This is a genomic window from Streptomyces sp. NPDC006798, from assembly GCF_040635975.1.
In the GTDB taxonomy this organism is placed as follows: Bacteria; Actinomycetota; Actinomycetes; order Streptomycetales; family Streptomycetaceae; genus Streptomyces.
On record NZ_JBEYIS010000024.1, the window covers coordinates 1 to 57,671 of the forward strand.

Genomic DNA, 57,671 nt, shown 5'->3' on the forward strand with positions numbered 1-57,671 from the left:
TGAACAGCAGCAGCAAGAGGGAGAGTCGCCATAGTGGCTCCGTAGTCTGTATCTTCGCCGGGTGGCCGGGACGCCGGGCCGGGCTCAGCGTCCCGGCCGTACCGTCACGTCGTTCATCGCGGCGTCGCGCGGCAGATCGATCGCGGTCAGGATCGCGGTGGCGACCGACTCGGGGTCGATCCAGCGCCCGGGGTCGTACTCCCGGCCCTCCTGGGCGTGCACCTTGGCCTGCATCGGGCTGGCCGTCCGCCCCGGGTAGACGGTCGTCACCCGGATCCCGTTGCCCTGCTCCTCGGCGCGGAGCGAGTCGGCGAGGGCCTTGAGGCCGTGCTTGGAGGCGGCGTACGCGCTCCACTCGGGACTGGCGCTGAGGCCGGCTCCCGAGTTGACGAAGAGGACCTGGCCCTGGGTGATCCGCAGCTGGGGCAGGAGCAGCCGGGTCAGTTCGGCCGGGGCGATCAGATTGGTGTTCAGCTGGTGGTGCCACGCCTTGGGCGTGAGCTCGCCGACGGGGCCGAGGTCGACGACGCCCGCGATGTGCAGCAGGGTGTCGATCCGGTCGGGCACCGACTGGTGCGAGAACGCCCAGGAGATCTTGTCGGGGTCGGCCAGATCGGCCACCAGGGTACGGGCGCCCGGATAGCGCGCCGCGACCTCTTTTGCCCGGCCCGCGTCACGGGCCAGGACGACGAGGTCGTCGCCGCGCTCGTGGAGGCGGCGGGCGACGGCGGCGCCGATGCCCGAACCGGCGCCGGTGATCAGATGCGTGCTCATGGGGGTCATGCTCGCATCCGGCCGGAGCGCGCGGCCAGCGGGTTCATCGGCGGGTCCCGGCCGGGGGCCGGGGCCGGGGTCAGCCGGCGAGCGCGTCCTCCAGATACGCGAGGGCGGAGACCGGCTCCTCGGCGAAGAAGACCAGCTCGGCCAGCGGCACCGGAAGGAAGCCTTCCGCCTCCATCCGCCGGAACTGGGTCTTCAGTCCGTCGTAGAAGCCCGCCGTGTTCAGCAGGACCACCGGCTTGTTCTGCCGCCCGTGCTTCTTCAGCTCCAGAATCTCCGTCGCCTCGTCCAGCGTTCCGGTTCCGCCCACCATCACGACCACGGCGTCGGACTTCGCCAGCAACAGGGCCTTCCGCTCGGCGAGATCCCGGGCGATCACCATCTCGTCGGCGCCGACCCGGGCGGACGCGGCCAGGAAGTCGACCGAGACACCCACGAGACGCCCGCCGGTCTCCGCCACCCCGTCCGCGACGACCTTCATCAGACCGCTCTCCGAACCGCCCCACACCAGGGTGTGGCCGCCCTTGCCGAGCAGTTCGGCGAACTCGCGGGCCGGGCCCGTGTAGCGCTCGTCGAGATCGGCCGCGGAGAGGAAGACGCAGATTCTCATGGCGTCACCGTACGGGACCCGGACACGGCCGCCGGACCCCGTACGGAACCGGCTCCGTACCCGCGCGGAGACCGGATCCGAGAAATCTCGGCCGGGAGCGATGAGTCGGGCGCCGCCGCCCGGTCAGCACCCACATGGACAAGACGATCCGCACGCTGGACCGGACGCGGTCGGCGGACGGGACACCTCTCGCGTACGAGCGGCGGGGCGACGGGCCCCCGGTAGTACTGGTGGGCGGCGCGCTGGGCACGGCGGCGAGCGACGGACCGCTCGCCGATCTGCTCGCGGCCCGGTTCACCGTCCTCACCTACGACCGGCGGGGCCGGGGCGGCAGCGGGGACCCCGGCGGCTACGCGGTGGAGCGGGAGATCGAGGATCTGGCGGCCGTGATCGAGGAGGCGGGCGGCGGCGCCCGGGTCCACGGCACGTCGTCGGGGGGCGTACTGGCGCTGCGCGCCGCGGCGGCCGGGCTGCCCGTCACGCATCTGTCCGTGTACGAGCCCCCGTTCGACCCTGCGGTACGGCCCGGACGCCCGCCGGGCGACCATGTGGCCCGCACCCGCGCGCTGCTGGCCGAGGGGCGGACCGGGGACGCGCTGGCGCTCTTCCTGGGGCTGATCGGGACGGCGGACGAGTTGGTGGCGCGGATGCGGGAGGCGCCGGTGTGGGCGGAGCTGGCGGCCGTCGCGCACACCCTGCCGTACGACTACGCGGTCCTCGGCGACGGCTCCGTACCGCTGTGCCTGCTGCACGAGGTGCCGGTACGGGTGATGGTCACGGACGGCGGGGCCAGTCCCCCGGCGGTGCGGGAGACGGCGCGGCTGGTGGCCGAGGCGCTGCCGCGTGGCAGGCACCGGACCCTGACGGGGCAGACCCACGACGCTTCGCCTTATGTACTGGCGCCCGTCCTGGAGACGTTCTTCGCCGTCTGAGCCACCGCCTGGGCCCGGCGCTCCGGCCGCCCGGCCGGAACCGGGACCGCGCGGCGCGGAACGGCACCGCGCGGTTCCGGGGTTCCGGGGTTCCGGGGTTCCGGCAGGCGTACGGGACCGGGCGTACGGGTCAGACGGCGGCGGCGGCCCGCCGGGTGGCGGAGATCGTCGCCGAGCCGACGACGCGGGTGCCGTCGTACAGCACGATCGCCTGGCCGGGAGCGACACCCCGGACCGGCCGGTCGAAGACGACCCTCAGTTCGTCGCCGTCGGGGACCGCCGTCACCGGGGTCTCGCCGCCGTGGGCCCGCAGCTGGGCCGTGTACGTCCCCGGGCCCTGCGGCGCGGCTCCGCACCAGCGGGGGCGGATCGCGGTCAGCCCGGTGACGTCCAGGGCCTCGGCGGGACCGACGGTGACGGTGTTGTTCACCGGCGAGATGTCGAGGACGTACCGCGGCTTGCCGTCGGGCGCCGGATGGCCGATCCGCAGGCCCTTGCGCTGACCGATGGTGAAGCCGTAGGCACCGTCGTGCGAACCGATCGTCGTACCGGCCTCGTCGACGATGTCGCCCTCCGCCCGCCCCAGCCGGGAGGCGAGGAAGCCCTGGGTGTCGCCGTCCGCGATGAAGCAGATGTCGTGGCTGTCCGGCTTCTTCGCCACGGCGAGGCCCCGGCGCTCGGCCTCGGCCCGGATCTCGCCCTTGGTGGTGAGGGTGTCGCCGAGGGGGAAGAGCGCGTGGGCGAGCTGGCGCTCGTCGAGGACGCCGAGGACGTACGACTGGTCCTTGGCCTCGTCGCTGGCGCGGTGCAGTTCGCGGCGGCCGTCCTCGGTGTGGACGACGGTCGCGTAGTGGCCGGTGCACACGGCGTCGAAGCCGAGGGCGAGCGCCTTGTCCAGCAGCGCCGCGAACTTGATCTTCTCGTTGCAGCGCAGACAGGGGTTGGGGGTGCGTCCGGCCTCGTACTCCGCGATGAAGTCCTCGACCACGTCCTCGCGGAAGCGTTCGGCGAGGTCCCAGACGTAGAACGGGATTCCGATCACATCGGCGGCACGGCGGGCGTCGCGCGAGTCCTCGATGGTGCAGCAGCCGCGGGCCCCGGTACGGAAGGACTGCGGATTCGCGGAGAGCGCGAGGTGCACACCGGTGACGTCGTGCCCCGCCTCGACGGCCCGGGCGGCGGCGACGGCGGAGTCCACGCCCCCGGACATGGCGGCGAGTACGCGGAGCGGGCGCTGGGGAGTCGTCTGAGTCATAGCCCTACCAGAGTACGGTCCTCGTGAAACGAGAGCTCGCGAGTATGCGTCGTAGGGGATATGGGACACGAATCGGAGCCGGTGAAGGCAGGCCCGGACGGCGGGGCCGGGGCACGGCCCGGGCCGGGCGCCGCGGACGGGAACACAGACGGGGAAACGGGTGGGGACACGGGTGGCGACGCCGTGGGCGAGGGCGCTGTGAGCGGGGGCGGGGGCGGCCGGGCCCGGCCCCGGGTCGGCCGCCGCGGTCTGCTGATCGGCGGCGCCGCGGCACTGGTGGGCGGCGGGCTGCTGGCCCGCGACGAGCTGAGCGACATGTGGTGGCGGCTGCCCGGGGTGTCGAAGCCGCGCAAGGAAGGTGAGCTGGATCACACAGGCGCGCAGTGGACCGCGGCGTCCCGGGCGAACTGGCGGCTGGCCGACCGCCCGGCCGACTACCGGATCGACCGGGTGATCATCCATGTGGTGCAGGGGAGCTTCCCGACGGCGCTGCGGGTGTTCAAGGACCCGGGGCACGGGGCGGCCACGCACTACGTGGTGCGCAAGGACGGTCATGTGGCGCAGATGATCCGTGAGCTGGATGTGGCCTTCCACGCGGGGAATCGTTCTTTCAATGAGCGCAGCGTGGGGATCGAGCACGAGGGCTTCGTACACCGGCCGCAGGACTTCACGGACGCGATGTACGCGGGATCGGCCCGGCTGACGGCCGGGATCTGCGTACGGTACGGGCTGCCCGCCGACCGGGAGCACATCATCGGGCATGTGGAGGTTCCGGGGACCGACCACACCGACCCCGGGCCGCACTGGGACTGGGACCGCTATCTGCGGCTGGTGCGGGATGCGCTGCCCGAGGCGCGGCGGGTGACGACGGCCCGGACCTGACCCCGGCCGCGCTCCGGTGCCCGAGGGCTCCGGAGCGGGCGGTACCGGGGGTTCCTGTTCCTGTTGTGGCGTGGTGTCGCCAGAGGGCTGTGCGCGACCGCCGGGCGGGGCAGACTCAGCTCAGACCCGCTGTCCGGGCCCGGTCGACCGCCGGGCCGATCGCCTTCGCGACCGCTTCCACGTCCGCCGTGGTGGAGGTGTGACCGAGGGTGAAGCGGAGGGTCCCTCGCGCCAGGTCCGGGTCGGTGCCGGTGGCGAGGAGGACATGGCTGGGCTGGGCGACCCCGGCGGTGCAGGCCGACCCCGTGGAGCACTCGATGCCCTGTGCGTCCAGGAGCAGGAGCAGCGAGTCGCCCTCGCAGCCGGGAAAGGAGAAATGCGCGTTGGCCGGGAGCCGGTCCTCGGGGTCGCCGCCGAGGACCGCGTCCGGCACCGTGTCGAGTACGGCGCGGACGAGCTGGTCCCGGAGGGAGCCGATCTCCCGGGCGAACTGCCGGCGGCGTTCGGCGGCCAGCCGTCCGGCTACCGCGAAGGAGGCGATGGCGGGAACGTCCAGGGTGCCGGAGCGCACATGCCGCTCCTGGCCACCACCGTGCAGGACCGGAACCGGGGAGTAGTCCCGGCCCAGGAGGAGCGCGCCGATACCGTACGGCCCGCCGATCTTGTGACCGGAGACCGTCATGGCCGCGAGCCCGGACGCGGCGAAGTCCACATCGAGCTGACCGAATGCCTGTACGGCGTCGGCGTGCATCGGGATGCCGTACTCCCGGGCGACGGCGGCGAGTGCGGCGACCGGCATCACGGTACCGATCTCGTTGTTGGCCCACATGACGGTGGCGAGGGCGATGTCGTCGGGGTCGCGTTCCACGGCCTCGCGCAGGGCATCGGGGTGGACCCGTCCGTAGGCGTCGACGGGCAGGTACTCCACGGTGGCGCCCTCGTGCTCGCCCAGCCACTCCACGGCGTCGAGCACGGCATGGTGTTCGACGGGGCTGGCCAGGACCCGGGTCCGCCGGGGGTCGGCGTCGCGGCGCTGCCAGTAGAGGCCCTTGACGGCGAGGTTGTCCGCCTCGGTGCCGCCCGAGGTGAACACCACCTCACTGGGGCGGCCGCCGAGGGCGTCGGCGAGGGTCTCGCGCGCCTCCTCGACGGTACGGCGGGCCCGGCGCCCGGCGGCGTGGAGCGCCGAAGCGTTGCCGAACGCGGTGAGCTGGGCGGTCATCGCCTCGACCGCCTCCGGGAGCATCGGAGTGGTCGCGGCGTGGTCGAGGTAGGCCATGGTGGCCTCGATTCTACGAGGCGGAGAGGGGGTGCATCGGCGGCGCGTAGAAGTACACGGGGCGGCACGGCTCCCGGTTCGGTCGGCCGGGCGGTGAACGGTGGCCGGACGGGCGGGCGGCGGCGCTCACCCGGCCCCGTGGCGCCCGCTCACGGCGGCGGCGGTACGCGGCGGTTCGGCCCGGGGCCCCGGGCCGAACCGCGGCGGCCGGGACCCACGCACCGGCCCGGGGAACCGGGCGCGGTGCCTCCGGGCGGGGCACCGGAACGGGCCAGGCCCTTGGCCCGGGCCTCCGGCCCGGGCCGGGTTCGGGCGGCAGCGGCATGCCCCGGGCCGGAGGGACGGCACGGCGGACGGCACGACAGCGGGGCAGGACCGAGGGGAGGTGATCGGCTGTCAGCGGGGCACTTTGGCGAGCTGCCGGGACTGGGCGACCAGCCGGTCCCGGCTGTCCCAGATCTCGGCGTCCTCCTCCAGGAAGCCGCCCGCGAGATTGCGGGTGGCGATCGCGACCCGCAGCGGCCCGGGGGCCGGGCGGCAGCGGATGTGGGCCGTGAGTTCGACGGTCGGGGTCCAGCCCTTGAGTCCCAGGTCGAAGGAGGTGGGCGGGAAGCAGTCCACGGTCATCAGCAGGGAGAGGGGGTCCGCGTCCCGGCCGTCGGCGAGCGTGAACCAGCCCCGGACCTCGCCCTTGCCGGAGGGGGCGCCGAGCGCCCAGCCGACGGTGTCGGGGTCCAGCCTGATGTTCAGCCGGCCGAGGATCGCCCAGGTCCTGGCGAGATCGAGGCCGGGGGCGTCGGCGGGGCCCACGCACCGCTCGTACGGCGGCACGGCGGGCGGGGTGGCGGAGGTACGGACCTCGTCGGTGAGGGCGTCCAGCTCGCCGTAGGTGGCGAGTACCCGGATGCGTTCGACCTCCCGGCCGTCCTCGTCGATCTGGTAGAGCGAAGCCTGTCCCGTGGAGAGGGTACGGCCGGTGCGGACGGTCTGGGTACGGATCACCGCCGGGCCGGGGGTGCAGGCGCTGACGAAGTGGCCGGAGAGGGTGAAGGGATCGGGGTGCGGCAGCGCGTCCCCGAGGGCGCGGCCGACCGTGCCCAGCAGATAGCCGCCGTTGACGGCGTGCAGGATGGTCCAGCCGGGCGAGAGGTGGGTGTCGTAGACACCGGAGCCCCGGGGGACGACGGCGGTATCGCGGTCGAACTCGCTGTTGCCTATGGATGCCTGAGCTGCCATTGCCATGGACGCACCGTACCCCAGTCGAATACTAAGCGGTAGCTTTCCGGGTTCGCAGGGATCACCGGCGCTCACGAGCCATCACGGGGCCGGGCCGGGAGGCCCCGGGCCGGTTCAGACGCCTTCCGTCGCCGTGGAGCGGCGGTTCCAGGCGCGCGGGGCCCGCCAGTGGAAGCGCATCGCCAGCAGCCGCAGGGTGAAGGCGGTCAGGGCGGCGAGTCCGCTGGTGAAGGCGTTGAGGGTGTCGAAGCGGATGAAGAGCGCGATCATCGTCGCCCCCACGATGGCGGGGACGGCGTAGAGGTCCCGGTCCCAGCGGAGCAGGGACGGCACCTCGTTCGCCAGGACGTCCCGCAGTACGCCGCCGCCCGCCGCCGTGGCCACCCCGAGCACCGCCGAGGAGGTCAGGCCGAGCCCGTATTCGTATGCCTTGGTGGTGCCGGTGACGCAGAACAGGCCCAGACCGGCCGCGTCGAAGACATTGACCCCGTTCTGGATCCGTTCGACCACGGGATGGAGGAAGAAGACCAGGGCCGTGGCGACCAGGGGCATCAGAAAGTAGCCGAGGTCGGTGAAGGCGGCCGGGGGGACGGCCCCGATGATCAGATCACGCAGCAGCCCCCCGCCCAGCGCCGTGACCTCGGCGAGTACCGCCATCCCGAAGACGTCGAAGTTCTTCCGGACGGCGAGCAGGGCGCCGGAGATCGCGAAGACGAAGATTCCGGCGAGGTCGAGCGCATGCTGGACGGAGGGCGTGAACAGTTCTTGGAGCACCGGACGATTGTGCCGTCCGTCCGGCGGTGCCGCCGTCGCACCGCCGGGGACTACTTCCCGGGGTCCTCCGGCTTCGGGTCCGGCTCCGGGTCCCGGTCCGGCCCGGCTCCGACCGGGTCACCGGCCTGGTCGGCGACCGGATCACCGGACGGCTCCTCGGGGGTCTCCACCGCCTTCGGTGTGGCGGACACCACCTCCACCGCCTCCCGCGCCGAGGCCAGAACGGTGTCGCCGGGCGCCTGGTCCGCCGCGTTCTCCGGGTGGTGGCAGGCCACCTGCTGGCCCGGCCGCAGCTCGATCAGCGGCGGCTCCTCGGTCTTGCAGAGCTCCGTCGCCTTCCAGCACCGGGTGTGGAACCGGCAGCCCGCCGGGGGCGAGATCGGCGAGGGGACATCGCCCTTGAGCAGGATCCGCTCGCTCTTGGCGCCCCGCCGCCGGGGGTCCGGCACGGGTACGGCCGACATCAGCGCCTTGGTGTAGGGGTGCATCGGCGACTCGTAGAGCGACTTGCGGTCGGCCAGCTCGACGATCTTGCCGAGGTACATCACCGCGATCCGGTCCGAGACATGGCGGATCACCGACAGATCGTGGGCGATGATCACATAGGTCAGCCCCAGCTCGTCCTGGAGGTCGTCCAGCAGATTGACCACCTGGGCCTGGATCGACACGTCCAGCGCCGAGACCGGCTCGTCCGCGACGACCAGCTTCGGCTTGAGCGCCAGCGCCCGGGCGATCCCGATCCGCTGCCGCTGGCCGCCGGAGAACTCGTGCGGATAGCGGTTGTAGTGCTCGGGGTTGAGACCCACCAGCCCCAGCAGCCGCTGGACCTCCTTCTTCACCCCGCCCTCCGGCTCGATGCCCTGGAGCTTGAAGGGCGCCGAGACGATGGTGCCGATGGTGTGCCGGGGATTCAGCGACGAGTACGGGTCCTGGAAGATCATCTGGATGTCGCGGCGGAGCGGCCGCATCCCGCCGACGCCCAGATGGGTGATGTCATGGCCCTCGAACTCGATCCGCCCGCCGGTCGGCTCCAGCAGCCGGGTGATCAGCCGTCCCATGGTCGACTTGCCGCACCCCGACTCGCCGACCACGCCCAGCGTCTCGCCCGGACGGACGTCGAAGCTGAGCCCGTCGACCGCCTGGACGGCCCCGGTCTGGCGGCGCAGCAGCCCCTTGCGGATCGGGAAGTGCTTGACCAGGCCCTCGACTTTGAGCAGCGGCTCGGGCCCGGTGTCCGTACCGGACCCTTCGGCCTGCCGGGGAATCTTCACGTTGTCACTCACAGCTTGGGCGCAATCTCTTCGGTCCAGATCCGCGTCCGCTCGTCCTTCGCCATATGGCAGGCGGAGAAGTGCCGGCCGCCCACCTGCTGGAGATCGGGGCGGACGGTGCGCGTCACATTGTCCTTGGGCACATCGGCGTACGGGCACCGCGGGTGGAAGGCGCAGCCGTCGGGGATGTTGATCAGGCTGGGCGGGGAGCCCTTGACCGGGATGAGCCGTTCGGTCTGGTCGCGGTCGATCCGGGGCATCGAGCCGAGCAGACCCCAGGTGTAGGGGTGCTGGGGCTCGTAGAAGACCTCTTCGGCCGGGCCGCGCTCGACGCACCGGCCGCCGTACATCACCAGGATGTCGTCGGCGAGTTCGGCGACGACGCCCAGGTCGTGGGTGATGATGATGACCGCGGAGCCGAACTCCTTCTGGAGGTCCCGCATCAGATCGAGGATCTGGGCCTGGACGGTGACGTCGAGGGCCGTGGTGGGCTCGTCGGCGATCAGCAGTTCGGGGTTGTTGACCAGCGACATCGCGATCATCGCGCGCTGGCGCATCCCGCCGGAGAACTCGTGCGGATAGCTGTCGACCCGCTTGTCGGGCTGGGGGATGCCGACCCGGTCGAGCATCTCGATCGCCCGGGTGCGGGCGGCCTTCTTGTCGACGTCGTGGTGGACCCGGTACGCCTCCACGATCTGCTTGCCGATGGTGTAGTACGGGTGCAGCGCGGACAGCGGATCCTGGAAGATCATCGACATCCGGCGGCCGCGGAGCTTCCGTACCTCGTCGGGGTCGGCGCCGAGGAGTTCCTGGCCGTCCAGCCAGATCTCGCCGGATATCCGGGCCCGGCCGCGGCCGTGCTGGCCCGCGGTGTGCAGGCCCATGATGCCCAGGGACGTGACGGACTTACCGGAGCCGGACTCGCCGACGATACCGAGGGTCTTGCCCTTCTCCAGCTGGAAGCTCAGCCCGTCCACGGACTTGACCAGGCCGTCGTCGGTGGGGAAGTGCACCTTGAGGTCGCGGACCTCCAGGAACGCCTCGGGCGCGGGGGCTCCGGCCCGGGCGACCTCACCGGGGGCGAGGGCCGGGGAGTTCCCCCCGGACTTCTTCGACTCGGTCATCCGATCCTCACACGCGGGTCGACGACGGCATACAGCATGTCCACGACGAGGTTCGCGACACAGATGAACAGGGCGGCGAAGAGGGTGACACCGAGGATCAGCGGAAGGTCCTTGGAGTTGATCGACTCGATGGCGAGCTTGCCGAGGCCCGGCAGGTTGTAGGTGGACTCGGTGAGGACGGCGCCGCCGAGCAGCGCGCCGAGGTCGAGTCCGAGCAGGGTGAGGACGGGGGTCCAGGTGGAGCGCATGGCGTGCCGTCCGATGACGACCCGCTCGGTGAGCCCCTTGGCCCGGGCGGTACGGATGTAGTCCTCGCCCATGATCTCCAGCATGGTGGCGCGGGTGAGCCGGGCGTACATCGCGGCGTAGAGGAAGGCCAGGGTGATCCAGGGCAGGATCAGGCTCTGGAACCACTGCGCGGGGTCGTCGCCGAGGGCCGCGAACTCGCCGCTGACCCAGTCGAGCTGCCAGCTGAAGACCGCGAGGGAGATCAGACCGGTGAAGTAGATGGGGAGGGAGACGCCCGCCAGGGCGACGGTCATCGCGGCCCGGTCCCAGAGGGTGCCCCGGCGCAGGGCCGAGACGACTCCGGCGGAGACTCCGCCGACGACCCAGAGCAGACAGGCGCCGCCCGCGAGCGCGAGGGTGACCGGGATGGCCTCGGTGAGCTGCGGCCAGACCGCCTGCTCGGTACGGAAGGAGTAGCCGAAGCAGGGGGCAGGGCACTTGGTCACATCGGTGCCGTTGGCGTACTCCCGGCCGGCGAAGATGCCCTGGACGAAGTTCCAGAACTGCACCAGTACCGGATCGGCGAGACCCAGCTTCTTCCGGATGCCCTCGATGGCGACGGGGTCGGCCTGCTTCCCGGCGAAGAGGTACGCCGGATCGGAACCGGCCCACTTGGGGAGCACGAAGAAGATGACGAAGGTCGTCAGGGTGACGACCATCAGCATCATGGCGACGGCGAACAATCGCCGGATGACATAAGCAAGCACTGTGCGCGGCCCGGCGGCGGCACCGAGCCCGGGTTACGGGTTCGGGGGCCGCCGCCCGAGGCCATCACCTGCCCTTCGGGACTGGCGGGTTGGGCGTTGGTGGGGTGGTGCCGGTGGTGACCCGCGCCTGGGGCAGCGGGTCACCACCGGGATCCTCGTTGAGCGGAGGACTACTTGACGACGCCCAGGGTGACGTAGTCGTAGCGACCGCTGTACGCCGCCGTGGAGTAGGCGTTGGTCAGTCGCGAGCTGCGCCAGGTGATGTTCTTCTCGTAGACGAGCGGCATCTGGACGGCGAGGTCCGAGACGGCGTGGTTCATCTGCTTGTAGATCTCACCGGCCTTGTTGGGGTCGGTCTCCAGCAGCGCCTGGTCGAAGAGCTTGTTGATCTTCGGGTCATTCGTCATCGACATGTTGTAGTTCGCGTTGTCCGCGATGAAGCGACCGTCGATGATCGGCTGCGAGAAGCCCTGGCCGGTCGGGAAGTCGGGGCCCCAGCCGGTCATGATCAGACCCAGGTTGCGCTGCTTGACGACCGCGGGCGAGCCGGTGATGCTCGACGACTCGGCGCCGTCGATCGGGTCGACCTGGGTCTTGATGCCGACGGCGGCCAGCGACTGCTGGAGCGCCTCGGCGGCCTGGACCTCACCCGGGTTGTTGCTGCGGGCGCTGATGTTGGTGGAGAAGCCGTTCGGCTTGCCGCACGCCTGGAGGGCCGCCTTCGCCTTGGCGGTGTCCGGCTTGCCCTTGCGGGCGAGGACGCCGTACGGGTCGTAGTCGTCGGAGCCCTTGACGTCCTTGGGCAGCATGTTCGGGGCGATGTCGCCACCGGCCTGCGGGCCGCCGCGGACCTGCTGGATCGAGGCGAAGTCGGTCGCGTAGATGACCGCCTTGCGGCACTCGACGTTGTTGAACGGCGCCAGGGTCGAGACGATGTCGACATAGCGGACGAAGCTCGTCTGCATGTTGTCGACGTTCTCCTTGTGCTCCTTGAGCGCCTTGGTACGGCCCGCCTGGCCCATCCCGGTGGCGTTCAGGTCGAGGTCGTACTCGCCCTTGATGAGCAGCTCGTCGATCGCCTCGATGTTGGAGTTGATGGTGACCGTGATCTTGTCCGGCAGCGCCGGGCGGATCGGGTCCGACGCCTTCTGCCACTTGTCGTTGCGGACCAGGCTGATGCTCTTCTTGGGCTCGTACTTCTCGAACTTGTACGGGCCGGAGGAGAACGGCTTCAGCTGGTACTTGGCGGCCGTGTCCTTCTCCTTCTTCACCGGAGAACCGGCGGGCATCGCCAGCATCTGCTCGAAGTCTCCGTTGGCCTTCGGCAGGTTGAAGACGATCGTCTTGTCGTCCGGGGTCAGGATCGCCTTCAGACCCAGCTTGTCCGGGGTGGTGTCCTTGTACGGACCCTTGTACGTGCCGGTGGGGTCGAGCACCTGGCGCAGGTACTGCGGGCCGCCCGGGAGGACGTCCGCGGCCCAGACGCGCTGGATGCCGTACTTGATGTCCTTGGACGTGATCGGGGAGCCGTCCTCCCAGGTGATCCCGTCCCGGAGCTTGTACGTGTAGGTCTTGCCGTCATTGGTGATGACGGCCTTCTCCTTGGCCAGGTCCGGCACCAGCTCGGCGCCCGCGGCGCCCGGCTTGGTGGCGTAGGTGACCAGCTGACGGGAGTAGAACCGGGAGAAGTCCCAGGCCATGCCGTAGTACTGGCGCTGCGGGTCGGCCGAGTCCAGGTCCTGCTTGCCGATGAACTTCAGCGTGCCGCCCGCCTTGGTGGACGGGTTCGCGATGCCCGTGGCACCGGCGTTGAAGCCCGCGCCCTTGCCGGCCTTGTCGTCGTCGCCACCGCCACCACACGCCGCGGTGGCCGTGAGGGCTGCGACGACGAGGGCCGCCACGGCGATCCGCCCCGGCCTCGACGAACGTTGGGGAGTCATGGTTACTGCAACCTCCGGGGTAGCGCGGTCCCTGCTCGACGCCGGGAAACCATCGGGAAGCCGCCTGACAGGTCTGGCAGGGGCACGTTCAGTTGTCTGCGGCCGGGCGGGGCCGCCGGGGGCGCTCACCGGGTGCCCTTGGGGTCGAGCGCGTCCCGCACGCCGTCGCCGAAGAGGTTGAAGGCCAGCACCGTGATGAAGATCGCCAGTCCGGGGATCACCATGAAGGTCGGATCGGACTCGTAGGTCTTGACCGCCGTGGAGAGCATCTGCCCCCAGGACGCGGTCGGCGGGCGGACGCCCGCCCCCAGGAAGCTGAGCGCGGCCTCGGTGAGGATGTTGGTGGGGATCATCAGGGTCGCGTAGACCGTGATCGGCGCCACCAGGTTGGGCAGCAGTTCCTTGAAGAGGACGTACCGGCGTCCCGCGCCCAGGCTGCGGGCGGCCTCGATGTACTCCTTCTCCCGCAGCGAGAGGGTCTGGCCGCGCACGATACGTCCGACGTACGGCCAGCCGAAGAAGCCGATCACCGAGACCAGGATCGCGATTCTGACGCTCGATCCGGTCAGTCCGAAGAGGTCGTTGGGGAGGACCGCGACCAGGGAGATGATGAAGAGCAGCTGCGGGAAGGAGAGCAGCATGTCCATCACCCGGCTGATCACCGCGTCGACCCAGCCGCCGAAGTAACCGGCGACGATGCCGAAGAGGGTGCCGAGGATGACGGCGACCACGGCGGCGAGGAAGGCCACCAGCAGGGAGATCCGGGCACCGTAGACGACCCGGCTGAAGACGTCCCGGCCGGTGTTGGGCTCGACGCCCAGCAGATGCTCGGAACTGATGCCGCCGAAGTCGCCCTTGGGGGTGTTGAACAGCGGGTCCAGCTTGTCCTGGTGGAACTTGTTCGGCGGGTGTCCGAAGAGGTCCACCAGGACGGGCGCGAAGACCGCCACGAGTACGAGAAGGATGACAACGATGCCGCCCGAGAGCGCCAGCTTGTCCCGCTTCAGCCGGGACCAGGCGATCTGCCGCAGCGACCGCCCTTCGACCGACTTCCTGACTACATCCGCCGCGACATCGGCGGCCGCGGTCTTCTCCGCGTCCGCGCTCGTGTCGTGCACTGGTGCCGTCATCGTGGTGGGGACCCCTCTCGGCCGGAGGTGACCGGCCCGTACCCGCCGCTGTAGCGGCTTGGTTCTCAACATCTGGTGCGCATGGAGCAGTTGGTACGAGACGTACGTTTTGGTCCGATGGCACACGGGGACGAATTTCCCCCTGGAGCGGGAGTCTTCAACGCTCCCTCGATCACCCGCCAGACCTCCAGGGCAATGGTTGCCCAAACGTGATGCGTGTAGAGGGATTCCGTTATGCGGACGTTCACCCGGGCTGAGCGGAGCCCCATCTCCTCGCGAAACGACAGGAGTTGAGCCAGTATCCGATTATCGAACAGATTCATTCCTGCGATTCCAAGGCGGGAAAGGCGCAGAACTCCCGTATTCAGCGGGGCAGGGCCGAGTCGGGCCGGAATCCTTCGGAGGAATCGACAGCGCGTACGACCGGGGTGTGTGGCAACGACATTCGGCCGTCGAGGGGCGTCCGGTACCGGGTCTCACCCTGTGGAAGGGGATGCGTGGGGCGGCCGGGCCGGATGACAGCTCAGTGTCAGCCGGGGGTGAGGGCGGCGGGCCGGGCCGGTCAGCGGCCGGGGGCCGGGGGGTAGCCGTAGCCGCCGGCCGGGGCGCCGGGTGCGGCGTGGGCGTCGCGGTCGTAGAAGGGCCGGGCGTTGGCCCGCAGCCACATCCCGACGGGGTCGTACTCGTCGGAGAGGGCGACGGTGGAGACGGGGAGGCCGTCGGGGACGGCGGCGATGGACTGCTGCATCATCGCGCGGACCGCGTCGACGGAGGGGCGGCTGGTGTCGTAGAGGTCGAGGCCGATGGCGAGATAGGGCGCGCCGAGGGCGGGCTGTACCCAGGCGCGCCGGAGGGAGCGGACGGCCGGGGTGTGGTGGGCGTTGCGGGAGAGGAGGGCGTAGAACTGGGGGATCTCTACGGCGGGTTCGGAGAGCCGCAGGGGGCCGGCGGGCATCCGGTCGAGTCCGGTGGCGATCCGCCGCAGGTCGGTCCAGGGGATGCCGACGCCGCCGCCGGGGGCGTGCGGATTGAGCCAGATGCCCCAGCGGTCGGGGTAGAGGGCGCGGGCGATGTCGAGGCCGGTGGTGGTTTCGTGGGCCCGGCTCCAGCCGGAGGCGGCCAGCTCCTGGGGGGAGGTGACGGCGGGCGCGTAGCCGAAGCCGTCGATCTCCAGATTGCCGTACTGGGCTTCGGGGGAGCCGGGGCGGCCGTGCCACAGCAGTAGCCAGATCCGGCCTGCGGCGGGGTCGGCGAGGGCGGCGAGGAGTGCTTCGTAGGCGTCGTAACGCCCGGGGGTGACCTGGCGGAGCAGGTGCTCGATCTGCCCGGTCGCGGCCGTGCCTGACGCGCTCACCACTGTTCCGCCCCTCCGGTCCAAGCCGTCAACCGCCGCTGGGCCCCGCGACCCAGACCGCCCCCAGCTTACGGCGCCCCCCTCCATTTGGTGATGCCGTTCCTCCGGGGTGCCGCGGACCGCCCCGCGAGGCCCCCGGTACCGGGTACGCCCTTTCGCCCCTCGCCCGGGAGTACGAGACCCCAGCCGAGCGCCCCGAGGACGAGAGCCCCTTCTCAAGCCGTGTGCCCCGGACCGCCTCGCCTTGCCCTGGCGCCGGAGAGGGCGAGTGAGCCGAAGGGGCGCGCCGTGTTCTGGAGGGAGAACGCGCGGGCCGCGAGGAAGGAGCGGCCGGGCACGATCGGCTGAAGAACACGGCTGAAGCGCCCCGGAGGCGAACCGAGCCCCCTAAAAGAAGGGCCTCTGTTGGGTGAGCCATTCGGCGACGGGGTCTTGGGTGTGGTCGAGGAAGACCATGTTGACCGGCCAGCGGACGGTGTGGCGGCCGAGGGCGCGGGCGAGGGCTTCGTGTGCGGTTTCGGGTGCCGTGCCGGGGGCGAGTTGGACGCCGATGAGGAGGGTGGGGTCGTCTCCTTCTACGGAGGCGAGGGCTCGGCGGGCGGTGAGGACGGTGCCGGTGGCCCGGAATTCTTCGGATGCGGCGGCGAGGAAGTCGACGGGGTCGTCCTGCCAGTCGGGTTCGAAGAGCCGGACCCGGCCGCCGCCGGAGGGGCCGTCGAGGGGGGTGTGTCCGGCGCGGCAGAGTTCGGCGACGGCGGGGGGCGGCAGGGGGACGCCGATGGTTCCGCCGGGGTTGACGGCGATGCCGACTTGGGGTGGGAGTCCGCGGGCGAAGTCGCGGGCGGGGGCGATGGTGCAGGGGATGTGGTCGCCGGCGCAGGCGAGGTATTGCTGTTCGGAGCTGAAGACGGGGACGTATGCGGCTCCGTCGAGTTCGATCATCGGCAGGTCGAGGTCGGGGCTGTCGGGTCCGCCGCCGTTGGGGAGGGGGATCCAGATCTGGCTGCGGCCGAGTACTTCGACGATCCGGGGTCCGGCGCCGGGGTGTCCGAGGGCGGCGGCGAGGGTTTCCTCGAGTTCGTTGACGGGCCAGGCGGGGTAGGGCCCGGTGAGCCCGTTCTCGTGGGGTGCGTGGGGTTGTTCGGCGGGCGGGCCGCCGGTGGGTCCGCCGTACGGCTCGGTGTGCGACCCGTCGTACTGCTGCCGCGTGTCCAGTCGCTCCGGCACGTTCATCCCTGTTCGCCCTCTCCCCCGGACCGCCCGGGTCCCCTTTGTGGTCCGGGGACGACAATAGGGCCTGCGGTACGGATCGGTTCGGGCGGCGGGAATTGGCTCCGGGCTCGTCCGGAGGTCCGCCGGGGGCGTTATCGGGGGGTGAAGCCGATCCGGGCGAGGGCTCCGGCCGCCGGGCGGTCGAGCAGGATCACGGAGGCGCAGCCGGTCGGGGCGCGGCCCGCCTCGGCGTCGGAGATGAGCCGTCCGGCGGTCCTGCGGTGTCGGGCGAAGGCGTAGCCGGAGACGCCTCGGCCGCGTTCGCGCTGGCCCTGGCGGGCGACGGCGGGTGGGACGTCGAGGAGGATCAGATGGAGGCCGGTGCCCCGGCGGCGGGCCTCGCGGGCGAGCCAGCGGCGGACCCAGGCCTGGGTGCCGCAGTCGTGGACGACGACGCTCTCGCCGGAGCGGAGGGCGCGGCGGAGGCCGGTGTAGTGGGCGAGGCGGACGAAGGGCCGGTACAGCGCGTAGGGGAGCAGCCGGGGCATCTCGGCGTCCCAGCGGTCGCGGGTGTCCTGGGAGTCTATGGCGGCGGCCGCGGCGGTCCGCTTGATCAGGGTGGACTTTCCGCTTCCGGGCAGTCCGGAGACCACTACCAGGTCGCCCGCGGCGAAGGTGAGCCCGCGCGGGCCTCGTCCTTCGCGGGCCCGTAGATCCCGCAGCACCGGTGGCGCGGTGGCCCGGAGCCGTTCGCGCGCGGGCGCCTGTGGCTGGGCGGGCACCCCCGCGGTCGTGGCGTAGGCGCTGGAGCGCTGCAACGTCATCACACCCTCCTCCCCCATGTCGGGTCACCCACACCTATGCCCATGGAGCGTCAACGGACCTTAAAGAAATGGTAATGAGATCCGAGCGTTTTTTCCGGCATTTCCCTTCTGTTTCCGGCCATTGCGTCGTGCGCCCCGGGCGTGCGCCGGGTGAGCGCCTCCCCTGGGAGGACCCTCCCGGCCGGTGCCGCGGTTCCCGCCGGCCGCCCGGAGCGGTCCGCCGGTGATCCGCGGGCGGCCCTCCGGAGGACCTCGGACCCGGCCCCGTACCCGACCGCGTACGCGGCCTCGCCCCCTCCCTCGTACGCGATCGTGACCAGGTGTCCACGCAGGGGAACAACGCCGCCGGGGCTCCCGTACTTCCCGGTCCGCGTGTAATGATGTGGCCGCCAACTTCATACCGGCCGCTTGAATCCGCGCGGGAGAGACCCGGACTCCGCTCCGGGCGCCGAAGGAGCAAGTTCCTCCCTTGAATCTCTCAGGCCCCGTACCGCGCGCGATGAGGCAGATCTGAAAAGCGGGCCGGTTCCACCGGCTCCACCCAAGGTGCAAGTCATGACCGTCCGTACGGCCATCCGTACGACGCTCGCGACGAACCTCTCAGGTTCCGATGACAGATGGGGAGGAACGTCCTCGTCGTCATGTCTTCTGCCATGCCCTGGGAGTAACCGTCCATGAGCACCGTCCCCCGCCGTACCGCCCTCGACGCCCTGCACCGCTCCCTGGGTGCGACGATGACCGATTTCGCGGGCTGGGACATGCCGCTGCGGTACGCCAGCGAGCGGGAGGAGCACCAGGCCGTCCGGACCCGGGCGGGCCTCTTCGACCTCTCCCACATGGGTGAGATCACCGTCTCCGGCCCCGGGGCCGCGGCTCTGCTGGACCACGCCCTGGTCGGCAATATCTCCACCATCGGCGCCGGCCGGGCCCGCTACACCATGATCTGCCGTGAGGACGGCGGGATCCTGGACGATCTGATCGTCTACCGCACCGGCGACACCGAGTATCTGGTGGTCGCCAACGCGGGCAACGCGCAGATCGTGCTGGACGCGCTGACCGAGCGGGCCGCGGGTTTCGACGCCGTGGTCCGCGACGACCGGGACGCCTACGCCCTGCTGGCGATCCAGGGCCCCGAGTCGCCCGGGATCCTGGCCTCGGTCACGGATGCCGATCTCGACGGGCTGAAGTACTACGCGGGGCTGCCGGGCACGGTGGCCGGGGTCCCGGCGCTGATCGCCAGGACCGGCTACACCGGTGAGGACGGCTTCGAACTCTTCGTCGCGCCGGAGCACGCCGAAGGACTGTGGCGGGCGCTGACCGAGGCGGGCGCGTCCGCCGGTCTGGTGCCGTGCGGTCTGTCCTGCCGCGACACGCTCCGCCTGGAAGCGGGCATGCCGCTCTACGGGAACGAGCTGACCACGGCGCTCACCCCGTTCGACGCCGGTCTCGGCCGGGTGGTGAAGTTCGAGAAGGAGGGCGGCTTCGTCGGCCGCAAGGCGCTGGAGGCCGCCGCCGAGCGGGCCGCGGACAGCCCGCCGCGGGTCCTGGTGGGCCTGGTCGCCGAGGGCCGCCGGGTGCCGCGGGCCGGTTATCCGGTGGTCGCGGACGGCGCGGTGATCGGCGAGGTCACCTCCGGCGCCCCCTCGCCCACCCTCGGCAAGCCGATCGCCATGGCGTACGTCGACGCGGCCCACGCCGTGCCCGGCACGCCGGGTGTCTCGGTCGACATCCGGGGCAGCCAGGAGCCGTACGAGGTCGTGGCGCTGCCGTTCTACCGGCGGCGGAAGTAGCCCCGGCGGGCGCCCGCCGGCCCACCACCCCCTTCCGCTCTCCCCCGTCCCCCTTCCTCCCCCGGTCCCCCCGTTTCCCCGGCTGACGTGACCAGACGCACGTCCCGGCGTACCCCGTCCGTTCATCCGCACCGTCCGCGTACAGGAGAATTCATCCCATGAGCAACCCCCAGCAGCTGCGCTACAGCAAGGAGCACGAGTGGCTGACGGCCGCCGAGAACGGCGTGTCGACGGTCGGGATCACCGAGTTCGCCGCCAACGCGCTCGGTGACGTCGTCTTCGCCCAGCTCCCCGAGGTGGGCGCGACGGTCACCGCCGGTGAGTCCTGCGGCGAGCTGGAGTCCACCAAGTCGGTGAGCGATCTGTACTCCCCGGTGACGGGTGAGGTCACCGAGACCAACCAGGGCGTCGTGGACGACCCCTCCCTGGTGAACAGCGCACCCTTCGAGGGTGGCTGGCTGTTCAAGGTGCGGGTGGCGGAGGAGCCGGACGATCTGCTCTCCGCCGACGAGTACGCCGAGTTCACCAAGAGCTGACGACAGGAATATCTACCGATATGTCGCTTCTCAATTCCTCTCTCCACGAGCTGGACCCCGATGTCGCCGCCGCTGTCGACGCCGAGCTCCACCGCCAGCAGTCCACCCTCGAAATGATCGCCTCCGAGAACTTCGCCCCGGTGGCGGTCATGGAGGCCCAGGGGTCGGTCCTCACCAACAAGTACGCCGAGGGCTACCCCGGCCGCCGTTACTACGGCGGCTGTGAGCACGTCGACGTGGTCGAGCAGATCGCCATCGACCGGGTGAAGGACCTCTTCGGCGCCGAGCACGCCAATGTCCAGCCCCACTCGGGCGCCCAGGCCAACGCGGCGGCGATGTTCGCCCTGCTGAAGCCGGGCGACACGATCATGGGTCTGAACCTCGCCCACGGCGGGCACCTGACCCACGGCATGAAGATCAACTTCTCCGGCAAGCTCTACAACGTGGTCGCCTACCACGTGGACGACGCCACCGGCCAGGTCGACATGGCCGAGGTCGAGAAGCTGGCCAAGGAGTCCCGGCCGAAGCTGATCGTCGCGGGCTGGTCCGCCTACCCGCGCCAGCTGGACTTCGCCGCCTTCCGCCGGATCGCGGACGAGGTCGGCGCGTACCTCATGGTCGACATGGCCCACTTCGCGGGCCTGGTCGCGGCCGGGCTGCACCCCAACCCGGTCCCGCACGCCCATGTCGTCACCACCACCACGCACAAGACCCTGGGCGGTCCGCGCGGTGGCGTGATCCTCTCCACCGCCGAGCTGGCGAAGAAGATCAACTCCGCGGTCTTCCCCGGTCAGCAGGGCGGCCCGCTGGAGCATGTGGTCGCGGCCAAGGCGGTCTCCTTCAAGGTCGCCGCGTCCGAGGAGTTCAAGGAGCGCCAGCGGCGCACCCTGGAGGGCGCGAAGATCCTGGCCGAGCGCCTGGTCAAGGACGATGTCACCGAGCACGGCGTCTCGGTGCTCTCCGGCGGTACCGACGTCCATCTGGTACTGGTCGACCTCCGCCACTCGGAGCTCGACGGCCAGCAGGCCGAGGACCGGCTGCACGAGGTCGGCATCACGGTCAACCGGAACGCGATCCCGAACGACCCCCGGCCGCCGATGGTCACCTCGGGTCTGCGGATCGGTACGCCGGCCCTGGCCACCCGCGGCTTCGGCGCCGACGACTTCCGCGAGGTCGCGGATGTGATCGCGGAGGCGCTCAAGCCGTCGTACGACGCGGCCGCGCTGCGGGCCCGGGTCACGGCCCTGGCCGGGAAGCACCCGCTGTACCCGGGCCTCACGCCCACCCAGCCGTAACCGTACATTCGTACGATTAACACGCTGGTGTCCTGGTACGGACCCCGGGGGCATCGCGCACACTGAGAAGTGGGCCGGTGCCCCCGCCGTACGCACGGGATCCACCGGATCCCCGCCCTCCGCCCCGTCCCGCCCCTTGTCGTCACCATCGGTCCACAACACCGGTCCCACCCGCACCACCCCGCGCGGCAGACAACGGCGTCTCCCCACCCTCAGGAGTTTCTCGTGGCCATCTCGGTCTTCGACCTGTTCTCGGTCGGCATCGGCCCGTCCAGCTCGCATACGGTCGGCCCCATGCGGGCCGCGCGGATGTTCGCCCGGCGGCTGAAGAACGAGGGACTGCTCGCCCCCACCGCCGCGATACGGGCCGAGCTGTACGGCTCCCTCGGCGCCACCGGCCACGGCCACGGCACGCCCAAGGCGGTCCTGCTGGGCCTGGAGGGCGATTCGCCCCGCACCGTCGACGTGGAGTCCGCCGACGAGCGCGTGGAGCGGATCAAGGAGTCCGGCCGGATCTCCCTGCTGGGCGCCCACGAGATCGCCTTCGACTTCGACGAGGACCTGGTCCTGCACCGCCGGGAGACCCTGCCGTACCACGCCAACGGCATGACGATCCGGGCGTACGACGCCGACGGCGGCACGGTCCTGGAGAAGACGTACTACTCGGTCGGCGGCGGCTTCGTGGTGGACGACGACGCGGTCGGCGAGGACCGGATCAAACTCGACGACACCGTACTGAAGTACCCCTTCCGCACCGGCGACGAACTCCTCCGGCTCACCGCCGAGACCGGTCTCTCCATCTCGTCCCTGATGCTGGAGAACGAGAAGGCATGGCGGACCGAGGACGAGATCCGGACCGGGCTGCTGGAGATCTGGCGGGTGATGCAGACCTGCGTGGCCCGCGGGCTCTCCCGCGAGGGCATCCTCCCCGGCGGGCTGAAGGTACGCCGCCGGGCCGCGAAGACCGCCCGCCAGCTCCGTGCCGAGGGCGACCCGGCGGCCCGCGCCATGGAGTGGATCACCCTCTACGCGATGGCCGTGAACGAGGAGAACGCGGCGGGCGGCCGGGTCGTCACCGCCCCCACCAACGGTGCCGCGGGCATCATCCCGGCCGTACTGCACCACTACATGAACTTCGTTCCCGGCGCCGACGAGGACGGCATCGTCCGGTTCCTGCTGGCGGCCGGCGCGATCGGCATGCTCTTCAAGGAGAACGCCTCCATCTCCGGCGCCGAGGTCGGCTGCCAGGGCGAGGTGGGCTCGGCCTGCTCGATGGCCGCCGGAGCGCTGGCGGAGGTACTCGGCGGCACCCCGGCGCAGGTGGAGAACGCGGCCGAGATCGGCATGGAGCACAACCTCGGCCTGACCTGCGACCCGGTCGGCGGCCTGGTGCAGATCCCGTGCATCGAACGGAACGGCATGGCGGCGGTCAAGGCCGTCACGGCGGCGAAGATGGCGATGCGCGGCGACGGCAGCCATCTGGTCTCCCTCGACAAGGTCATCAAGACCATGAAGGAGACCGGCGCGGATATGTCGGTCAAGTACAAGGAGACGGCCCGGGGCGGGCTCGCGGTGAACATCATCGAGTGCTGAGGCCGTCCCGGCGGGTGGGCCACGACCAGCGTGATCTGCCTTTCGGCGCGATCAGGGCCATCCCCGCCCGCACGGCGGAAAGCCCCTGAGAAGTCCCTGGCCGATCCTTTCCTGGTCGGCGTCCGACCAGGAATCATCGCTTTCGCTCGACGTCAGCGCCCTCCTCGCACCGTTCGGACAGCTCTTCAGCCGACGCCTGCGCCGGGGACCGGGCACGGAGAGCGCCCACCCGATAACAAGAGTTTTGTTAAATCGGGTTCATGGCTACCTCCTCCGCTCCCGGTGATGGCCCCGTCCGTCCGGTCTCCGTCTCCCTCCACGAAGGCACGATCGCCGTCCTCAAGGCGCGTACCGGCAAGCAAGGCCTGTCCGCCTACGTCGAAACTCCCATCCAGCGCCAGCTCGAGCGGGACCTGCTGCGCGAACTCGTCGAAGACGCCGAAGCCGAACACGGTCCGGCAGACCAGGCAGCGGTCGAGGCCAAGCGGGCGATCCTCCGCGGTGACACGGCCGACTCGGCGGACGCGGCGTGAGCGGAACGCTCGTCCTGGACTGTGAGGGATTGTCAAAACTCGTACGGCACTCCCCTGAAATCACCGAGTGGCCGGCCGAGGCCGAGGACATCCGTGTGGTCACCAGCTCCATCACGCTGGTCGAAGCACGCGACCCCCAGGTCAACCGGGCCCGCTTCGACTACGCCGTCTCCCGCGTGAACATCGTCCCGCCCACCGAAGCCATCGCCCGCCATGCCAGCAAGCTCCTCGTCGCTGCCGGCCTGCACGGCCACGAGTACGCCCTCGACGCCGTCGCGGCGGCAACCGCACTCGCCTCGCCCGCCCCCGTGACCGTACTGACGTCGGACCCCGAGGGCCTCCTCATGCTGTGCCGCCCCGGCGTCCGCATCATCAAGGTCCTACCGTCTGGTGACCACCGCCACCCGCGACGCCGACGCCTACCCGGTGTCCGACAAGGTCACCGCGGAGTGGACCTCCGCCTCCGCCCGTCCCGCGCGGACCGAACTGCTGCCGCTCTCGGCGGTCCGCTTCACCCCGGACCTGGCCCTCGACAGCACCGCACCGGCGGGCGAGCCGATGGCGCTGCCCTTCACCGTCCAGGGCGCGGCGGCGGGTGGCGGCCTGCGTCGCTCACCGTATCGGTGAGCTATGACGACGGCCGCACCTGGCGGCAGGCACCCGTCCGCGACGGCGTCGCGAAGGTCGTCAACCCGGGACCCGGCCGGGGCATCACCCTGCGGGCGGAGGTGACCGACAAGCGGGGCAACGGGCTGGAGCAGACCGTCCACAACGCCTACCGAGGCAGGTAGCCGACGGCGAGGGAGACCTCGTCCCGGCGCGGACGTACCGGCTGTGGCGGCACGGCCGGTACGTCCCCCCGGGGGGCACGGCCGGTACGTCCCCGGGGGCGCGTAGGCGGTACGTCCCGAAGCGCCACCGGGCCCGGCCCGGCCGGGGTCGCCGCGCCGCGCGCAGCACGGCCGGGGCCGCAGCGCCGGTCGTACGGCGGGATATCACTCCTTCCGGCGGGATCCGCCCGCCGGTACTTGACGTGCCGTCGCCCGGCTCCGGAGTCTGTGGGTTCCACCACCCGCTCCCCCGAGCCGGAGGTTCCATGACGGTCACCGAACCGACCGAAGGCGTTCCGTGGTTCGACCTCACCCGCCCCGGCTTCTCCGTCACTTCCGCCGAGGTGCGCGCGGCCCGGGAGCGGTCCTGGTACGCCCGGACCACCTACGGACTGGCCGTACTGCGCCACGCGGAGACGGCGGAGCTGCTCGCGCATCCGCTGCTCCGCCAGGGGAGCGTCTCCTGGCTCGCCCATAACGGGGTGACCGGGGGACCGCTGGCCGACTGGTGGCGGAGCTGGATCCTCCACCAGGAGGGGGAGGCCCATCTCCGGCTGCGGCGGCTGATGAATCCGGCCTTCTCGGCCCGGATGACCTCGATTCTGCGGGCCCGTTTCCGGGCGGTGGCCGTCGAGTTGGCGGATGCCTTCAAGGACCGGGGCCGGTGCGAGTTCGTCGGCGAGTTCGCGGAGCCGTACGCGGCCCGGGTGATCGCCCTGCTGCTCGGCCTGCCGCAGTCCGACTGGCCGTTCATCGCCCGGCACTCCGCCGATCTGGGGCTCGCCCTCGGTGTGACCGTCCGCCAGGACCTGCCCCGGATCGAGGAGGCGCTCGCCGCGCTCCACGGCTATGCCGACGAGCTGATCGCCGTGCGGCGCGGCCGGGAGCACGGCGACTTCGTCTCCGGGCTGGTCAGGGCCAACCGGGACACCGACACGCTGAGCGACGACGAACTCCGCGACGGTCTGGTGCTGCTGATCTTCGGCGGCTTCGACACCACCCGCAACCAGCTCGGTCTCGCGATCCGGACCTTCGTCCGGCATCCCGGCCAGTGGCGGCTGCTGGCGGAGCGGCCCGGCCTGGGCGCCAAGGCGGTCGAGGAGGTGATGCGGGTGGATCCGACCGTCCGCTGGATCACCCGGCAGGCGGTGGCGGACTTCGCCTTCCGGGGCCTGGACATCCCGGCCGGGACCACGATCCAGCTGTGGAGCCACTCCGCCGGTACGGATCCGCTGGTGTACGGACCGTACTCCTTCGACATCACCGCCGAACGGGAACCGCACTTCGGTTTCGGCGGCGGCGTCCATCACTGTCTCGGCCATTTCGTGGCCCGCGGCGATATGACCGAGGCGCTGCCGGTACTGGCCCGGCGGCTGCGGGACCCCTGGATCACCCGGGACGCGGTCTGGCTTCCCGACTCCGGCAACACCGGTCCCGTACACCTCCCCCTGCTCTTCACCCCCGGTCCCTGACCGGAGCCGTACGCCCCGCCCCCGCCCGCGACTCCGATACGAGGTGTCCATGACCGACCGTTCCCCGGGTGCCACCGCACTCGACCGCCATCGCGAGCGGAACACCGACCGGGAGGCGGTGGGCGCCGTACGGAAGCGGATCGCCGAGGCGGGTGTGGAGTACGTGTACTACCAGTCGGTCACCCTCGGCGGCCGGGTGGTGGGCAAGGTGGTGCCCGCCGGTCATCTGCTCCGCAGTCTGGAGCACGGCGTACGACTGCACCGGAGCGTCGCCGCGGACATCCAGACCGACCGGCACGGCACCCTGCTGGGCGGCGGCACCCGGGCGGCGGAGTTCGTCGCCCTGCCCGAGGTGGAGACCTTCGCGGTACTGCCCTGGGACCGGAGCGTCGGACGGTTCTTCTGCCTCCTCTACGAGCCCGAGCACCGGCCGGACGTCGGCGGCGACCCGTTCGCCGCCGACGTCCGGGGCCATCTCGTCCGGCGGCACCGGGAGTTCACCGAACGGACCGGGCTCGTCCTGCGCTCCGGCTGCGAACCCGAGACGACCTGGACCGGGCCCGGTCTGGCGGCGCCCCAGCGGCCCGACTCCTGCCCTGCGTACCGGGTCGACCTGCTGGAACGCTGCCGCCCCGTCTACCAGAAGGTGATCGGCTACGGCCGGGCGATGGGGCTCGACATGATCGAGGGCGACTACGAGGACCCCGGCCAGCTCGAACTGAACTGGATGTACGACCGGGCCGAACTCACCGCCGACCGGCTGATCACCTTCCGCCAGATCTGCCGTCAGGTCGCCCGGGAGCTGGGGCTCTCGGCCAGTTTCATGCCCAAGCCCGCGACCGGGGTGATGGGCAACGGCTGCCATCACAACCTCAGCCTCTGGGACGGCGAGCGGAATGTGCTGGCCGACCCCGGCCGCCGGGAGCTCCATCTCTCCGAGACCGGGCGGTACGCCCTCGGCGGCATCCTGGCCCACGCCGCGGGCGCGATGGCGGTCATGGGGTCGACCGTCAACTCCTACAAGCGGTACTGGGACGCGGGCCTCTTCGCCCCCGAACGCATCGACTGGGGCATGGACGACAAGACCTGCACGGTACGGCTGCCCGCCAACGGGCGGCTCGAATACAAGCTCCCCGACGCCATGGTCAATCCCTATCTCTCCCACGCCGTCCTGCTCGGCGCGATCGCGGACGGCCTGGCGCAGCGGACCGATCCGGGTCCCCCGCAGGGCGGCCCGGACGCCTCCGCGCCCCGTTTCCCCGCCCTGCCCGCCACCCTGGGCGAGTCCCTGACCGCCTTCGCGGCGGACTCGGTGGTCAGGGACTCGCTCACGCCGGAGATCGCCGACCTCCATCTCGCCGCCAAAAAGGACGAATGGGCCCGTTTCTGTGCGGTGGTCACCGACTGGGAGCACATGATGTACGCGGAGGCCACTCCCTGAGCCGACGGCGGGGCAGGAGGGGCGGGGAACGGGGCCGGAGGGTCAGGAGCCGGCCGGCGGGCGGGCTTCGGCGCGCAGCCGGAGACCGACCGGGCCGAGGATCGCGCCGTGGGCCGGGCGGACGGCGGCGGGGTCGACGGGGCGCAGCCGCCAGTGGGTGGCGATATCGGCCAGCGCCAGAGTGATCTCGTTCATCGCGAAGACGTCGCCCATGCACTTCCGGGGGCCCGCGCCGAACGGGATGATCCCGTTCTCGACATGGTCGCGGACGCGTCCCAGCGCCTTGCCCTCCCAGCGGGACGGGTCGAAGCGTTCCGGGTCCGCGTAGGTCGCGGTCGAGTGGTGCAGCACATAGGGGCTGATCACCAGATTGGTGCCGGCCCGCAGGAGGTGTCCGGCCAGTTCGGTGTCGGTGGCGACCTCACGGGTGAAGATCCAGATCGGTGGATACATCCGCAGGGTCTCGGTGATGATCCGCTGGGTGAGGGTGAGGTGTTCGAGGTCGTCGTGGTCCGCGGCCCGGCCCGCGAGGACGGTGTCGACCTCGGTGTGCAGGGCCCGCTCCAGCTCCGGGTCCGTGGAGATCCGGTGCAGCGCCCAGGAGACGGTGATGGCGATGGTGTCGGTGGCGCCGAAGAAGAAGGTGATCGCGGCGTCGTTGAGTTCGGTGTCGGTGAGCTTGTCGCCGGTGGTGGCCAGCAGCATCGACAGCAGGTCGCCGTGGTCCTCGCCGGTCCGCCGGTAGTCGGCGATGACGGCGTCGATGGTGCCGCGCAGCCGGGCCCGGCTGCGGTCGTAGCGCCGTTTGCCCGGGGTGGGTATCCGGTCGAGGGGCGCGGGGAGGGCCATCCGCCGGAAGACCCCGTCGCTGACGGTGGCGAGGTCCCCGGGCGTCTTCGACAGTTCGGGGGAGGCCAGATGTCCGGCGAAGAAGGCGGCCACCCCGGTGCGGGCGGCGACGGTGGTCATGTCGGCCAGGATGTCAATCTCCCGGCCGTGGGTCCAGGCGCCGGTCACCCGGGTGATCTGCTCGCTCATCAGCCTGGTGTACGCCTGCTGCCGTACGGTGCCGAAGGCGGGCTGGGCCACTCGCCGCAACCGGCGGTGGTCCTTGTACGGGCAGGTCACCACCCCGTCGCCGAGGACCTCGCGGGTCCGTTCGTAGATCAGGCCGCCCTTGTCGAAGGTGCGGTCGTCCTTCAGTACCTCGTAGGTCAGTTCGGCGGTGGTGACGACGGTCGCCTTGAACGGTCCGATGCCGATGTCGACGAGTTCGCCGTGGGCGGGCAGCGAGCCGAAGAAGCCGTACGGGTCCTTGAGCATGCTCACGGCGTGCCCGATGAGGGGCAGGGCGCCGGGCGCGCGGCTGCGGCCCGGCGTACGGGGGCTTCCGGCTGACGTACGGGTCGGTATCCGGGGCCGGTTCGATATACGGGGTCTTCCTGATAAGGACACGGTGTCTCCTGGTGGGTGATCGGCGGTACCGGGCCCGGGGCGACGGCATGTGCCGCGGCGGAACGGCACCGAGTACGCGCGGGTCGTGGCGGTACGAAGGCCGGGGCCGGGGATCAGGAGGAGGGGCGGGCCGGAAGGGAGCCGGGCGGATCACCGGGGACCGTCGTGCCCGCGCCCTCCGTCCACGGCGTCGACGGTCCTGCCGGCTGGTGCTCGGCACCACCATAGGGACATTCACCCCCGCGCGGAACGCCGTGAACCGCACATCCGTTGCGTATTCGAAAATTCATGCCCTTTCGGTCCGCGCCGGGCGGGACCGAACCGAGGCGGGCCCGTGGGCGGAAACGGCCGGGGCCGGGGCCGGGTCGTGTGGACCAGGCCCCGGCCCCTTGGTGCGATGCGCCGCGTCAGCTCTTGGCGAAGGACTCCCAGAACTCCTCGAACGTCAGCATGCCGTCGCCGTTGGCGTCCTTCGACTTGATGACCGCCTGGGCGACCGTCTCGGTGACGTTGAAGTCCCCCAGCTGCGCCATGACGCTCTTGTACTCGGCCGCCGTGATGAGTCCGTCGCCGTCGATGTCGTACCGGTCGAACGCCTTGCGGGCCTCTTCGATGTCCGCCACTGCTTCCGCCCCTCCTGGGTGCTCTGTTGACGGGGTCAGATTATCGGTGCGGGGCTGTGGACAGCGCCGAGGGCCGGTCCGGGGGCATCGTGGATCATGGCGGCATGAGCGATGAACTGGGCCGGATCCTCGACGACGCGTCACACGGACGGTTTCCCGCGCCCGATGGGCGGATCACGGTGGTCGGACAGCCCTCGGCGCGGGACGCGGGGGTCGTGGCCTTCACCGCGCATGCCGTCGTCTTCACGGACGAGGACCCGGAGTGGGTACGCGAGCAGGTGGCGTCAGCGCCGTCGGATCCGCTGTCCGCGCCGATGAACCCGGTGTTCCTGGCGGCGCTGCTGGCGCGGACGGGCCGCTGGATGAGCACGATCGACCAACTGGCCGTCGCCGGGGCGCTGCCGGGCTCGCCGGGGATACCGCTGCGGGAGATCGACGATCCGGCGCATCCCCGGGTGGCCTGGGCGCTGGCACACCGGGACGAGGTGCGGGTCTGGGCCGTCGACGGCGGGGTGATGATGCTGGGGCGCGGGGTGGCGGGGCGCTGGGAGTGCGCGATCGAGTTGGACGAGCGGGCGCGGGGCCGGGGGCTGGGGCATGTCCTGGCCCGGGCGGCCCGGCAGTTGGTGCCGGGGGACGCGGTCTGGGCGCAGATAGCCCCGGGGAACGCCCGCAGTGTGCGGGCGTTCCGGTCGGCGGGATTCGTCCCGGTGGGTTCGGAGGCGCTGTTCTCGGCTAGCCGACGGCCGGAATAGCCGGGCCTCCGGTGGTGCCGGTGGTGTCGGTCGCTCCGGCCGGGGTAGTGGGGGCGGGGCGCTGGACCGGGACGGCCGGGGAGGTCGCGCCGGGTGCCGGGGCGGGTGCGGCGGCCGTGGTGGTGGCGGGGGTCTGCTGGACGGACGCGGCGGGGTATCCGGCCCGCCACGGGACGTAGTGCGGGTTGTCCCGGCAGCCGTCCATGATCTCGGTCTTCTTCTCCTTGTCGACGGGGCAGACGCCGACGACGAACTCCCGGGCCACACCGCCGGGGAAGGCCACCTCGACCTGGTCGGCGTACTTGTGGGTGTCGCCGATCGTCTTGTTCACATCGACTCCGCCCGGGGCGTCGATGTAGTAGTTCCAGCCGTTCTTCCACGACTTGTACAGATCGTGGTTGTAGCTGGTGGAGACATACGGGGAGGGCTGGTTGACCAGGACGTACCGCTCGATGTCGTACTGGCCGTCGAGCGGGGCCTTGGGGTGGAAGCCCTGCTCGAAGACGATCTCGGGGCCGCGGCCGTCGGTCCGGTAGAGCTGGAGGCAGTTGGCGCGCCAGGCGGGGGTGGGGGTGATCCGGTTGATGTCGACCCGGCGGTCGGCGGCGGCGTAGAGCCGGTCCTCGACGGCGGGACAGGAGTTGGCGGGCGCGGCGGCGGCCCGGACCGCGGCGGGGGCGGCGGTCGCGGGTGCCGTGCCGGTGGGCGCGGCGGAGGCGGGGACGACGGTGGTCGCGGCGGCGGCCGGGAGGAGCGCCGCGGAGAGGGCGAGGACGAATACGGCGGCCCGGCGGCGCGGGCGGTTGCTGATGACCATGATGATCACCATCCCGGTCCGGCCGCACCGCCCCGGGCAACGTCACCCCCGGGTGGGCGGGTCGGTGCCGGGAGTTGACCGGCGGGGCGGCGGGGTGTGGTGTCCGCCCGGACGGCGGGACGGGTCCCGCCGTCCGGGCGGGGTGGGGGGGCCGGTCAGGCCGGGGTGCCGGGCAGCGGCTCGGCCAGGCGGCGCAGCATGCCCGCGACGAGGGCGGTCTGGGCGGGCACGGTGTCGGGGTAGACGAATTCGGTCCTGGCGTGGGCTCCGTCGCCGACCGCGCCCATGCCGCAGAGGACGGGGCGGCCGAGGGCGGCGACGAAGTTGGCGTCGCTGGCGCCGCCGACGGCGGTGTCGGGGAGTTCGTCCCGGCCCTGTTCCCGGGCGACCTCGCGGGCGAGGGCGAGCAGGGGCGCGGAGGCGGCGTCGAGCGTCATCGGGGGCCGGTTCCAGGCGTGGTCGATCTCCACCCGGACCCGGGGGTCGCTGACCTCGATGGCGTCCAGTTCCCGGTCGACCCGGTCCTGTTCGGCCCGGCTGGTGACCCGGATGTCGACACTGGCGGTGGCCCGTCCGGCGACGACATTGGTGGCGGAGCCGCCCTGGACGAGGCCGGTGTTGACGGTGGTGCCCCGCTCGGGGGCGGCGACCTTCGCCGCGGCGACCACGAACTCGGAGAGCGCGGTGATGGCGCTCGCCCCGTCCTGGGGGGCGAGTCCGGCATGGGCCTCGACGCCGGTGACCGTGATCCGGAAGATGCCGGAGCCCTTGCGGGAGGTCTTGACGGCGCCGTGCGCGGAGGGCTCCAGGACCAGGGTGGCGTCCACCCGGCGGGCCAGTTCCTCGATCAGGGGCCGGGACGAGAGGGAGCCGATCTCCTCGTCGCCGTTGAAGAGGAAGGTGACGGTGGGTACGGGCGCGCCGCTCTCCCGGGCGAGGGCGAGCGCCCAGACGCCCTGGATCAGTCCGGTCTTCATGTCGAAGATGCCGGGGCCGCCGAGCTTCTCGCGGCCGTCGGCGTCGGGCGCCGGGGGTTCCCAGGCGGCGAGGGTGCCGGTCGGCCAGACGGTGTCGTAGTGGCCGATCAGCGCCACATGTCCGGTGCCGGTCCCGGTGTAGGTGAGGGCGAGGGTGTCGCCGCACTCGCCGCCGGGGTGGCGCTCCTCGCGGTCGGGCGGGCCGAGCCGGCTGACGGCGAGTTCGCGCAGATGGTCCAGGCCGGCCGCGAGGCCGGGCAGATCGTCGCTGCCCGTCTCGTGGCGGACGAGGGAGAGGATGTCGGCGACGATCCCGGCCGATGCCTCGTGGGCTCGGGCGGTGAGATCGTCGGCGGGCACTGCGTTCATGGTCTGCTTTCTCGTTCGGAGGGACCCCTCGTACGGGTTCGCACAGGGGTGCGTACGAGGTGCGTACGGGGGCGTACGGAAGGGGTACGGGGGGCGGGAGCCGGGCGCCGGGTGACGGGCCGCCCGGGCGGGCCGCCGGGGATCAGCTGATGCCGAAGGGGATACCGAGCAGGTACCAGGCGACGAAGAACGCCATCCAGGCGACCCAGACGACGGCGGCGATCGGGATGGTGAAGGAGGCCAGGGTGCCGATTCCGGCGGACTTGCGGTACTGCTGGATGAAGCCCAGGGCCATCACGAAGTACGGGCTCATCGGGGTGACGCAGTTGGTGACGGAGTCGGCGACCCGGTAGACGGCCTGGGTGGTCTCGGGCTCGATGCCGATGAGCATCAGCATGGGGACGAGTACCGGCGCGGCCAGGGCCCACAGGGCGGAGCCGCTGGTGATGACCAGATTCATGATGGTGATCAGTACGGCGATGCCGACCAGCACGGTCCACCCCGACAGATCGAGGTCGCGCAGGGTCTCGGCGCCCTTGACGGCGAGGATGTCGCCGATGTTCGTCCACTTGAAGTAGGCGAGGAACTGGGAGATCGCGAAGAAGAGGACGAGGATCGGCGCCATCGACTTCGTACCGGCGACCATCGCGTCGATGATGTCGCGGGCGGCGGTGAAGGTGCCGGTCATCCGGCCGTAGACGGTGCCGACGACGGCGAAGAAGAGGCCGAGGACGAGCGCCATCCCGCCGATCACCGGGGAGTTGACGATGCCGCCGCCCTCGCCGCGGAGCGGGGAGGAGACCGGGGTCATGGCCGCGATCAGCAGAACGACGAACCCGAGGGCGACCAGGCCGGTGACGCGCAGGGCGCGCCGCTGGACCTCGGTGACCTCGATCGTCTCGCGCTCCTCGGCGCTGGGCGCGGCGACCGGCTCGTCGGGTTCGAGGTCGGGACGGCGGGCGATGATCTTGTCGACGACGAGGGTGATGGCGAGCGCCACCAGGACGGACGAGCCGACGCCGAAGAAGTAGTTGCCGACGGGGGTGACGACGTAGTCGGCGTCGATGGTCTGGGCGGCGGCGGTGGAGATGCCGGAGAGCAGGACATCGGTGGTGGTGAGCGACGGTGAGGCGTTGTATCCGGCGGAGATCGAGACATAGGCGACGATGCAGCCGAGTACGGGGCTGCGCCCGGCGGCGCGGAAGATCAGGGCGCCGATCGGGACGAGGGTGAAGTAGGCGGCGTCACCGGCGACATGGCTGACCATCGCGGTCAGCGAGAGGGCGAAGGTGAGGTACTTGCCGGGGACCCGTTCGACCATCCGGCGGAGCAGGGCGGAGAAGAGTCCGCTCTTCTCGGCGACGACGATGCCGAACATCACGGTGAGGATCGTGGCCAGCGGCGGGAAGGCGGCGAAGTTGTCGACGGCGCCCTCGATGGCCATGGTGAGGCCCTCATGGCTGAGCAGGCTCTTGACCGTGATGGTGTCGCCCTTGGCGGGGTGGACGGCGCTGACGTCGACGGCGGCCAGTACGGCGCTGAGGGCGGCGACGACTCCGGCGAGTATCCAGAACAGCCAGAACGGGTGGGGAAGTTTGTTGCCGACCTTCTCGATCGCGGCGAATCCCCGGAACGCGGTGCGCAGGGCTCTCGACTGCGGCTCGGACGGCCGAGGCTCGGCGGAGGTGGCGCTCATCGGTACCTCTTCGTACAAGTGAAGGATGTTCCTGCGAACAATGGCATCTGAGTGAGCGATTCCCTAGACCCCGAAGGTAACGATGGGATTAACCAGCGGGCTAAGGTAGGTCGCCATGACCCGCCCTCTCCTTGACGAGCTGGACCGCCGACTGATCGGCGCGCTGCATCTGGCCCCCCGGGCCACCTGGGACGATCTGGGCGGGATCCTGGCCGCCGACGCCAGTACGCTCAAACGCCGCTACGACCGGCTCCACGAGGCCCGGATGGTCCGGGTGATCGGCCAGGCGGACTGGGGTGTGCACTCCACGGCGATGCCGGTCCATGTCTTCCTGGACGTCACCGGCGACACCCCGCTGGCCGTGCTGGACCGGCTGCGCGAACTGCCCCACCTGCCGGTACTGGCCCAGCTCTCCGGCGACTACCCCGTGTACGCGGTCGTCCACGCCCCCTCGGACGCGGAGACCAGCCGGGCCATCGACCGGATGTTCTCCGTGCCCGGGGTCCGCCGGGTGAAGGCCCTCCCGGCCCTGAGCACCCTGCGCCGGGGCATCACCTGGGATCCCCGGTTCCTCGGCGACGACGAGCGGGCCGAGCTGCTGTCACTGATCGGCGTACGGCCGGGGGCCACCGCGACCGCGACCGTGACGCCCCCGGTCAAGCCGCTCGGCGACGCCGAGCGGACCGTGGTCGCCCTGCTGATCCGGGACGGCCGGGCGTCGGCGGCGAGTATCGCCAGATCGGCCGGGCTCGCCACCTCGACCGCGCACCGGGTGGTCCGCCGGGTGCTGGACGAGGGCTGGGTCAGGCCCCGGCTGGAGATCGTCTCGGAGTGGCTGGGCTTCGAGACGCCGTTCGTCCTGCGGCTGCGGGTGGCCCCCGGGGACACGCCGGAGGTGATGCGGCGGATCGACCAGCTGCCGCAGACCCGGCTGGTGGCCCATGTGGCGAGCGATCTCTCGGTCCTCGCCGCGGGGCTGGTCACGGACCGGTCGGCGGTGGCGCGCTTCGTCGACGACGAGCTGGCGGCCATTCCGGGGATCCTCGGGGTGGGCGTCGATGTGATGCTGACCGAGCCGCGCCGCTACTGGCTGGACCGCGATCTCGGCTCGGGCCTGGGGACGTTCCACGCGCCGGCGCTGCTGTGAACCGCGGGAGCCGTGCCGCGGGCCCGGGGGCTCACGGCACGGCTCCCGCCGCCGGCCGGCGGAAACGGGGCGTTGTCGCCGGGTCAGCGGAAGACGCCGGTATGCCCCAGGGAGTAGCGGCCCGGCTGGGGGTAGAAGGCCAGCCCGTGGGGGCCGTCGCCGACCGGGATCCGGGCCAGCTCCTTGCCGGTGGCGGTATCGATGGCGTAGACCTCGGAGTCGTACCGTCCGGAGAGCCAGAGGACCTTTCCGTCGGCGGAGACCCCGCCCATGTCGGGGCTGCCGCCGCCCGGGAGCCACCACTTCTTGGTCAGCTCGTTCCGGGCGAAATCAAAAACGGAGACGGAACCTTCACCCCGGTTGGGGATGTACATCTCCTTGGAGTCCCGGCTGATGTAGAGGCCGTGGGCGCCCTCGCCGGTGTGCAGCAGGGTGGGGGTGGTGAACTTCTCGCCGTCGAGTACCCAGACGCCGTGGGCCATCATGTCGGCGACGTAGAACGTCCTGCCGTCCGGGGAGATCTTCACGTCCTGGGGCATCGCGCCCTTCAGGGGGAGCTTCTGCTGCCCGACGACCTCCATCTTCTCGGTGTCGACCTTGAGCAGTTCGCCGGAGAACTCACAGGAGACGATGAAGTAGCGGCCGTCGGCGGAGAAGTCGGCGTGGTTGACCCCGTAGCAGGTCACCGGGGTGGTCTTCTTCCGCTCCATGGTGTGCGGGTCGCGGAAGACGAGTTCGCGGTCCATGGAGGCCATCACGACGGCGTACTTGCCGTTCGGGGTGAAGTAGAGGTTGTACGGGTCGTGGACCTCGACCTCCTTGCCCGCCTTGCCGGTCGCGGGGTCGATGGGGGTGAGGGTGTGGCCCCGGTTGTTGTTCACCCAGAGGGTCTTGAGGTCCCAGGACGGCACGACGTGCTGCGGCTGGACGCCGACGGGGATCGTCTCGACGACCTTGTAGGTGGCCGGGTCGATCACGGAGACCGTGTTGGAGTTGGTGTTGGGGACGTAGACCTTGGTGGGGAAGTCCTTGACGACGGGCGAGAGCCGGTTCGGGCGGTCGGCGGCGTAGAGGTCCTTCGGATCGAGGACGGGCGGCATTCCGGGCAGTCCGGGCGGGGCCGCGGGGACGGCCGGTTTACGGGCCGCGGCGGCCTTGGTCCGCTCGGCGGATCCGGCCGGTCCGGACTCGGTGCCGCAGCCCGCGACCAGGGCGACCAGGGCTCCGGCGAGCAGCAGACGGCTCGGGCGGGCGGGCCGCCGGGGCTCGGGGCGGGCCGGGGCGGGGATCGGGAGGAGGGCGGGGCGGGGGGCGGGACGCATCAGCTCAGCAGCTCCGTGGTGGTCACCGCGCGCAGTCCGCGCCGGTGGAGGTCGTCGAGGAGGGCGGGCAGTGCGGCGACCGTGTCCGCATAGCCGAAGTGCAGGCTGACCACCGATCCGGGGCGGATCTGCTCGGCGACCGCGCGGGTGACGGCCGGGGCGCCGGGCGAGGTGGAGTCGAGGGAGTCGAGGTCGTAGGAGAGGACATGCGGATATCCGGCGCGGTGGGCGACCCGGACGACGAGCGGGGTGGCGGTCCGCGTCCGGGACGGCCTGAACCAGGTGCCGATGGATCCGGTGAGCCGCCGCAGCCGGTCGGCGCAGGCGGTGATCTCGGCATACGCCTCGGCCTCGGGCAGTTCGTTGACGGCGAGATGGCGCATGGTGTGGTTGCCGAGGTCATGACCGCCGTCGAGGATCCGGCGGGCCAGCCGGGGATGGGCGTCGAGCCATTCGCCGACGGCCAGGACGGTGATCCGGGCCCCGGCCCGCTCGGCTTCGGCGAGTACGGCGTCGGCGGTGGCGGGGTCGCCGCCGCCGTGGAAGGTGAGGGCGACCCGGTCGCGGTCCTCGGGGCCGTGGGTGATCTGGGCGGGCCGTCCGGGGTAGCGGCGGGGCGCGGGCGCGCCCGGCGGCCGTCCGGCGGGGCGGGCGGCCGGGGTGCCCGGGCCCGTACCGGGGCCGGGGGAGGCGGTACGGCCGGGGAGGGCGCGGTCCGGGGCGGCACGGTCGGCCGGGGGCGGCGCGGGGCCGCCGCCGCCGGCGCAGCTCGTGGCGAGAGCGCCGGCGACGGCGGTCCCCGCTCCGGTCCGCAGGGCGCGACGGCGGTCGATCGGGGTCACGGAAGAGGACGCTAGGCAATAAATACGAAGAAAGTAACCATTAGTCCGATTCAGGTCGTTTCGCGAGCGGCGGGCGATATCACTCCACCGTAAAAATCCAACCCTCAGACCGGGATTCAGCGGGATTTACGAGGTGAGTGCGCCATCTCACCTAAGATTCTCGCGCGAACTGTTCGCTTTGATGACTTATGGGCGTTTTGGGAGTTTGGGAGTTGATTCCCGGTCTGCCATAGTCGGGGACACGACCTCCCTCGACCCGGGCCCGGTCGTCCCGGCGGCCGTGGAAACACCCCCTTGTCCACGCCGCTCCCGAGAAGCCCCCGCCGCCGTACACCGGCGCCCTGGGGGCTTCCGGCGTTTCACCGGCCCCTCCCCCGTCTCCACCGCCTCCGCCGCTCCCACCGCTCCCACCGCTCCCACCGCTCCCACCGCTCCCAGCCGACGCGGTTCAGGAGGGGGTGCCGACCCGCTGGGGCACCCGGGTCTCGAACCAGGTGGTCTTGCCGCGCGGCAGCAGATCCACACCCCACCGGTCGGAGAGCCGGTCGACCAGGAAGAGCCCCCGCCCGCTGACGTCCAGCGGCTGGACCGGCAGCAGACAGGGCAGCCCCCGGGAGGGATCGCGGACCTCGACCCTGATCCAGCCGGGACGGCGGGTCATCCGTAAGCCGAATTCCCGGGCGCCGGTATGCCGGACGGCGTTCCCGACGAGTTCGGAGACGAGCAGTACGGCGGGCTCGGCGATCTGCCCGGAAAGACCCCACTGGCGGACGATCACGGAGTGGGTCAGCCGCCGGGCCGTGGCCGCGGATTCCGCGCGGGACGGCAGCCGGACCTCGCCCCGCGCCGGATCGCCGAACTTCTCCAGAACCTTCAGGCCCCGCTCGTCCTCGATGGCGGTCGTCCACCGGGTCGCGGTCACGCCTTCGCGCTGCCGCGGTTGTTCCACACCTTCGAGGCCCGCCATGCCCCCATCATGGCCGCTGGGGGCGGTTTCCGTGGCGGTTCCAGCGGAATAGGGCCCCCGGAACCCGTCGCTCCGGGAGCCCGCTTCGGCATATGTCACTGGCCTCACGGAACCAGATGTGCCCATCCCGAACCGCGTTGACACCCTGTCAACAGGGGTGTTCGCAACGGGCCGACGCGGGGCCCGGCGGCCGGGCGGCCGGGGCCGGTCCGCGCGGCGCGCAAGGTCCGGCGAGCAAGGTCTGCCGAGTGCCCCGCCGCCGGCCGGCGGCCGTACGCGGCCGGGGCGGGTCAGCCGCCGGAATCCGGTCGGCACCGGAGCCGGAGCCGGACCGGTCAGGAGCAAGGCCGGTCAGGAGCAGGGACCGGTCAGGAGCCGGAACCGGCACCGACCTCCCCGGTCCGCAGCTCCTCCGTCCCGGTGAAGACGGCCTTGCCCGGCCCCTCCGTGACGAAGCTGCGCATCCCGCGTTCCTTGTCCTCCGTGGCGAACAGCCCGGCGAACCAGTTCCGTTCGATCGCGAGACCCGTCTCGATATCGGTCTCCAGACCGGCGTCCACGGACTCCTTCGCCGCCCGCAGCGCCAGTGCCGGGCCCCGGGCCAGCCGGGCGGCCCAGGCCAGAGCCGCCTCGTACACCTCACCCGCCGGTACGACCCGGTCCACCAGGCCGATCGCCAGCGCCTCGGGCGCCTTCACCTGACGCCCGGTGAAGATCAGGTCCTTGGCCCGGGACGGCCCCACCAGCCGGGCGAGCCGCTGGGTGCCGCCCGCGCCCGGGATCAGCCCGAGCAGGATCTCGGGCTGGCCGAGCCGGGCGTCGTCGGCGGCGATCCGGTAGTCGGCGCAGAGCGCGAGTTCGCAGCCGCCGCCGAGGGCGTAGCCGGTGACCGCGGCGACCACCGGCTTGGGGATCCTGGCGACGGCCGTGAACGCCTCCTGGAGCGCCCGTGACCTGGCGACCATCGCGGGGTGGTCGATCGCCAGCATCTCCTTGATGTCGGCGCCCGCGGCGAAGACCTTCTCACCGCCGTAGAGGATCACGGCCCGGACGTCGTCGCGCCGCCCGGCCTCCTCGGCGAGCTCCCGCAGCCGGTCCTGGAGGGCGATGTCGAGCGCGTTCATCGGAGGGCGGTCGAGCCGGATGGCGCCGACGCCGCCGGAGACTTCGAGGGAGACAGTGCTCATGGCGGCAGGTTAACCGGCGCTAACGGCGACCGGCTCCCGTGCGTTCGGTCACACGGACCGCCGCCTTCCGTACGGACTACCTCTTCCACTCCTCCCAGGACATGTTCCAGCCGCTGAGTCCGTTGTCGGGCGCGACTGTCTTGTCGTGCGAGTTGACCACCTCGACCACATCGCCGATGAGGGTCCGGTCGAAGAACCAGCCCGCGGGCGTGTCCCCGCTGCCGCCCTTCACATCGCGCAGCCCGATACAGCCGTGGCTGACGTTGGCCGAGCCGAAGGTGTCGGCCGACGCCCAGTAGTTGCCGTGCAGGAAGGTGCCGGAGCGGGTGAGCCGCATGGCGTGCGGTACGTCCTCGATGTCGTACTCGCCCTTGCCGTCGGCGTCGGTGAAGCCGACCGTGGCGCCGTTCATCCGGGTCACGTCGTGCATCTCGCTCACGACCATCTTCCCGTTGTACGTCATCGCGTCGGGCGCCCCCGCGGTGATCGGCAGGGTGGCGACCAGCGCCCCGTCCTTCCGTACCTCCATCGTCTTGGCCTCGGCGTCGACCACGGACGTCTGGGAGCGGCCGATGGTGAAGGCGACGGTCTTGTCCTGGATGCCGTAGGCGCCGGGCGCGGCCTCCACGTCCCGGAGCCGGATCCGGACGGTGACCTGGGTGCCGGGTGTCCAGTACTGCTCGGGCCGGAAGTCGAGCCGCTGGTCGCCGAACCAGTGCCCGACGACCTCGACCGGCGGGTCGGTGGTGATCCGGATGGCCTCCTGGACGGCCTTCCGGTCCTCGATCTTCCGGTTGAAGTCGAAGGAGACGATCATCCCGGTACCGACGGTGGAGCGGTGCTCGGGCTTGAAGTAGCCGATGAAACGGCTCTCGGGGACCTTGGTGGTGAAGGTGGTGTGGCGGGCGGTGCGGCGGCCGTGGCCGTCGAGGGCGAGGACGTCGACGGAGTACTTGGCGGCGACCCCCAGCCGGGTGCCGTCGGCGGGCCGCCAGCGCAGTCCGTCCTCGGAGATCGCGCCGCGGACGGCGGACGGCGCCTCGTTCTCGATCCGGTTGACCGTGACGCGTTCCAGCCGTCCGCTGGTGAGCCGTACTTCGAGCCTGCTCTTGGGGTCGACCCCCTGGGCGCCGTCCGCCGGGGTCACCCGGATCACCTCCTCCGACGCCTGCCGTACGGGGGCCCCGCCGGGGTCACCGCCGCCGTCCCCGCCCGGGGTGCACCCGGAGAGCCCCGCCAACAGTGCGGCCAGTCCGGCCGTGGCCAGGGCGGTCAGCGCGCCCCGGCCGGTCCGCTTCAGTACGTGTCTCACGTCCACCCAACGACCGCGCCCCCATGGGGGAAACGTCGGCCGGTGGGCGGTGTGTCCCGGTACGGCGCGCGAGCGTGCCGTACCGGACGGGCCGGTCGGGTCTGCTCGGGCCGGTCAGGCGGGTGAGGCGTCGCCGAGGATGCCGTGGTCGTACGCCCGGGCCACCGCCGCCCGGTCCGGCTTCGGTCGCGTTTCGGACCACAGGCCGCTCCTGGCGGAGCGCGCGGTTCCCCGCGCCCCTCGGCCCCTCCGCCCGCCCGCCCATGGACGGGAAGAAGACCACCACGCCCCATGGCCGGCAGCCGTCGCCGAGCGCGCCCGCACGCGGAAAAGGAGATGAGTCATGTCAGTGGTGAACCGTAGGCTCGCTGCTGATGTCCAGTTATCCGTCACCCCAGGAGAAGCCGCCCCCGGAGTCCGTTCCGGAGCCGAAGCGGTCCGTCGTCCGAATTCTGCTGCGGCTGTGGCCCTACGTCCGGCCGGTCCGGGTGCGGTTGTTCGCGGCGGCGGGGGTGGCGATCGTCGCCTCCTGTCTCGGGCTGGTCTTTCCGCTCGTCCTGAAGTGGATCGTCGACGGGCCCGTCGCCGACCGCGACCCCGGCGGGGTGTGGCTGGGCGCGCTGGCGCTGCTGCTGCTCGGAATCGGCGAGGCGGTGCTCTTCGGGTTCCGGCGGTGGCTGGTCGCCCGGCCGCTGGCGGGGGTCGAGGCCGCGCTGCGGGCCGATCTCTACCACCGGCTGCAACGCGTTCCGCTCGCCTTCCACGACCGCTGGCCCTCGGGTCAGTTGCTGTCGCGCGGGACGACGGATCTGGGGCTGATCCGGATATTCCTCCAGTTCCCTCTGACGTTTTTGCTGGTCAACGGGGTGACGATCGTCGTCGGGCTGGCGATTCTGCTGGTACAGGAGTGGACGCTCGGACTGGTGCTGATGCTGCCGGTCGTCCCGCTGGTCGCGATCTGCTCCTTCTTCGAGGCGCGTTACTCGCGGGCGTCCCGGCTCGCCCAGGACCAGGCCGGGGATCTGACGACGGTGACGGAGGAGAGCGTCCTCGGCATCCGGGTCGTCAAGGGCTTCGGCCGCCATCGCGGACAGGAGCGGGCCTTCGCCGGGCTCGCCGGGGCGCTGCGGGGTACCGAGGTGGTCAAGGCGCGGATGGTGGCGGGGATCTGGTCGGCGGTGACCGTGATCCCGGAGCTGGCGATCGGCGCGGCCCTGGTCCTCGGTACGGTCCAGGTCGCGGACGGCGACCTGTCGGCGGGCACGCTGGTGGCGTTTCTGTCGACGGCGCTGGCGCTGCGCTGGCCGGTGGAGTCCATCGGCTTCCTGCTGGCGCTCTGCCAGGAGGCGGCGACCGCGACCGAGCGGTTCTTCGAGGTGATGGACCAGCCCGAGGAGTCCGGTGCCGACCGGCCGGAGCCGGGACGGGAGCGGGGCCCGGGAGCGGAGCCCGAGGCGGGCGCCGAGCCGGGATCCGGGCCGGGCGTCGAGCCGGGAAGTACGGGTCCGGGGGCGGTCCCCCGGGGCCGTACCGGGGACGACGGCGGGCTGCGGTTCGAGGGGGTCGTCTTCCGCTATCCCGACGCGTCCGACGGCTCCCGGCCCGTACTCGACGGTGTCGATCTGCATATCCGGCCCGGTGAGACGATGGCCGTCGTCGGGGCCACCGGCAGCGGGAAGACGACCCTCACGGCCCTGGTCCCCCGGCTGCACGAGACGACCGCCGGACGGATCACCCTGGACGGTACGGACATCACTGCGCTGCCCCGGGAACGGCTGCGGACCCTGGTGTCGGTGGCGTTCGAGGAGCCGACCCTGTTCTCCGCGACGGTCTCCGAGAACGTGCTGATGGGCGTCGGCGATGACGGTACGCCCGCGCCGGACGTGCTGGACCGGGCCCTCGGTATCGCCCAGGCCGATTTCGTCGAGGCGCTGCCGCAGGGCGCCGGAACCGAGGTCGGCGAGCAGGGGCTGACGCTCTCGGGCGGTCAGCGGCAGCGGCTGGCGCTGGCCAGGGCGGTGGCGGCCCGCCCCAGGTTCCTGGTGCTCGACGATCCCCTCTCCGCCCTCGACGTGCATACGGAGGCCCGGGTGGAGGCCGCTCTGCGGCACGTGCTGAAGGACACCACGGCGCTCGTGGTGGCCCACCGGCCGTCGACCGTACTGCTCGCGGACCGGGTGGCGCTGCTGTCGGACGGCCGGGTAGCCGCCGTCGGTACGCATCAGGAGCTGATGCGGACCAGTCCGGAGTACGCCTGGCTGATGTCGGGCGCCGAGTACCCGCCGGGGCCGGGTGACCGGTCCGAAGAGCTTCTGCCGGAAGGGACGACCTCGTGAACCAGGCACAGCGCCCCCCGTCGCCGTCTCCCCCGCCGGTCGGCGGGCCCGGGGATCCGGCCGGATCCTGCGGCGAGGGCGCGACCGGTGCCGGGGCCGGGACCGCGACGGTGACCGCGATCGACACCAAGCCCGGCACAAGTGCCGGTACCCGTATCAGCAAAGGCACCGGCAAGGACACAAACACCGGCACCGGCACCGGGGACCCGTTCGACCGTGACGACCTGCCCACTCCCCCGCACGCCACCCGGACCCTGCTGCGGTCGCTGCTCGCCCCCTACCGGCGCCGGGTCGCGGCCGTCGCCCTGCTGCTCCTCCTCCAGCAGGCCGCCGTCCAGGCCGGTCCGCTGCTGGTGGCGTACGCGATCGACCGGGGCGTCCCCGCCTTCCGCCGCGACGACTACGGGCCGCTGGTCGCGGTCGCCGCGGGCTACGCGCTGGCCGCGCTCGGCGCCGGGGTGCTGCAGTACCTCTTCGTCAGCGTCATCGGCCGTCTCAGTCAGGACGTCCTGCTCGATCTGCGGCACCGGATCTTCCGGCACTCGCAGTCGCTGAGCGTCGACTTCCACGAGCGGTACACCTCGGGGCGGCTGATCTCCCGTTCGACGGCGGACGTCGAGTCCCTGCGGGAGCTGCTGGACGAGGGACTCCAGGAGCTGATCAACGTCGTCCTGGCCTTCGTCTACATCTCCGTACTGCTGCTCTGGCTCGACTTCGGGATCGGCGCCGCCGCCGTCGCCACCCTCGCCCCGCTGTTCGTGCTGATCCGGGTCTACCGGCGGCGCTGTGCGGTGATCTACGGCAGACGGTCGACGGCGATGGCGGCGGTGATCGTCCGGTTCACGGAGACCATGAACGGCATCCGGCCGGTCCGGGCGTTCCGCCGGGAGCGGGCGAACGACGAGGTGTTCCGGAAGCTGAACCGGGACCACTGCCGCAGTAACGGGGACGCGATGCTGGAGCTGGCCCTGTTCGTGCTGGGCTCCCGGCTGCTGGCCAATACGGCGATCGCGGGCCTGGTGCTCTGGGGCGCCTACCGGGTCGCCGACGGCACCCTCGCGCTCGGTGTGCTGGCGGCCGCCGCGCTCTATCTGCGGCGTCTGTACGACCCCATCGACCGGCTCGGCATGTTCCTCAACTCGTACGAGTCGGCGGCGGCGTCGCTGAAGAAGATCGCCGGGCTGCTGGCGCAGCGGCCGTCGGTCCTGGAGCCGGAGCGGCCGGTGGCCCTGCCGGAGCGGGCCGAGGGCCGGCCCGGCCGTACGGTCGTCTTCGACGGGGTCGGGTTCGCCTACCGCACCGGCGGCGAGGTACTGCCCCGCTTCGATCTGACGATCCCGGCGGGCCGGACGGTGGCCGTCGTCGGCTCGACGGGCGCGGGCAAGTCGACCCTGGCCAAGCTGCTGGCCCGGTTCTACGACCCCACGGAGGGCCGGGTGCTGGTCGACGGAGTGCCCCTGGTGGACCTGGGCTCGGCCGAACTGCGGCGCGGGGTGGTGATGGTGACCCAGGAGGCGTTCCTCTTCTCGGGCACGGTCGCCGAGAACATCGCCATCGGCCGCCCGGACGCCACCCGGGAGGAGATCGAACAGGCCGCCCGGGCCATCGGCGCCGATGACTTCATCAGGGCGCTGCCCGACGGGTACGACACCGATGTCCGTAAGCGGGGCGGCCGGATCTCCGCGGGTCAGCGCCAGTTGGTCGGCTTCGCCAGGGCGCTGCTCGCCGACCCGGCCGTACTCATCCTGGACGAGGCGACCAGCTCCCTCGACATCCCGGGCGAGCGGGCGGTGCAGCGGGCGATGGACACCGTACTGGCGGGCCGTACGGCCCTGGTGATCGCGCATCGGCTCTCCACGGTCGAGGTGGCGGACCGGGTCCTGGTGATGGAGGGTGGCCGGATCGTGGAGGACGGGACGCCGGGTGAGCTGATCGCGGCGCCGGGGCGGTTCTCGGAGCTGCACCGGGCGTGGCGGGAGAGCCTGGTGTGACCCTTCGGGTGGGGTTCGGCCCGGTGCCGGGCCCCGCCGGAACGGGAACCGGCCACATCCGTCCCACCGGTGGGGGCCGCGCGGGCGGGTGACGGCGGTGTGTCCGGTCGCCGGCACGTTCCGTACCGCCGTCGCGGGCGTCCGGCCGGGCGACGACGGGCCCCCGCCGGACGGGCGGCGGATACCCGCGCGTTGCCCATGCTTTACCAGTTCATGACAGGACGCCGGGCCCGGCACCGGCGTCCGATGAGCGGACGAATCCCTTCGGTCAACGAACGCTTTCCGGTCAACCTTTTGACGCGCTCCTGACAGAAACCCGCCATGGCTGCGACTCTTCACCCCGGTTCGCGTTTCACGGACCCGCAATTCCCGGACAGCCGTCAGCCGTCGGCCGTCAGCCGTCACGACGTCTTCGGCGGGTTCGGCGGGTTCGGCGGACCGGGCGCCGCGTACCACGACGCGTCCGCCCGTACGGCTCCGCACCACGCGCCACCCGTACCACGCCTGCCCACCGCACCACGCGATCCGCCGCATCCCGTGCCCTGCCGCCCCACCCGCCCGGCCCGCACCACGCGTTCCCGCACCACCGCACGCTCCCCGCACCGTCCGTTCCGCCGCCCACCGTCCGGACGGCGTCACCCGCCGCTCCGTACCCCCTCGCAGAAGGAGTCCGCGTGAGACCCACGCACCGACGCACCACGGCGACCGGCGCACTGCTCGCCACCGCCGCCCTGCTCGCCCTCGGCCTCCAGACCACCAGCTCCACCGCCGCGCCCGCCTCAGCCGACCGCGCCCCCGCCGCGGCGAAGGCCGGAAAGGCCGACCCCGGCGCCCTGCCCAAGACGCTGTCGCCCACCCAGCGGGCCGCCCTGATCGCCGCGAGCGACGCCGGGACCGCCGCCACCGCGAAGGAACTCGGGCTGACGGCGGACGAGAAGCTGCTGGTCCGCGATGTCGCCCAGGACCGGGACGGCACCACGCACACCCGCTACGAGCGCACCTACCGCGGGCTCCCCGTCCTCGGCGGCGACCTCGTCGTCTCCGAGACGCCCTCCGGCACCACCGAGGCCGTCGCCAGGGCGTCCCGGCTCGCCGTCGGCACGGTCGCCACCACCACCGCCAGGACCGCCCCGGCCGCCGCCGAACGGCAGGCGCTGGCCCGGGCCGAGGCCGAGGGCGCCGAGAACGCCGACGTCACCCAGGCGCCCCGCCGGGTCGTCTGGCTCGCCCAGGGCAACCGGCCCGTCCTCGCGTACGAGACCGTCGTCGGCGGCCTCCAGCACGACGGCACCCCCAGCGAACTCCATGTCGTCACCGACGCGGGCAGCGGCGCCGAGCTGTACCGGTGGCAGGCCGTCCACACCGGCACCGGCAACACCATGTACAGCGGGCAGGTGACCGTCGGATCCGTCCAGTCCGGCGGCTCGTACCAGCTCACCGACTCCGGCCGGGGCAACCACCGCACCACCAACCTCAACCGGGGCACCAGCGGCACCGGGACCGTCTTCAGCGGACCCGACGACATCTGGGGCAACGGCCAGCCCGCCGACCTCGAAACGGCGGGCGCGGACGCCGCCTACGGCGCCGGACTGACCTGGGACTACTTCAAGAACGTGCACGGCCGCTCCGGGATCCGCGGCGACGGCGTCGGCGCCACCTCCCGGGTCCACTACGGCAACAACTACGTCAACGCGTTCTGGCAGGACTCCTGCTTCTGCATGACGTACGGCGACGGCGCGGGCAACGCCAAGCCGCTGACCTCCATCGACGTCGCCGCCCACGAGATGACCCACGGCGTCACCTCCAACACCGCGCGGCTCGTCTACAGCGGCGAGTCCGGCGGCCTCAACGAGGCCACGTCCGACATCTTCGCCGCGGCCGTCGAATTCCACGCCAACAACCCCAACGACCCCGGTGACTACCTCGTCGGCGAGGAGATCGACATCCGGGGCAACGGCACCCCGCTGCGGTACATGGACCGGCCCAGCCGGGACGGCTCCTCCAAGGACGCCTGGTACTCCGGCATCGGCGGCATCGACGTCCACTACTCCTCCGGACCGGCGAACCACTGGTTCTATCTGCTCTCCGAGGGCAGCGGGCCCAAGACCGTCAACGGCGTCTCCTACGACTCCCCGACCTCCGACGGGCTGCCCGTCACCGGCATCGGCCGCGAGAAGGCCGCGCTGATCTGGTACAAGGCACTCACCACCAAGTTCACCTCCACCACCAACTACGCGGGCGCCCGCACCGGCACCCTCGCGGTCGCGACCGAGCTGTACGGCGCGACCAGCGCCGAGGTGAAGGCCGTCACCGACGCCTGGGCCGGAGTCAACGTCGGCGGCCGCCCCGGCGGCAACCCCGGCGGCCCCTCCTTCGAGAACGCCGCCGATGTGGCGATCCCCGACAACGGGGTGCCCGTGATCTCGCCCGTCACCGTCTCCGGCGTCGCGGGCAACGCGCCCGCCGCGCTCCAGGTCGAGGTCGACATCATCCACACCTGGCGCGGTGACCTCGTCGTCGACCTGGTCGCCCCCGACGGCTCGGTCTACCCGCTGAAGCCGTTCAACGGGAGCGACTCCGCCGACAACGTCCAGGAGACCTACACCGTCAACGCGTCCTCCGAGGTCGCCAACGGCGATTGGCGGCTCCGGGTCCAGGACCGGGCCGCACAGGACACCGGGTACATCAACCGGGTCAAGCTCCAGTTCTGACCCGCGCGGCACCGGCCGTGCCCGGGAGAGGGCCCAGGCCCCCTCCCGGGCACGCTCGGCCTAGGCTGGAGCGGTGAACACGCCCGCCACCTCCTACGACTCCGAGCCCGTACCGGCCCCGGCCCCGGCCCCGGCCCCGGTGAGGGTCCTCGTCGCCGACGACGAGGCGATGATCCGCGCGGGCGTACGGGCCGTACTCGCCGCCGACCCCGGGATCGAGGTCGTGGCCGAGGCCGCCGACGGCCGTACCGCCGTCGCGCTCGCCCTGCGCCACCGGCCCGACGTCGCACTCCTCGACATCCGCATGCCCGGCCTCGACGGCCTCCGCGCCGCCGAGGAACTCCGCCGGGCCGCGCCCGGCGTCGCGCTCATCGTGCTGACCACCTTCTCCGAGGACGAGTACATCGCCCGCGCCCTGGCCGCCGGGGCGAGCGGCTTCCTGCTGAAGTCCGGAGACCCCCGGGAACTGCTCACCGGCGTACGGGCGGTCGCCGAGGGCGCGGCGTTCCTCTCCCCCGCCGTCGCCCGCCGGGTCATCGACCGGTTCGACGGCGGCCGGGTCACCCGCGCCGCCGAAGCCCGCCGCCGCCTCGCGCCGCTCACGGAACGCGAGTCCCAAGTCGTCGCCCTGGTCGGCGCGGGCCTCTCCAACGCGGAGATCGCGGCGCGGCTCCATATCGTCGAGGGCACGGTGAAATCCCACGTCAGCGCAGTCCTGGCGAGACTGGGCCTCCGCAACCGGGTCGAGCTGGCGATCCTCGCGTACGAGGGGGACCTCGGCGACGGGGCCCCAGCGCCTCGGCTCTCCGGGTGAGGCCCGCGCCACCCGCCCAGCCGGGCGAGCGTTGTCGGGCGACCGCACGCCGTCGTGGGCTGGTCGCGCAGTTCCGCCCCCTGTGCCTTCGGCAATGGGGGGACCCCCAGCGCCTTGGCCCTCCGGGTGAGGCCCGCGCCATCCGCCCAGCCGGGCAGGTGTCGTCGGGCGACCGCGCGCCGGTGGGTGGCTGGTCGCGCAGTTCCCCGCGCCCCTGGTTGTCCTCCTGACCGCCCTTGGAAGGAGACCGGCCCCTATTTACGGGGCCGGGGCCCTCTTCAGGGCCAGGGCCGGGGAGAGCGTTCAGGGGCTCGGGGAACTGCGAGACAAGCCGGCCACGGTCCGCAGGCCGCGAACGACATCAGGTCCCGGGCGCGGGCGGCGCCCCGGAGGCGCGTTGCCGGCGGAAGGCGGGGGCTCCAGAGGCCCGGGGGTCCCCAGCGGGAGGCGGTCCGGCAGAGTGGGGGGATGGAAGCCCGACCCCGTCGTATATCGGCCGATCTCGGCGTATGGGTGCTCGTCGCCGCGCCCCTGTTGCTCAACGGCGGGGGCGACGGCGCCACCTCGGGGTGGGCCAGGAGCTGGACCGAGGGGTGGGCGGGGAGCGGCTGGGCGACAGCCGCCGGGGCTGGGCTGCTGGGGGTCGCCGTCGCCGCCGGGCGCCGCTACCCCCTCGTGCCGCTCTGTACGGCGCTCGGTCTCGGCGCCCTGTTCAGCAGCCAGCTGATCACACCGCAGTACAGCGTGGCGCTGGCCGTGTTCGCCTATCTGACGGGGCGGCGGGCGCACCGGGACCGGCCGGTGCTGGATGTGCTCGGCGGCGTCACGGTGTTCGGCCTGCTGGGGACAGTGGTGCTCGGGGAGCCGTTGTGGACCTGGTTCGTGCAGGTCGCGGCGTTGCTGCTGGCCGTTGTCGTGCCGTGGCTGCTGGGCCGTTACGTACGGCGGTACGCGGAGCTGGTGCGCGCGGGCTGGCGGCTCGCGGACCGGCTGGAACGGGAGCAGCGGGCGGTCGCGGACCGGGAGCGGCTGCGGGAGCGGTCCCGGATCGCGGGCGATATGCACGATTCGCTGGGGCACGATCTGTCGCTGATCGCACTGCGCGCGGCGGCCCTGGAGGTGGACCGGGAGCTGGGGGAGCCGCAGCGCGCGGCGGCCCGGGAGCTGCGGCTGGCGGCGGCGGGTGCGACGGAGCGGCTGCGGGAGGTGGTGGGGGTGCTGCGGGGCGACGGGGAGGCCGCGCCGACGGCGCCCCGGGACGAGACGGTTCGGGCGCTGGTGGAGCGGGCCCGTGATTCCGGTCTCGCGGTCCGGCTGGAGGAGGAGCACGCCGCGACGGACGGCGGGCCGTTGCCGGAGATGACGGACCGGGCGGTGCACCGGGTGGTGCAGGAGGCGCTGACCAACGCGGCGAAGCACGCGCCGGGGGCCGAGGTCGTGGTCCGGGTGGTCCGGGCCGGGGGTTCGGTGGCGGTGACCGTCGGCAACGGCCGGGCGCCGCGCGCCGCCACCGGAGCCGGAGCCGGGGCAGGGGCGGGGGCCGTACCGGATCCGGCTGCCGCGATATCGGGCGGTACGGGTCTGGTGGGGCTTGACGAACGTGTCCGGCTCGCGGGTGGTGTCCTCACCCACGGGCCGGTGGACGGCGGCGGTTTCACGGTCGGCGCCCGGCTGCCGGTCTCCCCCGCGTCCGGCCCCGCCGAGCCACCCGGACCGGCCGGACCCGCCGAACCCACCGGCCCGCCCGAACCCGGCGGACCGGATTCCGCCCGGGAGCTGGAGCTGGCCCGGCGCCGGGTCCGGCGGGGGCTGCGGCAGGCGATCGTGGTCCCGGTGACGATCGGTACCGTACTGGCGCTGCTGATGCTCGGCTTCGAGCAGTACACCCTGATCCGGTCGACCGTGCACCGGGCCGACTTCGACGCGATCCGGGTCGGCGACCCCCGCTCCGAGGTGCTGAGGCGGCTGCCGGAGCACCGGCTGCCCGGCAGGCCCGCGGGGGTCGACCCGGAGCCGCCGGGCGTGGACCGCTGTGTGTACCACCGCGCGGACACGCTCAGCGATACGCCCGCGTACCGCTTCTGCTTCACGGCGGACCGGCTCTCCTCGAAGGCCGTCGTCACGGACGTGCCGAACGAGGAGCTGCGATACCGGGGTACGGCTCCGGAGCAGGCGGCGGGCGCGGCCGGTCAGCCGTTCGCGGGCGCCCCCGAGGGCAGCCGGACCAGCCCCAGGTCCGCCGGGGCGGCGAGCAGCGGATGCGCGGGGAGGACCCGGATCGTGTAGCCGAAGGGGCCCGTACGGTCCAGGGGCAGCGCGCCCTCGTAGACGACCCGGCCCTCCAGATCGGGGCCGCCCGCCGGTTTCAGCGGGAACAGCCGGGCGTCGGCGATCGCGTCGTCGGGGTCGACCCGGCCCGCGACGGCCTGGACCTCCACATCGTCCGGGGTCAGCTCGCCGAGCGCGACCCGGGCCCGCAGGGCGAGCGCCGCGCCCAGTTCGGCGGTCCCGGCGGGGGTGTGTTCGACGGTCTCCACATGGTCGACGGCGATCTTCGGCCAGCCGGTCCTGACCTTGGCCTTCCAGCCCGCGAGTTCGGCCGCCGTGGTGGCGTCCAGCGCCCGGTGGGCGCGGGCGGCGGGGGCGTAGAGCCGTTCCACGTACTCCCGGACCATCCGTCCGGCCAGCACCTTCGGGCCGAGGGTGGCGAGGGTGCGGCGGACCATCTCGACCCAGCGGCCGGGGAGGCCGTCCGGGCCTCGGTCGTAGAAGCGGGGGGCGACCCGGTTCTCGATCAGCTCGTAGAGCGCCGTGGCCTCCAGGTCGTCCCGCCGGTCCTCGTCGACGGCGGCGCCGTCGGCGGTGGGGATGGCCCAGCCGAAGTCGGGCTCGTACCACTCGTCCCACCAGCCGTCGAGTACGGAGAGGTTGAGGCCGCCGTTGAGGGCCGACTTCATTCCGCTGGTACCGCACGCCTCCAGGGGGCGGAGGGGGTTGTTGAGCCAGACGTCGCAGCCGGGGTAGAGCCGCTGCGCCATGCCCATGCCGTAGTCGGGGAGGAAGACGATCCGGTGCCGTACCCGGGGGTCGTCGGCGAACCTGACCAGCTCCTGCACGAGCCGCTTCCCGCCGTCGTCGGCGGGGTGCGCCTTGCCGGCGACGACGATCTGGACGGGGCGTTCGGGGTGCAGCAGCAGGGCCCGCAGCCGGTCGCGGTCCCTCAGCATCAGGGTGAGCCGTTTGTACGAGGGGACCCGCCGGGCGAAGCCGATGGTGAGGACGTCGGGGTCGAGGACGCCGTCGATCCAGCCCAGTTCCGCCGCGCCCGCGCCGCGCTGCCGCCAGGACGCCCGCAGCCGCCGCCGTACCTCGGTCACCAGCTGTTCGCGCAGTTCGCGGCGGAGCTCCCAGATCTCGGTGTCGGGGATGTCGTTGACGGCGGTCCACAGGTCGGAGCCGCCGACGGCGATGGCGTCCTCGGCGCGTCCGGTGCCGATCCGGCGGGCACCCAGCCGGAACACCTCGGGGGCGACCCAGGTCGGGGCGTGGACGCCGTTGGTGACGGAGGTGATGGGCACCTCGGCGGCGTCGAAACCCGGCCAGAGCCCGGCGAACATGGACCGGCTGACGGCGCCGTGGAGGGTGGAGACACCATTGGCGCGCTGGGCGAGCCGCAGCCCCATCACGGCCATGTTGAAGATCTGCGGGTCGCCGCCGGGATAGGTCTCGGTACCCAGCCGCAGGATCCGCTCGACCGGGACGCCGGGCAGGGCGCCCCGGTCGCCGAGGTGCCGGGCCACCAGCTCGCGGTCGAACCGGTCGATCCCGGCGGGGACGGGGGTGTGGGTGGTGAAGACGGTGCCCGCGCGGACGGCCTCCAGGGCGGCGTCGAAACCGAGGCCGTCCTCGCCGAGTTCGCGGATCCGCTCCAGGCCGAGGAAACCGGCGTGGCCCTCGTTGGTGTGGAAGACCTCGGGCGCGGGATGGCCGGTGAGACGGCAGTACGTCCGTACGGCCCGGACGCCGCCGATGCCGAGCAGCATCTCCTGGAGCAGCCGGTGCTCGCTGCCGCCGCCGTACAGCCGGTCGGTGATGTCGCGCTCGCCGGGGCCGTTCTCCTCGACGTCGGAGTCGAGCATCAGCAGCGGCACCCGGCCGACCCGGGCGACCCGGACATGGGCGCGCAGGGACCGTCCGGCGGGCAGGGCGACGGAGATCTGCGCGGGGGTGCCGTCGTGCTCCCGGAGCAGGGTGACGGGGAGTTCGTCCGGGTCGAGTACCGGATAGTGCTCCTGCTGCCAGCCGTCCCGGGAGAGGGACTGGCGGAAGTAGCCGTGCCGGTAGAGCAGCCCGACCCCGATCAGGGGGGCGCCGAGATCGCTGGCGGCCTTCAGATGGTCGCCCGCGAGGATCCCGAGCCCGCCGGAGTACTGCGGAAGGGCGGCGGTCACCCCGAACTCCGGCGAGAAGTAGGCGACGGCGGCGGGGAACTCGGCGGCCCGCGGGCTGGTCTGGTACCAGCGGCGGCCGTGCAGATAGTCGTCGAGATCGTCGGCGGCGGCGGTGAGCCGGCGCAGGAAGCGGCGGTCACCGGCCAGCTCCGCCAGCCGCCCGGCGGACACGGACCCGAGCAGGCGTACGGGATCGCCGCCGGCGGCGGGCCAGCCGTCGGGGTCGACGGCCTGGAAGAGATCACGGGTCTCGGTATGCCACGACCAGCGCAGATTGCGGGCGAGGTCGCTGAGGGGGCGGAGGGGTTCGGGCAGGACGGGACGGACGGTGAACCGACGGATGGCCTTCACGGTCCCACCTTGACAGCCGCCCGCGCCGTTCCCCGGTACGCCGCGCCCTTCCCCGGGGCGGTCGCCCCGGAGACCCCCAGCGCCTTGGCCCTCCGGGCGAGGCCCACGCCACCCGCCCAGCCGCGCGAATGTCGTCGGGCGACCGCGCGCCGTCGTCGGCTGGTCGCGCAGTTCCCCGCGCCCCTAGGTTGCCCTCCTGACCGCCCTTGGGAAGAAGCCGGCCTCTCTTACCAAGAGCGTGGCCCCTTTCAGGGCCGGGCCCGGGGAGAGCATTTGGGGGCGCGGGGAACTGCGCGAACGGCCCACGGCGGTCCGCGGGCCGCTGACGACATCGGGCCGCAGGGCGCTGCCCGGGGACTTCGCGGCGGGCCCCGGGGGCTACGGAAGGGACGGGGGGCGGCCCGGGGTGTAGGGGGAGCCGCGGTTGACCGTGGGCGGGGCGAACGCGCCCTGCGCCTCGTAGCGGGCCGTGATCCGGGCCCGTTCCTCCGGCGGGATGACCTCGTCGATGTCCGTGAAGCCGTCCGGCGCCCGCTCGTGGGCGAGGTTGATGACGATCTCGGGGCCCATGTCGCGGTTGGCCCGCTGGAGTTCCGTCATGGCGGGGCGGCGTTCCGCCTCGTAGGCGGCGAGGGCTTCCGCGGGGTCGCGGTGGACCGAGAGGGCGCGGGCGAGGGCGCGGGCGTCCACGATGGACTGGGTCGCGCCGTTGGAGCCCGCCGGGTACATCGCGTGGGCCGCGTCCCCGACGAGGGTCGTCCGGCCGTGGGACCAGCGGTCCAGCGGGTCCCGGTCCACCATCGGGTACTCGTACGCCTGCTCCGCCGCGGCCACCACGCGTTCGACGCTGACGCCGTCGAACTCCCAGCCCGCGAAGTGCCGGGCGCACCGCTCGGCGGGGATCCGCCGGTTCCAGTCGCCCCGGTAGGCGCCGGGCGGCCCGGCGGCGTCGTCGCCGGGTACGGCGAGGGCCCAGTTCATCAGGACGGTGCCGTCGTCGGAGTCGGGGTCGGGTTCGGTGAGCGGGTAGACCACGGCCTTCTGCCGGTCGTCTCCGGCGATGAACATGAAGGTCCCGGCGTCCTTCGCGGGTACCCGGGACACTCCGCGCCAGATGACGAGCCCGTTCCACGGGGGTTCGCCCTCTTCGGGGTTGAGCCCGGCGCGGACGGCGGAGCGGATGCCGTCGGCGCCGATGAGGACGTCGGGTTCGAGGGAGCCGCTGCCCCGGTGGACCCCGTCGCGGTGCTGGATCCGTACTCTCGGGCGGCCGTGCGGCCGCTGTTCGATCCCGGCGACCCGGACTCCGGGTACGAGGGCTTCGGGGCCGAGCCGTTCGCGGACCGCGTCCGCGAGGGCGACCTGGAGTGCGCCCCGGCCGATGGAGAGCTGGGGCCAGCGGTATCCGGCGGCGATGCCCCGGGGGTCGCTGGAGATCAGTCCGCCGCCCCGGTGGTAGTAGCGGAGTTCGCGGGTGGGCAGGGCGTGCCGTGACAGTGTGCCGAGGAGGCCGAGTTCGTCGAGTTCGCGGACCGCGTTCGGCAGTACGTTGAGCCCCGCCCCGACCGGGCGGATCTCCCGGGCCGCCTCGACGACCGTGACGTCGGTGAATCCGGCGCGGTGGAGCGCGAGGGCCGTCGTCAGGCCGGCGATCCCCCCTCCGGCGATCATGAAGTGGGTCATTGGCCCTTCACCCTCTCCCCGGCCTCTCCGCTCTCCGCGCTCCGCGGGCACTCCGCGCCGCCACCGCCGCCGCCACCCGTTCCCCTGCGCCCGCCACAGCCGTCACCGTTCCCGCTCCCCGTTCCGTCCATGTCCTGATCAGCACGGCCCTCGACGCGTGCCGGTTCGACGGCCCGGCGGACGAAGGTCTCGTTGTCGCGGGTCAGATCGAGCACCGAGCGCAGCAGTTCGATGGGCGCGCCGCCGCTGCCCGCCTCGTACAGCCGTACGTCCTCCGCATACGCCTTGCGCGCCACGGTGATGTGCCGGGCCCGGAACGCCTTGAGGATACGCAGCACCCGTACGAGTGAGTAACCGGAGCGCATCAGGTGGTCGGCGGGGCCCCGGCCGTCGGCCGCCTCCCAGCAGACGGCGGCGGAGAACTTGGAGACGGCGGAGACCCCGTCGCGGTGGTCGGCGTAGTGGGCCCGCCACGCCGGGAGGGTGTAGCGGACGGACTCGGTGAGGAACTCGTCGTAGGAGCGGTCGCCCCTGTCGCACTGCCAGAGCGACATGTCGACGAGCCAGAGGGGGACCTGGGCGGCGGCGGGGCCGAGGTAGTCGACGCCGTCGACGTCGATCTCCTCGAAGTAGGGGCGGATGTCGGTGGCGAAGACGACCGGCGGGACATGGGTGATGGTGTAGTCGATGGAGTCGACCATCGACGACACGTCCTCGGCTATCCGGTCGAGTACGGCGGCGAAGGCGGGGTCGTACGGTTCGATCCTCGCCAGGTCGGCGCAGTGGTCCAGGGCGGAGACCAGTCCGGGTATCACCATCCGGACGGCGTCCTGGAGGCGGAGTTCGGCCTGGGAACCGGTGTAGCTGCGGACCCGTTCGCCGGGCGGGTTCCAGGTCGTGTAGTGGTGCACGGTGTCCCGGGGGATCATCGCGGTCATCCGGCCGAGCCGTTCCAGTACCGGGAGTACGGCCGGTACGGCGGCGACCGGCTGGACGCCGTGGCGTTTCACCGAGCCCAGCAGCATGCCCAGGTCGCGCATGGCGGCGAGGGCGTCGGTGGTGCCGTAGCGGGCGACGTCCTCGGGTTCGGGGAGCAGCGCCCGCAGGGTGGCGGTGAGCGCCGGGACGTCCGCCGCCGCGTTCATCGCGGGTATCCGGGCGAGCGGCCCGTCGGCGTGCAGTGGATCGGCCGTCTGGATCTCGGCGATCCGGAAGTACGGCTCGGTACGTGGTGCGAGACCGGGTACGACGAGGTCGTGCAAGGTCATCGGAGGCCCCCCTCGGACACATCGATGAAAGGAAGAAGGTGCGGGTTCGGATGGGACGGTGGTGCCCGGGCGGCCCCCCGCCGCCCACGGCGCCGGGCGCGCCGCACGCCGTCTGCTGCCGCGTGCCCGCGCCCTCACTCCGTGGCGCCGCGGCGCTCCTGACGGAGGGCCGCGGGGCCGGTTCCGGGTCCGGATAAGGACCCTGGCCGGGGGGTGGTCGGGTCCCCGGTGGCGGTTTCCGGTCCGGTGGGACCGGTCCCGGCGCTGATGGCTGACGTGCTGTCGGACGTGTCGTCCGAGCCGGTGCCGGGCCCGGCGCCCGGCGCGGTGTCCCGCACCGTACCGGCCGAAGCCGGGCCGGTTCCGGTACTAGTACTGGTATCGGTACCAGTACTGGCGGGACCGGTGGCGTCCCGGTCGGTCGCGCCCGTACCCGTACCGCCGCCGTCCGGAGCGTGGCGTCCCGGGCCTTCGGGCGTCCCGCCCCGGCCGGGCGCCGTCGGCTCGGGGCGGGGGTCGCGTTCGGAGCCGGGGTGCCCCGGCGCGCCGGGGGCGGGAACGGCGGATGTCGGCGGCTCCTCGCGCGCCGGGCCGTTGGGCGGGGGCGGGGGCCCGGACGGCGTTCCGGGCCCAGGGGTTTGGGTACCCGCGACCGCCGTGCGCAGTCGTACGGACAGGAGCGCGGCGAGCGCCGCGATCCCCGCGCCCGCGAGGAGCGCGTTCCGGAAGCCCTCGGTCTGCGCGGACGCGCCGGAGCCGCCGTCGAGACCGGCCGTGGCGATCGCGACCAGTACCGCGAGCCCGAGTACCGAGCCGAACTGCTGACTGGTGTTCACCAGTCCGGAGGCGAGTCCGGTCTCGTCCGGGGCCGCGTCCGCCGTGGCGGCCACATTGGTGGTGACCATGACCAGCGGCAGGGCCACGCCGATGAGCAGGCTCGGGGCGAGGACCGTGGAGAAGAAGGTTCCCTCGGAGCTCAGGGCGAGGGCGAGCCAGCCGAGTCCGGCGCAGAGCAGCCCGAAGCCGAGGGTCATCGTGGGGAGGAGTCCGAGCCGGGCGATCAGCGCGCCGGTCCGGGGCGCGACGGCGACGACGACCAGGGAGAGCGGCAGCAGCCCGAGGCCCCCGGCCAGCGGCGACTGGTCGAGTACGTCCTGGAGATAGAGGCTGACCAGGAAGAACATCGGGAAGAGCGCCATCTGGGCGAGCCCGGAGAGCAGATTGGCGCCCCGCGGCACGGGCCGTCGCAACACCTTCGGCGGTACCAGGGGGTGCGCGATCCTCGACTCGATCACGGCGAAGACGGCGAGCAGGGCGAGCCCGGCCCCGGCGGCGCCGAGCGTCCGGGTACTGGTCCAGCCCGTCTCGCCCGCGCCGACCAGGGCGTACGCCAGCAGTCCGAGGCCTCCGGTGGCGGTGAGGGCGCCGCCGGGGTCGAAGCCCCGGGCGGGGCGCCGGCCGCCGGGGGCCAGCAGCCGCAGCGCCCCGGCGGCGAGGGCGAGGCCGACG

The 57,671-nt window shown here is 72.2% G+C and carries 45 protein-coding genes, 2 pseudogenes and 1 riboswitch (1 of these 48 running past the window's edge); of the genes and pseudogenes, 19 read left to right on the plus strand and 28 right to left on the minus strand.

Annotated elements, in window-relative coordinates:
• Window positions 1-84: 84 nt before the first annotated feature.
• Both ABZ714_RS18125 and ABZ714_RS18130 read right to left on the minus strand, forming a co-directional pair.
• Window positions 85-774, minus strand: coding sequence for an SDR family oxidoreductase (locus ABZ714_RS18125; RefSeq protein WP_358826234.1), 690 nt, complete (start codon window positions 772-774; stop codon window positions 85-87).
• A gap of 79 nt (window positions 775-853) precedes the next feature.
• Window positions 854-1,390 carry a TIGR00730 family Rossman fold protein gene (locus ABZ714_RS18130; RefSeq protein WP_358826235.1) on the minus strand — a complete coding sequence of 179 codons (537 nt, stop codon included), beginning with the start codon at window positions 1,388-1,390 and terminating at the stop codon, window positions 854-856.
• A 134-nt stretch (window positions 1,391-1,524) separates the two neighbouring features.
• Between ABZ714_RS18130 and ABZ714_RS18135 the strand changes: the two genes are divergently transcribed.
• On the plus strand, window positions 1,525-2,322 hold the full coding sequence (locus tag ABZ714_RS18135; protein WP_358826236.1) for an alpha/beta fold hydrolase: 798 nt from the start codon (window positions 1,525-1,527) through the stop codon (window positions 2,320-2,322).
• 130 nt (window positions 2,323-2,452) lie between these two features.
• On the opposite strand, the gene mnmA is transcribed toward ABZ714_RS18135, so the two are convergent.
• Window positions 2,453-3,577, minus strand: a complete 1,125-nt coding sequence (mnmA, locus tag ABZ714_RS18140; RefSeq protein WP_358826237.1) for a tRNA 2-thiouridine(34) synthase MnmA — start codon at window positions 3,575-3,577, stop codon at window positions 2,453-2,455.
• 183 nt (window positions 3,578-3,760) lie between these two features.
• On the opposite strand from mnmA, the gene ABZ714_RS18145 reads away from it, so the two are divergent.
• Window positions 3,761-4,459, plus strand: a complete 699-nt coding sequence (locus ABZ714_RS18145) for an N-acetylmuramoyl-L-alanine amidase (protein WP_358826238.1) — start codon at window positions 3,761-3,763, stop codon at window positions 4,457-4,459.
• A 115-nt stretch (window positions 4,460-4,574) separates the two neighbouring features.
• Here ABZ714_RS18145 and ABZ714_RS18150 read toward each other — a convergent pair whose 3' ends face one another.
• From ABZ714_RS18150 to ABZ714_RS18200, 11 genes are all read right to left on the minus strand, one after another.
• The gene (locus ABZ714_RS18150; protein WP_358826239.1) at window positions 4,575-5,738 is read right to left on the minus strand and encodes a cysteine desulfurase family protein; all 1,164 of its coding nucleotides are present in this window, start codon (window positions 5,736-5,738) and stop codon (window positions 4,575-4,577) included.
• 396 nt (window positions 5,739-6,134) lie between these two features.
• Window positions 6,135-6,980, minus strand: a complete 846-nt coding sequence (locus ABZ714_RS18155) for a thioesterase family protein (RefSeq protein WP_358826240.1) — start codon at window positions 6,978-6,980, stop codon at window positions 6,135-6,137.
• A 108-nt stretch (window positions 6,981-7,088) separates the two neighbouring features.
• On the minus strand, window positions 7,089-7,748 hold the full coding sequence (locus tag ABZ714_RS18160; protein ID WP_358826241.1) for a trimeric intracellular cation channel family protein: 660 nt from the start codon (window positions 7,746-7,748) through the stop codon (window positions 7,089-7,091).
• 50 nt (window positions 7,749-7,798) lie between these two features.
• Window positions 7,799-9,031, minus strand: coding sequence for a dipeptide ABC transporter ATP-binding protein (locus ABZ714_RS18165; RefSeq protein WP_358826242.1), 1,233 nt, complete (start codon window positions 9,029-9,031; stop codon window positions 7,799-7,801).
• Window positions 9,028-10,143 (minus strand): ABC transporter ATP-binding protein, encoded by a 1,116-nt coding sequence (locus ABZ714_RS18170; RefSeq protein ID WP_358826243.1) that lies wholly within the window; start codon window positions 10,141-10,143, stop codon window positions 9,028-9,030. The genes ABZ714_RS18165 and ABZ714_RS18170 overlap by 4 nt, the downstream gene beginning before the upstream one ends.
• The gene (locus tag ABZ714_RS18175; RefSeq protein ID WP_358826244.1) at window positions 10,140-11,138 is read right to left on the minus strand and encodes an ABC transporter permease; all 999 of its coding nucleotides are present in this window, start codon (window positions 11,136-11,138) and stop codon (window positions 10,140-10,142) included. Before ABZ714_RS18175 ends, ABZ714_RS18170 begins: the two co-directional genes overlap by 4 nt.
• 170 nt (window positions 11,139-11,308) lie before the next feature.
• Window positions 11,309-13,078 carry an ABC transporter substrate-binding protein gene (locus ABZ714_RS18180; RefSeq protein ID WP_358826245.1) on the minus strand — a complete coding sequence of 590 codons (1,770 nt, stop codon included), beginning with the start codon at window positions 13,076-13,078 and terminating at the stop codon, window positions 11,309-11,311.
• 125 nt (window positions 13,079-13,203) lie between these two features.
• Window positions 13,204-14,208, minus strand: coding sequence for an ABC transporter permease (locus tag ABZ714_RS18185; RefSeq protein ID WP_358826246.1), 1,005 nt, complete (start codon window positions 14,206-14,208; stop codon window positions 13,204-13,206).
• Between the two features lie 562 nt (window positions 14,209-14,770).
• Complete coding sequence (locus tag ABZ714_RS18190; protein ID WP_358826247.1) at window positions 14,771-15,562, minus strand: enhanced serine sensitivity protein SseB C-terminal domain-containing protein; 792 nt, start codon at window positions 15,560-15,562, stop codon at window positions 14,771-14,773.
• A 387-nt stretch (window positions 15,563-15,949) separates the two neighbouring features.
• On the minus strand, window positions 15,950-16,789 hold the full coding sequence (locus tag ABZ714_RS18195) for an enhanced serine sensitivity protein SseB (RefSeq protein WP_358826248.1): 840 nt from the start codon (window positions 16,787-16,789) through the stop codon (window positions 15,950-15,952).
• A 137-nt stretch (window positions 16,790-16,926) separates the two neighbouring features.
• On the minus strand, window positions 16,927-17,598 hold the full coding sequence (locus tag ABZ714_RS18200; protein WP_358826249.1) for an AAA family ATPase: 672 nt from the start codon (window positions 17,596-17,598) through the stop codon (window positions 16,927-16,929).
• Window positions 17,599-18,007: 409 nt separating this feature from the next.
• Window positions 18,008-18,101: riboswitch (glycine riboswitch) on the plus strand.
• A gap of 171 nt (window positions 18,102-18,272) precedes the next feature.
• On the opposite strand from ABZ714_RS18200, the gene gcvT reads away from it, so the two are divergent.
• The 10 genes and pseudogenes from gcvT (at window position 18,273) to ABZ714_RS18250 (ending at window position 27,088) form a co-directional block, all read left to right on the plus strand.
• Window positions 18,273-19,388, plus strand: a complete 1,116-nt coding sequence (gene gcvT / locus ABZ714_RS18205; RefSeq protein WP_358826250.1) for a glycine cleavage system aminomethyltransferase GcvT — start codon at window positions 18,273-18,275, stop codon at window positions 19,386-19,388.
• 158 nt (window positions 19,389-19,546) lie between these two features.
• Window positions 19,547-19,924 (plus strand): glycine cleavage system protein GcvH, encoded by a 378-nt coding sequence (gene gcvH / locus ABZ714_RS18210; RefSeq protein ID WP_358826251.1) that lies wholly within the window; start codon window positions 19,547-19,549, stop codon window positions 19,922-19,924.
• A gap of 20 nt (window positions 19,925-19,944) precedes the next feature.
• Window positions 19,945-21,219 carry a serine hydroxymethyltransferase gene (glyA, locus tag ABZ714_RS18215; RefSeq protein WP_358826252.1) on the plus strand — a complete coding sequence of 425 codons (1,275 nt, stop codon included), beginning with the start codon at window positions 19,945-19,947 and terminating at the stop codon, window positions 21,217-21,219.
• Between the two features lie 225 nt (window positions 21,220-21,444).
• Complete coding sequence (locus tag ABZ714_RS18220) at window positions 21,445-22,812, plus strand: L-serine ammonia-lyase (protein WP_358826253.1); 1,368 nt, start codon at window positions 21,445-21,447, stop codon at window positions 22,810-22,812.
• 260 nt (window positions 22,813-23,072) lie between these two features.
• Window positions 23,073-23,345, plus strand: a complete 273-nt coding sequence (locus tag ABZ714_RS18225; protein WP_358826254.1) for a hypothetical protein — start codon at window positions 23,073-23,075, stop codon at window positions 23,343-23,345.
• A pseudogene (locus ABZ714_RS18230) lies at window positions 23,342-23,725 on the plus strand (DNA-binding protein); the annotation flags it as partial. The gene ABZ714_RS18225 and the pseudogene ABZ714_RS18230, both read left to right, overlap by 4 nt.
• Before the next feature lie 10 nt (window positions 23,726-23,735).
• A complete protein-coding gene (locus tag ABZ714_RS18235; RefSeq protein WP_358826325.1) occupies window positions 23,736-23,972 on the plus strand; it encodes a hypothetical protein in 237 nt (78 codons plus the stop codon).
• A complete protein-coding gene (locus ABZ714_RS18240; RefSeq protein ID WP_358826326.1) occupies window positions 23,969-24,136 on the plus strand; it encodes a hypothetical protein in 168 nt (55 codons plus the stop codon). Before ABZ714_RS18235 ends, ABZ714_RS18240 begins: the two co-directional genes overlap by 4 nt.
• Window positions 24,137-24,441: 305 nt before the next feature.
• Window positions 24,442-25,647: a cytochrome P450 gene (locus tag ABZ714_RS18245; protein WP_358826255.1), complete on the plus strand. Its 1,206-nt coding sequence runs from the start codon at window positions 24,442-24,444 to the stop codon at window positions 25,645-25,647.
• A gap of 49 nt (window positions 25,648-25,696) precedes the next feature.
• Entirely contained in the window at window positions 25,697-27,088 is a 1,392-nt protein-coding gene (locus ABZ714_RS18250; RefSeq protein WP_358826256.1) for a glutamine synthetase, read from the plus strand.
• Between the two features lie 42 nt (window positions 27,089-27,130).
• Here ABZ714_RS18250 and ABZ714_RS18255 read toward each other — a convergent pair whose 3' ends face one another.
• Together ABZ714_RS18255 and ABZ714_RS18260 are read right to left on the minus strand one after the other, a co-directional pair.
• The gene (locus ABZ714_RS18255; RefSeq protein WP_358826257.1) at window positions 27,131-28,612 is read right to left on the minus strand and encodes a cytochrome P450; all 1,482 of its coding nucleotides are present in this window, start codon (window positions 28,610-28,612) and stop codon (window positions 27,131-27,133) included.
• Between the two features lie 338 nt (window positions 28,613-28,950).
• Window positions 28,951-29,166 (minus strand): EF-hand domain-containing protein, encoded by a 216-nt coding sequence (locus ABZ714_RS18260; protein ID WP_358826258.1) that lies wholly within the window; start codon window positions 29,164-29,166, stop codon window positions 28,951-28,953.
• A 104-nt stretch (window positions 29,167-29,270) separates the two neighbouring features.
• Between ABZ714_RS18260 and ABZ714_RS18265 the strand changes: the two genes are divergently transcribed.
• A complete protein-coding gene (locus ABZ714_RS18265; protein WP_358826259.1) occupies window positions 29,271-29,921 on the plus strand; it encodes a GNAT family N-acetyltransferase in 651 nt (216 codons plus the stop codon).
• Between the two features lie 166 nt (window positions 29,922-30,087).
• Here the strand turns inward: ABZ714_RS18265 and ABZ714_RS18270 are convergent.
• From ABZ714_RS18270 to ABZ714_RS18280, 3 genes and pseudogenes are all read right to left on the minus strand, one after another.
• A pseudogene (locus ABZ714_RS18270) lies at window positions 30,088-30,750 on the minus strand (ADP-ribosyltransferase); the annotation flags it as partial.
• Between the two features lie 143 nt (window positions 30,751-30,893).
• Window positions 30,894-32,084 (minus strand): M20 family metallopeptidase, encoded by a 1,191-nt coding sequence (locus ABZ714_RS18275; protein WP_358826260.1) that lies wholly within the window; start codon window positions 32,082-32,084, stop codon window positions 30,894-30,896.
• Between the two features lie 142 nt (window positions 32,085-32,226).
• A complete protein-coding gene (locus tag ABZ714_RS18280; protein ID WP_358826261.1) occupies window positions 32,227-33,780 on the minus strand; it encodes an AbgT family transporter in 1,554 nt (517 codons plus the stop codon).
• 115 nt (window positions 33,781-33,895) lie between these two features.
• Here ABZ714_RS18280 and ABZ714_RS18285 point away from each other — a divergent pair, with 115 nt between their 5' ends.
• Window positions 33,896-34,927 carry an Lrp/AsnC family transcriptional regulator gene (locus tag ABZ714_RS18285; protein ID WP_358826262.1) on the plus strand — a complete coding sequence of 344 codons (1,032 nt, stop codon included), beginning with the start codon at window positions 33,896-33,898 and terminating at the stop codon, window positions 34,925-34,927.
• A gap of 83 nt (window positions 34,928-35,010) precedes the next feature.
• On the opposite strand, the gene ABZ714_RS18290 is transcribed toward ABZ714_RS18285, so the two are convergent.
• The 5 genes from ABZ714_RS18290 to ABZ714_RS18310 form a co-directional block, all read right to left on the minus strand.
• Window positions 35,011-36,249, minus strand: coding sequence for a YncE family protein (locus ABZ714_RS18290; RefSeq protein ID WP_358826263.1), 1,239 nt, complete (start codon window positions 36,247-36,249; stop codon window positions 35,011-35,013).
• Window positions 36,249-37,091, minus strand: a complete 843-nt coding sequence (locus tag ABZ714_RS18295) for a polysaccharide deacetylase family protein (protein ID WP_358826264.1) — start codon at window positions 37,089-37,091, stop codon at window positions 36,249-36,251. Before ABZ714_RS18295 ends, ABZ714_RS18290 begins: the two co-directional genes overlap by 1 nt.
• Window positions 37,092-37,539: 448 nt before the next feature.
• Entirely contained in the window at window positions 37,540-38,058 is a 519-nt protein-coding gene (locus ABZ714_RS18300) for an ATP-binding protein (protein ID WP_358826265.1), read from the minus strand.
• 368 nt (window positions 38,059-38,426) lie between these two features.
• Window positions 38,427-39,245: an enoyl-CoA hydratase/isomerase family protein gene (locus ABZ714_RS18305; protein ID WP_358826266.1), complete on the minus strand. Its 819-nt coding sequence runs from the start codon at window positions 39,243-39,245 to the stop codon at window positions 38,427-38,429.
• Window positions 39,246-39,321: 76 nt separating this feature from the next.
• Window positions 39,322-40,557: an Ig-like domain-containing protein gene (locus ABZ714_RS18310; RefSeq protein ID WP_358826267.1), complete on the minus strand. Its 1,236-nt coding sequence runs from the start codon at window positions 40,555-40,557 to the stop codon at window positions 39,322-39,324.
• Window positions 40,558-40,931: 374 nt separating this feature from the next.
• On the opposite strand from ABZ714_RS18310, the gene ABZ714_RS18315 reads away from it, so the two are divergent.
• From ABZ714_RS18315 to ABZ714_RS18335, 5 genes are all read left to right on the plus strand, one after another.
• On the plus strand, window positions 40,932-42,893 hold the full coding sequence (locus tag ABZ714_RS18315; protein WP_358826268.1) for an ABC transporter ATP-binding protein: 1,962 nt from the start codon (window positions 40,932-40,934) through the stop codon (window positions 42,891-42,893).
• 155 nt (window positions 42,894-43,048) lie between these two features.
• On the plus strand, window positions 43,049-44,884 hold the full coding sequence (locus tag ABZ714_RS18320; protein WP_358826320.1) for an ABC transporter ATP-binding protein: 1,836 nt from the start codon (window positions 43,049-43,051) through the stop codon (window positions 44,882-44,884).
• A gap of 674 nt (window positions 44,885-45,558) precedes the next feature.
• Window positions 45,559-47,595: a M4 family metallopeptidase gene (locus ABZ714_RS18325; RefSeq protein ID WP_358826269.1), complete on the plus strand. Its 2,037-nt coding sequence runs from the start codon at window positions 45,559-45,561 to the stop codon at window positions 47,593-47,595.
• Window positions 47,596-47,734: 139 nt separating this feature from the next.
• Entirely contained in the window at window positions 47,735-48,409 is a 675-nt protein-coding gene (locus ABZ714_RS18330; RefSeq protein ID WP_358826321.1) for a response regulator transcription factor, read from the plus strand.
• Window positions 48,410-48,877: 468 nt separating this feature from the next.
• Complete coding sequence (locus ABZ714_RS18335; protein WP_358826270.1) at window positions 48,878-50,695, plus strand: histidine kinase; 1,818 nt, start codon at window positions 48,878-48,880, stop codon at window positions 50,693-50,695.
• Here the strand turns inward: ABZ714_RS18335 and glgP are convergent.
• The 4 genes from glgP to ABZ714_RS18355 all read right to left on the minus strand — a co-directional run.
• Window positions 50,599-53,211: an alpha-glucan family phosphorylase gene (gene glgP, locus ABZ714_RS18340; protein WP_358826271.1), complete on the minus strand. Its 2,613-nt coding sequence runs from the start codon at window positions 53,209-53,211 to the stop codon at window positions 50,599-50,601. The two genes, ABZ714_RS18335 and glgP, sit on opposite strands and share 97 nt — an antisense overlap.
• Window positions 53,212-53,589: 378 nt before the next feature.
• Window positions 53,590-54,894, minus strand: coding sequence for a flavin-dependent oxidoreductase (locus ABZ714_RS18345; RefSeq protein ID WP_358826272.1), 1,305 nt, complete (start codon window positions 54,892-54,894; stop codon window positions 53,590-53,592).
• Window positions 54,891-56,162, minus strand: a complete 1,272-nt coding sequence (locus ABZ714_RS18350) for a monodechloroaminopyrrolnitrin synthase PrnB family protein (protein WP_358826273.1) — start codon at window positions 56,160-56,162, stop codon at window positions 54,891-54,893. Before ABZ714_RS18350 ends, ABZ714_RS18345 begins: the two co-directional genes overlap by 4 nt.
• 134 nt (window positions 56,163-56,296) lie before the next feature.
• Window positions 56,297-57,671, minus strand: the 3' portion of a protein-coding gene (locus ABZ714_RS18355) for an MFS transporter (RefSeq protein WP_358826274.1). It continues 590 nt past the right edge of the window; the window shows 1,375 of its 1,965 coding nt (coding positions 591-1,965); its start codon lies beyond the right edge, outside the window — the gene reads right to left on this strand; it ends in the stop codon at window positions 56,297-56,299.

Coding starts and splice junctions, on each gene's coding strand:
- ABZ714_RS18225 (WP_358826254.1), top strand. CDS start 23,073: ATGGCTACCTCCTCCGCTCCCGGTGATGGCCCCGTCCGTCCGGTCTCC.
- ABZ714_RS18200 (WP_358826249.1), bottom strand. CDS start 17,598: ATGACGTTGCAGCGCTCCAGCGCCTACGCCACGACCGCGGGGGTGCCC.
- ABZ714_RS18305 (WP_358826266.1), bottom strand. CDS start 39,245: ATGAGCACTGTCTCCCTCGAAGTCTCCGGCGGCGTCGGCGCCATCCGG.
- ABZ714_RS18125 (WP_358826234.1), bottom strand. CDS start 774: ATGAGCACGCATCTGATCACCGGCGCCGGTTCGGGCATCGGCGCCGCC.
- ABZ714_RS18250 (WP_358826256.1), top strand. CDS start 25,697: ATGACCGACCGTTCCCCGGGTGCCACCGCACTCGACCGCCATCGCGAG.
- ABZ714_RS18155 (WP_358826240.1), bottom strand. CDS start 6,980: ATGGCAATGGCAGCTCAGGCATCCATAGGCAACAGCGAGTTCGACCGC.
- ABZ714_RS18265 (WP_358826259.1), top strand. CDS start 29,271: ATGAGCGATGAACTGGGCCGGATCCTCGACGACGCGTCACACGGACGG.
- ABZ714_RS18300 (WP_358826265.1), bottom strand. CDS start 38,058: ATGGCGGGCCTCGAAGGTGTGGAACAACCGCGGCAGCGCGAAGGCGTG.
- ABZ714_RS18285 (WP_358826262.1), top strand. CDS start 33,896: ATGACCCGCCCTCTCCTTGACGAGCTGGACCGCCGACTGATCGGCGCG.
- ABZ714_RS18150 (WP_358826239.1), bottom strand. CDS start 5,738: ATGGCCTACCTCGACCACGCCGCGACCACTCCGATGCTCCCGGAGGCG.
- mnmA (WP_358826237.1), bottom strand. CDS start 3,577: ATGACTCAGACGACTCCCCAGCGCCCGCTCCGCGTACTCGCCGCCATG.
- ABZ714_RS18345 (WP_358826272.1), bottom strand. CDS start 54,894: ATGACCCACTTCATGATCGCCGGAGGGGGGATCGCCGGCCTGACGACG.
- ABZ714_RS18335 (WP_358826270.1), top strand. CDS start 48,878: ATGGAAGCCCGACCCCGTCGTATATCGGCCGATCTCGGCGTATGGGTG.
- gcvH (WP_358826251.1), top strand. CDS start 19,547: ATGAGCAACCCCCAGCAGCTGCGCTACAGCAAGGAGCACGAGTGGCTG.
- ABZ714_RS18245 (WP_358826255.1), top strand. CDS start 24,442: ATGACGGTCACCGAACCGACCGAAGGCGTTCCGTGGTTCGACCTCACC.
- ABZ714_RS18275 (WP_358826260.1), bottom strand. CDS start 32,084: ATGAACGCAGTGCCCGCCGACGATCTCACCGCCCGAGCCCACGAGGCA.
- ABZ714_RS18280 (WP_358826261.1), bottom strand. CDS start 33,780: ATGAGCGCCACCTCCGCCGAGCCTCGGCCGTCCGAGCCGCAGTCGAGA.
- ABZ714_RS18290 (WP_358826263.1), bottom strand. CDS start 36,249: ATGCGTCCCGCCCCCCGCCCCGCCCTCCTCCCGATCCCCGCCCCGGCC.
- ABZ714_RS18135 (WP_358826236.1), top strand. CDS start 1,525: ATGGACAAGACGATCCGCACGCTGGACCGGACGCGGTCGGCGGACGGG.
- ABZ714_RS18185 (WP_358826246.1), bottom strand. CDS start 14,208: ATGACGGCACCAGTGCACGACACGAGCGCGGACGCGGAGAAGACCGCG.
- ABZ714_RS18350 (WP_358826273.1), bottom strand. CDS start 56,162: ATGACCTTGCACGACCTCGTCGTACCCGGTCTCGCACCACGTACCGAG.
- gcvT (WP_358826250.1), top strand. CDS start 18,273: ATGAGCACCGTCCCCCGCCGTACCGCCCTCGACGCCCTGCACCGCTCC.
- ABZ714_RS18315 (WP_358826268.1), top strand. CDS start 40,932: ATGTCCAGTTATCCGTCACCCCAGGAGAAGCCGCCCCCGGAGTCCGTT.
- ABZ714_RS18170 (WP_358826243.1), bottom strand. CDS start 10,143: ATGACCGAGTCGAAGAAGTCCGGGGGGAACTCCCCGGCCCTCGCCCCC.
- ABZ714_RS18180 (WP_358826245.1), bottom strand. CDS start 13,078: ATGACTCCCCAACGTTCGTCGAGGCCGGGGCGGATCGCCGTGGCGGCC.
- ABZ714_RS18130 (WP_358826235.1), bottom strand. CDS start 1,390: ATGAGAATCTGCGTCTTCCTCTCCGCGGCCGATCTCGACGAGCGCTAC.
- glyA (WP_358826252.1), top strand. CDS start 19,945: ATGTCGCTTCTCAATTCCTCTCTCCACGAGCTGGACCCCGATGTCGCC.